The following is a 57671-nucleotide window of genomic DNA, read 5'->3' as shown; positions in this document are numbered from 1 at the left end:
AATTTCAGTTCACAGACATAATTGACAACAAACCTGTGCGTTACGTTGGTACGTTAAGGCAGCTAAAGCAGGATCGATTATTGGGTAGCTTTATCAAGTATGGGCAAGAGAACCATACTTTAAAAGTGCTGCGTATCAGTGCGGCAAAAAATACAGCCCCGGAAGTCAAAGCGACACTTGCGCAATTAACGTCACCTATATCCAATGCGGATAAACGTTTTTCAACGGCGCTCTTTGTAACCGATGTGACACATGAATTAAACGGCTTTCGTGTTCATGAGCCTATTTCAACCCACTTTATCGCTGAGAAATACGTAGAGAAAACACTTCTCCCCTCGCCGCGAATAAGTATAGCGCCCTACTCTGATCGAAGAGAAAACGAACGCTATGCAATGAATGCCAAAGTCAAAGTTCGCACTCACTGGCTTAAATCGAAACAGGGCCGTGTCGTCAATATTTCCTCAACAGGCCTATGTCTTTTCCTAGACGCTCCACCTGATACGCTGCCAAAAAGATTAGCTGTAAAGCTGGATAACAATGCATTTATTGGTTTCGTGTATCGCGTTGTGGCATACAATCCGCAAACAGGCAAAGTGAACCTACACATCAGTCGCAAACATCAAAAGAAAAAGCAGCTCTTTTTTGGTAACTTTTTTGCGAAACACTACGATTATCTGTCTCAACGCGAGACATCCAGTGCAGATAGGCATCTATTTGACTATTTTTGGGCATTCTCGTCTTCTTGCCTGCCTGGCGTGCAAATCTTAATTGGTGAAGGTGAAGATATCCCTCAACGTTTACGTTTTGCCAAAACGGATGGAAAGCACAAGAGTCTTTATCCATTTAAAATGGCAGATCGTCAACTCGCCACCCACGGATGGCTGGTGGATGACCCAGAAAACTCATCTCACTCTACGAAACTTAAAACCATATTGAGTGCGTCAGACTCCACTGACCGAAGTTGGTTTTTTGCAAAGCTATCAAATGGAAAGTACGTGAATCTTCGTCAAAGTGCACTGTCAAAAAAAGCACAACGTGAGAAGATCTATCAAGGGATTAAGGAAAAATCAGGCATGATGATTGCTCATTCTCTTATCTCTTCCACGTATTTACCCTTAGATAATTATTGGTATCAAAAGCGCTGTACAAAGCTTAGTAAGGTCGACAAATTGGCATTTAATCGTATTAAAAAGCAGGAAAGTGAATTTATTCGCGTGCTCAATATCGTGCCAGTTACCTTATTGCATCAAAATATTTTACTTATAGGATCTTTTTCCGCTGAACCGCGTAATCAAAAGAGAAACCGCTCCTCTTTCGCTGACGCAGGTTAATCATTGTGCCACCCAGAATTCGACACCGTAGCATTAAACACGAAAACATCGACCGCCAAATTCGGGTGCTGCATCATGCAATGGGTAAAAAGATTCTCGCATCGCCAGAATTACAACAACAAGTCATTCAAAAAATCGAAGAACGCTACCAAATGGGAAAACTTCGTCATGGTCACTACCTAACTTGGTTAACGTTAATGGAAGCCACTGACGACGCCTCACTATTTATGACGACGCTGCTTGACGACTCTCCATACATGCGCAAATTAAGACGCTTTACCCCCTTTGTCGGTGTTCTCACAGAGGAAGAACGCCAACGGGTGCTTATGGATTTTGCTTGCGGCACACTCGACGATGTCATTATTTAGTTAGATTGATGTATCAATCGATAAATGCAAGGCTCAGAAACGGTACATAAGTGATAATCAACACACTAGCCAACATCACTAAAAAAAACGGCAATGTAGACTGATAAAGCACCGTAATCGGCTCTTTAAAGCGGTAGCTCGCAATAAATAAATTCATGCCCACTGGCGGCGTAAAATAGCCAATCTGCATGTTGGCCAAAAATACAATACCTAAATGCACTGGGTGAATACCATAAGACAACGCGACTGGAACAATAAGGGGAACAATAATCATTAATGCAGAAAACACATCTAACAGCATCCCAAGTGCCAATAAAAATAGATTCAGCACCAACAAAAATGTGTACTTACTGTCTATAAATTGTTGAGTAACATCAAATAGCCTTGAGGGAATTTCTGCATCAATTATCACGTTAGACAGCGCCAAAGACACAGCCAAAATAAGTAAAATTTCCCCCACCATGATGGCAGAATCTTTAACAATACTAGGCAATGCTTTTAGAGGGATTTCTCTATACAAACATAGCTGCACAAACACTACGTAAGCAGCTGTCATCGCCGCAACTTCAGAAATTGCCAGTAAGCCGCTGTATATACTCCCTAACACGACAAAAGGTAAAGGCAAATCCCAACGCGCATCCCACAAAACACGTTTTATACTTCTTGGCGTAAACCTGTCTTGCGCTACTTTGTGCTTTCGATTAGCCCATATACTGTACGCGCTTAGTAAGCCAATCATCAACGAGGCAGGTAATATACCGGCCCAAAAAAGGTCGTTCATTTCAAAGCGTACCGATAACCCCATCTGCTGCACAATCACACCATACAATATCAGAGGCATCGAAGGTACAAGCAGCAGCCCTAGGCTACCTGATGTAGTCACCAACCCAAGGCTAAACGGTTTTCGATACCCTCCTTTGAGTAAAGCGGGGTAAAGTAAAGCACCAATGGCCACAATGGTTACGCCTGATGCTCCCGTTAATGCAGTAAAAAACGCACAGATAAAAAAACAAACGATAGGCAGTCCAGAAGGCATCCAACCAAATAGCGTCGCAGTGATTTGCACTAAACGATTGGGTGTTCCGCTCTGCGCTAATAGATATCCTGCCAAACTAAACAGCGGTAATGCGACAAGTAGCGGCGTATCTGTTAAGCGGTAAATCTCTGCTGCAATAATAGAAAAGGGGATATCTTGCGCATAAAACCCTAAAATAGATGCAGCCAAAAGCACGACAAAAATCGGTAATCGCATGAGAGCCAACAAAAATAACACCGCACTGATTACTGGTATCATCTTGTCACGTCCTTTCTTCGCTATTAGGCTGACTAAAACAGTGCTGCACGGCACTCATTGCAAATCGGATAGCCATCAATGCGAAACCGAGGGGAATTATCATTTCAGTTAGCCACATTGGCACCGAAGCAAATGCCAGTAACCCGTCTTCAAATTCATAACGAATTAGCTCAACAGAATGCCACGCAACAAATCCGCAGACAGCACCCGCAACAATATCGACAAGACCCCCAGATATGCGTTGTAAGTAGATAGGAAAATAATGACGTAAATCAATGGCTAAATGGTTGCGTTCTCGGGTGGCAATACCGCTTGCTAAAAATGCTAACCAAAGCACCAACACATTAGATAAGGGCGAAATCCATGGGACACCCACATCAAATACGTTCCGCAATAACACTTGAGCACTCGCCAAAATAAGCAATGCCAGCATCGTTATTATTAACAATGCATCTTCAATTCGCGCAAGCAACACCAGGAAGTGTGTTAAAGAACGATGTTTTTTATTGAGGCGCATTGAGTAGCTGCTTAATTTTTACGTATAAATCAATCGATACTTGTTCCTGCTCAGTCAACATACTACTTAACTGCTCTGCTCTCATGCGCCAATTTGCCGCTTCCTCTGGCGCTAATTTATGCAACTTGACACCCATTTTCTGCATAGCGAGATAGGCCGACAAATTGTCTCTACGATTTGCCATATCAATGTCAGCAAATTTTGCCCGCATTATGCGCTTAACGACCAATTGATCCTCTTGCTTTAGCTTCGAAAACGCTTTGCTGTCAATCACAAGCGTACCAAGGAAATACAAAATCGGAAAATCCATCATATGTGAGACTTGCGTGTGCCATTGCAGCGCAATAGCCCCGGTAGGTGAACTTGAAACGGTATCAATCATTCCGGTTTGTAGCGCTGCCAACACATCAGCAATCCCCAATGGAATAGGCATCACACCAAAATTTCGAACAACATCTAAGATATAGTCATCTCCCTCGGGCACCCATACTTTTCTCTGTTGAATCTCATTAAGGTTAGAAATAGGCTTCTTACTCATTAGATAGGCAAAACCACCTTCAGCAAACCCCAAAGACACAAACCCTCCCAGTTCAAGCTCGCTCAACATAATGGGATCTAGCGTTTTCCTGACGGTGTCTACCTCATCAAATGACTGAAAAAGTGCAGGTACGTTGTAGAGACGTAAGTTAGGTGCGGCATCATACAGAGCACCAGTTGGTAAAGCCGCGCCATGTAATTGTCTTAAGCGAATTTTACGCATCACTGCACTGTCTGATCCCATCACGCCACCGGGATAGAATTTGATTTTTACTCGGCCACTCGTGGCATCTTCCACTTCTCTAGCGCCTTCGCGCATTAATTTCATCCACGCCGTCCCATCAGGTGAGAGTGTGGCAATTTTTAACGTAGAAGCTAACGAGGAGTGACTAAAGAGTATGAGTAAAGCCAAGATAAACGTGCATTTCATAATGGTTTGTTCCAAATTAAAAATAGTCGGCACTTTGCTTCAGTAAAGTTTTGGCTTTCGCTTTTGCCAATGTATTCATCAGTGTGTAACCCTTAATGTGGGTGTCACTTTCCAATACTTCAGTGAGTAACTTATCGTGCAATGCTTGATCAAATATTAAGCGTGCGTAGCGCTCGGCCAGCAACACTTTTGCCATCAAGTTTTTTTCACCTGAAAGTGCTATCGCTTTTTCAAAATAGTCTCTACCTTGATCAGGCTTTCCACCTAATGATGCGGGCAGTAATGTGCTGATCCCCCCCAAATAGAGATACGGTGCCCCTTCTTTGAAGGATTCATTTTCAGAAGTAATTTGCTCAAGCATAAATTGCATCTTAGGCAGCTGAGACATCGCATACCAATCCCCTGTGCGCATCTGAACCCAATTCACCCATGCGCTCGCATACGCATAGACGGCTTTCATCAAGTCATCATCCATATTATTTAAGTGCTCTTTTAATTGAGGCAATGAGGTCTGGTCTACATCACATAAACTCTTACGCGTTAAACAGAGCGCCTGTTGAGCATAAGTAAAGGATTTGTCGGTCATAACTCGTTTACGCGTTTCATCTTCAACAAAAACAGACGCATACGCACCGTTAAGCTCACTTGCGGCAATAAGAAGCGGTATATTGTCTGGACTATTATTTAGCAACCCGTCCATCATCAATAAAAAAGCTGGAGCGCCTTCTTTCACCGTCGAAGTATCTTGATTATCAAGAATTGCTTGGCTCAACCCATCTGCTATTGACGATGTTTGACGCTCAATAATAATGGCGCAAGAACACAAGCAAATTAAAGCTGGCAGAAAAAGAAAATATCTCATTCGAATGAGTCGCAGACGATTTTTTGGGAATGAAATAAGTCTAACGGCAATTTAGAAGCTTGCCAGTTGGATAAGAATAAATACGTTTGAAATATAAGCGAACGTACCAAATAGTGTCAGCGAAACTGATATTACGCTCGTGTTGAATACGCGCCTTTTTGTATTTACATCCACTAGAACGCAGATACAAAAAAGCGCCCATAAGGACGCTTTAGAGATTAAAACCTGATACGTAGGCTTATCGACGTAGGCCTAGACGCTTGATTAGGTCTTGATAACGCTCAACGTTTTTACCTTTAAGGTAGTCAAGAAGCTTACGACGCTGGCTAACCATGCGTAGTAGACCACGACGTGAGTGGTGATCTTTCTTATGATCAGCAAAGTGACCTTGAAGCTTGTTGATGTTGTGCGTAAGAAGCGCTACTTGAACTTCAGGTGAACCTGTATCGCCTTCTTTAACACCGTATTCAGCAATAATTTTTGCAGTTTCTTGTGTAGTTAGTGACATATCTTTCTCCAATTTAAATGAATACTCGGCCGATCACTAATTCAGCCGAGCAAGAAGAGCGCGTATTATAGAGATATTCCCAATAATAGCAAGTGACAAGCATCGGTAACGAATCATGCTCTTCACGCATTATGCGGTATGGCTCTCATGACGGTAAACCACCAAACGCTTTGGCGCTACACGGCTATCTTCATCAATCACAGCCACTCCCAAGAATACCTGTTCTGACGCATCATAAACGCGTACTTGAGTATGGGTATCAAACTCATATGCGGCTTTATTGTTAACGGGATTACCGTTCTTAAAATATGGCTCCGACTGCTCGTCTAATGCGATCCGAGGCAATGACAAAACCGCTGAATCCATTGGTAGAAGAATAGGGTCTAAATAGGATTTAGGCGGAATACCCTCATCATTCGCTTTTTCCACTAAAGCGTTTACATGGTCAATAGTCACCATTTTATCGACTGGGTAATCCGCCACTTTTGTACGGTGCAAACGGGTTACGTACGCCCCGCAGCCAAGATCTTGCCCGATATCATCAACAAGAGAACGAATGTAAGTACCTTTGCTGCAATGAACAGTCAAATCAACTTCATCTCCCTCGAATCGATCTATCTGCAAGCTAAAAATTGTGATATCTCTCGCTTCGCGCTCAATTTCAATGCCTTGTCTGGCATAGTAATAAAGCGGCTTTCCTTGGTGCTTTAATGCCGAAAACATTGAGGGAATCTGCTTCGATGTACCTAAATATTGGTTCACCACAGAAGCTAAGGTGTCAGCATCAACATTGACAGGTTTGGTTTCAACCACTTCACCGTCTGCGTCTGAGGTCGTGGTACGAATACCGAGCTTAGCAGTAACTTCATACACTTTGTCGGCGTCTAATAAAAACTGCGAAAACTTCGTTGCTTCACCTAAACACACTGGCAGCATGCCAGATGCCAAAGGGTCAAGCGCCCCTGTATGCCCGGCTTTTTCAGCAAAATACGCGCGCTTAACTTTTTGCACGACATCGTTAGACGTAATACCCAAAGGTTTATCTATTAATACTATGCCGTCAACTGGACGACCTTTTCTACGCCTGGCCACCTATGCGTCTTCCTCACCGTCAATATCACGCCCAACCTGTTTGGCACGCTCTTTATCTTTATTCAAGGTTTCTGTGACTAAGCTTGAAATACGCATACCTTCGGTAATTGAGTTGTCTTGCACAAACTTGAGCGCTGGTACTGAGCGCATACGAATACGCTTAGATAGTAGCGTCCTCACGAACCCTTTGTTTTCGTTAAGGATATCCATGTAGCCTTTGATTTTTTCTTCATCGGTATCAAAAAACGTCACAAATATTTTTGCATGCGCTAAATCTCGTGAGACTTCTGTACCAGATACCGTCACCATGCCTAGACGAGGATCACGGTTTTTAAATTCATTTTGCAGAATACTAGCGATTTCTTTATGAATTTGCTGTCCAACACGTTCTGTGCGGGAAAACTCTCTAGCCATATTCTTTTCTCCTAAACCATTCAAAAAACGGAGGCATAAGCCTCCGTTTTATCACTGATAGACGCCGCGAGGATTAAATTTCGCGCTTCACTTCCACCACTTCGAAGACTTCAATTTGGTCACCGACCTTAACGTCATTGTAGTTCTTAACGCCGATACCACACTCCATTCCGTTACGCACTTCTTGTACGTCGTCTTTGAAGCGACGAAGAGACTCAAGCTCACCTTCGTATATTACTACGTTATCACGTAGTACGCGGATTGGGTTATTACGTTTAACAGAGCCTTCAACCACCATACAACCAGCAATTGCGCCTAGTTTTGGTGACTTAAACACATCACGTACTTCAGCCAGACCCATAATTTCTTGTTTGAACTCAGGTGCAAGCATACCACTCATGGCCTGCTTAACTTCATCAATCAAGTCATAGATGACGCTGTAATAACGCAAATCAATTTCTTCGTTTTCAATAACACGGCGAGCTGTTGCATCAGCACGCACGTTAAAGCCAACTACAATTGCGTTTGACGCCGCAGCAAGGCTAGCATCAGTTTCAGTGATTCCACCTACACCGCTACCGACAATGTTTACTTTCACTTCGTCAGTTGACAACTTAATCAATGACTCATTGATAGCTTCTACAGAACCCTGAACATCCGCCTTTAATACAATGTTCAGTTCGCTAACATCACCTGCTTCCATGTTTGCAAACATGTTTTCAAGTTTCGCTTTTTGCTGTTTAGCCAGCTTGATCTCACGTTGCTTGATAGAACGTTTTGTCGCGACTTCACGTGCTTTACGTTCATCAGACACGACTAATGCATCTTCACCCGCTACAGGTACACCAGACAATCCTAAAATTTCTACTGGCGTAGACGGTCCTGCAACATCAACTGTTTGGCCATTTTCATCACGCATCGCTCTAACACGACCGTACTCAAGGCCACACAGTAGAATGTCACCGGTTTTTAGCTCACCTTGTTGTACAAGTACAGAAGCAATAGGTCCACGACCTTTATCAAGGCGAGATTCAATTACGATACCTTTGGCAGCACCTTTAGGCACAGCTTGGAGATCAAGTACTTCAGCCTGAAGGCTAATTGCTTCAAGCAGCTCATCAACACCCATACCGGTTTTCGCAGAGACGTGAACGAATTGGTGCTCACCGCCCCACTCTTCCGAGATAACTTCCAATTGAGACAACTCAGTTTTAACACGGTCAGGATCAGCCGCTTCTTTATCCATTTTGTTTACAGCAATAATAAGTGGAACGCCTGCTGCACGAGCGTGCTGGACCGCTTCTTTTGTTTGAGGCATAACGCCATCATCTGCAGCTACAACCAATACAACAATATCTGTTGCTGTTGCACCACGTGCACGCATAGCAGTAAATGCAGCGTGTCCAGGTGTATCTAGGAAAGCAATACGACCATTGTCAGTTTCAACACTGTAAGCACCGATGTGCTGGGTAATGCCGCCCGCTTCACCCGCCGCTACTTTTGTACGGCGAATATAGTCAAGCAATGACGTTTTACCATGGTCAACGTGCCCCATAATTGTCACAACTGGTGCGCGCGGCGCAACGTCGCCTGCACCCGCTTCGGCCATCAACTCTTCTTCAAGTGCATTATCGTTAACCAACTCATATTTATGACCCATGTCTTCGATTACCAACACAGCTGTGTCTTGGTCAAGAACTTGGTTAATGGTTGCCATTTCACCCATTTTCATCAATGACTTAATCACTTCGTTAGCTTTTACAGCCATCTTGTTTGCTAAGTCACCTACCGTAATGGTTTCGCCAAGACGAACAACACGCTCGACAGGCTGTGCAGGCTTTTTAAAACTATGTTTAAGATCTGCGCCTGCGTTACGTTTTTTCTTACGTCGGCGGGTGCTACGCTCAATTTGCATATCTTCTTCGTCTTCCGCCTCTTGGGCGTAACGATTTGAATGCATGTGCACTTCTTCTGCTTCCTGCTTTTTACGGCGCTCTTCTTCCTCTTTCCAGCGACGTTCATTTTCTTCAGCTAAACGTTTTGCTTCTTCAGCTGCTTTTTTCGCTTCTTCTTCAAGCTTACGTTTTGCTTCTTCTTCTTGCTGTATACGCATACGCTCAGCCTCTTCTTTGGCTTTTTCCTGCTCCGCTTTTTCTTCCGGAGACAACTCTACTTCTTGTTTCTGCGATTCAGCTTTCTGTGCCGCTTCTGCTGCGGCCTTTTCACGCTCTGCTTTTGCCTTTGCTTCAGCTTCTGCTTTCGCCTTTTGCTCAGCTTCTTTACGTGCTTTTTCTTCTGCTTCTAAACGCGCTTTTTCTTCAGCAGCTTTACGCTCAGCTTCTTGCTGGGCTAAAAGCTCTTCTTCTTTGCGCTTCGCTTCTTCTTCCGCCAAACGGGCTTCTTCAACTTCAGATCGTTTTACATACGTACGCTTTTTACGTACTTCGACCTTCACTTCTTTCGATTTGCCAACACTCAATGTGCTGGTTGTTTTACGCTGAAGCGTCATTCTTTTAGGCGCTTCCGACCCTTGGCCGCCATGCTGCTTGCTTAAGTGATCAAGCAGTTGACGCTTTTCGTCTTCAGTAACATCATCACCTGTACGCTTTTCTAAACCAGCATCTTTGAATTGCTGAAGTAAACGGTCTACTGAAGTGCCGATATCGGCCGCGAGTTTTTCAATGGAGACTTCTGCCATCTGTTACTATTCCTCTCTTTTGACCTGCTTATTCTTCGTTGAACCAAACGATATTACGTGCAGCCATAATTAGCTCACCCGCTTTTTCATCGTCTAGATCTTCAATATCGCTGATGTCATCAACACCTTGCTCTGCAAGGGCTTCAAGATCAACAACGCCTCGGCTGGCTAGAATAAATGCGACGTGCTTATCCATACCTGGCAGGTTTAATAGTTCTTCTTTCGGTTCAGACGCATCAAGTGATTCTTCATTTGCTAGCGCACGGGTAGTGAGTGTCGCTCGCGCTCGTTCACGTAGCTCTTCAACCATGTCTTCGTCTAAACCGTCAATTGCCAATAGCTCGTTTACAGGAACATACGCCACTTCTTCAAGTGTGCTGAACCCTTCATCCACCAAAACAGACGCGAAATCTTCATCGATATCTAACCCGTCCATGAACAAACTAAGGACTTTTGCGTTTTCTTCTTCATGCTTTTTGTTAAGATCGTCAACGGTCATTACGTTGATTTCCCAACCTGTCAGCTGACTTGCTAAACGCACGTTCTGGCCACTGCGACCAATCGCTTGTGCAAGGTTGTCGGCTTCTACCGCAACGTCCATCGTGCCGTTGTCTTCATCAACAACAATAGATGCAACCTCTGCGGGTGCCATCGCATTGATAACAAATTGAGCTGGATTTTCATCCCAAAGCACGATGTCAACGCGTTCACCACCTAACTCACCTGATACCGCCTGAACTCGAGAACCTCGCATGCCCACGCATGCTCCAACTGGATCAAGGCGCTTATCATTAGTTTTAACTGCGATTTTTGCACGAGAACCAGGATCGCGAGCAGCAGACTTAATCTCAAGTGTTTCTTCCGCGATTTCAGGTACTTCGATACGGAATAATTCAACCAGCATATCGGGATGTGTGCGGCTGATAAACAACTGTGCACCACGTGCCTCAGGGCGAATAACGTAAAGCAATCCGCGTACACGGTCACCTGGGCGGAACGTCTCCCTTGGCAACATATCATCACGGTAAATGACACCTTCGGCATTGTTACCTAAATCAATGATCACGTTGTCGCGGTTCACTTTTTTAACCGTACCCGTGATTAACTCACCTACACGATCTTCATATTCCGCAATCATCTGCGAACGCTCAGCTTCACGTACCTTTTGTACGATAACTTGCTTCGCAGTTTGCGTAGTAATTCGGTCAAACGCGATTGATTCAATCTGCTCTTCTACGTAATCACCCTCCTGAATCTCAGGATTGTCGATGCGCGCAGCAGACAAGGTCATCTCAGCGTATGGATTTTCTTGTTCATGATCGTCGGCGGTAACCAACCAACGACGGAAGGTATCGAAATCTCCAGAGGTTCTGTCGATACTGACACGAACTTCAATTTCGCCTTCATTTTTTTTCTTGGTAGCGCTAGCGATAGCGAATTCCAAAGCTTCAAAAATTTTTTCTTTTGGAACCTGCTTTTCGTTCGATACGGCTTCAGCCACTAACAGAATTTCTTTATTCATTGTTGCCTCACTGATTGCTTTCTAGCGAAAGCCCTTGTCTTGCCACCATCAATCAAACGATGGGACCAAATTACCCTTTTCAATATTTGCAATAGCCAGCACGTAAGTCTGTCCATCAACTTCTAAAGAGATGTTTCCGTTCTCGCACGCCAGTAGTGTGCCTTTAAAGTTTCTGCGATCATCCATTGGCACGCGTAGCTTAACCGCTACAACATGACCAACTTGCGCCTGATAGTGCGCATCTTTAAATAAAGGGCGCTCCATACCAGGAGAGGAGACTTCCAAGTTGTATTCAGTACTAATAGGATCTTCAACATCCAATACAGCACTGACCTGATGACTTACATCGGCACAATCGTCGACGGTAATACCATCAGGGTGGTCAATAAACACTCTTAACGTCGAATGCTTGCCAGCTCTGACAAACTCCACGCCGACGAGCTCAAAATCCAAAGCTTCAACAGGTGCAGTTAACATCTCGGTTAAACTTTGTTCAAGTCTTGACAAATCAACTCTCCAAAAACAAAAAAAGGGCAAACGCCCAGACTAAGATTTTACAAAAATCGGAATAACAAAAAGCCCCGAACTCACGGGGCTTTTTGTTGCTGGACCTAGTCCACTAATTCAATTGCTGCAAAGTGCAATAATGTGGTGCGATAAAACAGCGTAGTGTGCTGTTTGAAAGACTTGAGTCTCTCGCAACAGACGAGACGTTACTGGTCACAATGAGGGAGCCCGTCTCAAAAATAATGCCCGTATTATATAGAGATAAAACTAAACTGTAAAGCTGCTTACTGGGCAAAGCGTATTCAGAAAATAGCATAATCTAATTGGTAATCATTTTGTTTCACCGTACTTCACTGTGGGTGTCTAGTTTTAAAAATGGCTTAAAGAAGCCTTTCTGTTGTAAAAACAATGACATCAGCAACGCCAGTATTGCCCAAGCTAATCCAATACTCCAACCGGCTAAAACGTCTGTTGGCCAATGCACCCCTAAGTAAACGCGACTGATACCTACACTCAAGGTAATGATAGTCGCGACAGCGTAAAAAAAGGTTTTAATGCGTTTTCGCTTCATTGTTCTAGATAACAACCCCGCCAAAGTAAAATATACCATTGCTGACATAAGGGAATGGCCGCTTGGAAAGCTATGTGTGTAAACATGACTTCCATGGGGGACTAAATCAGGCCTTGGCCGCTCAAATCCATACTTCAATGCAAAACTTGTAGCTGTACCCAAAATGATTGCAAGAAGTACGTACCATGCGAATCTGCTTCGCTTAATCAGTTGCAAATAGAAAAAAGCTGTTAGCGTAAAAAACGTAAGCAACCCTACTCCACCAAGGCTTGTTATATCTCGCATCAATTCTTCTACCCATTTTGCACCTATAGGATCGCTAAGATTGGTTGACTCTCGAAACAGGAGCAAAATCTCACGATCAAAATGTAACTGATTTTGGCTTAAAACAAATGAAGCTAAAATTGCAAAAACAGTAATACACAGCGCTACGACAAACAAAGTAACCAATGTCCTAACTTCTGAAAACTGTATTGTATTTTCGACGTTTTTTGTCATTTAAGTACATCCATATGAAACGTGAATTAACCGATACGAAACCGCTTACTTTTCAGCGGGTACTAGCAAATAGCACAACGAACAGAGCGTAACGTTTTTACAACCTGTTACGCTCTTGAAGGTGAGTTGAACGCAAAAAGTAACTTTCTATACTGCTAAGCACCATGTCCATGGGTACCGCGCACCGGATACTTATTTTCTCTGGCGTACGATAACCCGCGAATTAGTTGCTCTAAGTTTGGGCGTAAGAATGGGCCATTAGCAATGTCAAAGAGTTGGATTTGATTGCTGCTATTTACAACCATTAACGCAGGTTCATTAAACATATGGTCAGTTTCTGAGCTTGACATAGGTTCCGAAATATACAATCCAAGCTGTTCCATCTGTGGGACGGTTAAACCAGTAAATATGGGAAAAGAAACATTCAAATCGTCATCACGATTTTTCTGCAATTGCTGCGGAGAATCAGCCGATACAGCGACTAAATCAACGCCAATTCCCTGAAAACGCCCTACCATTGTTTCGGCTTCGTTAAGAAAGTTGGTACAGATGGGGCAATGTTGCCCACGGTAGAATATTACTGCTGTCCACCTATCTGAGCCGCTAGGTGAAGATGGGTCAGAGGTTGGCACCAATGAAACTTGCCGTCCATCTTCTGATTGAACTTTAATATCTGGAAACTGCTGACCTGCACGTAATTTATAAGCACTCATGTTTGTTCCTCCATTTCCCTTTAACGATAGAATCGATCTACGACAATTGCACAGTATCTGTTTAGATAATTTACGTTTTGTCTCTGCCTCTACGTTTTCATTTCAGACTGATAACGCGTCGCAAGTTCTGATTTCTGGGCATCCGAAAGGATTCGTCCCGCTAGTTGGAATGTTTCTCTTTCTTCTTCCTCCAAATGATGAAGCACCTTTTCGTTTAGGTTTTTCATATATGACATCCAAGCTGAAGAGGACATATCTGTTTGATCAAGTTTCTCTATTAACTCGTCTATTTCATGGTGCTCAGCAATGCCATGACGGGATTTTTCAATTGCCTTGTCTGATTCCATTAATGCTATGTAGAAGTGGCGTTCCTCTGCAATGGCATGTCGATTCAACTCGTCTTTAAGTTGGGCGTAATAATCTTTTCGAGTGCTCGACGCTCCTGACGTATCCATTAACGTCGCCAATAACGCTCTTTGTTTGTCATGATCCTCACGAAGCGCTTCAAAAATACGCATGTTGTCTCCTAACATTGCAAGATGAATATTGAATCCTGTATCACTAGTTACTGCGTGATTTTCTTTTCAGATCATTCATTTCTCTCGAATATTTGCCACGAAATATTTCTTATAAATTTTTCGCTAACTCTCTAAAACCAAACTAGAATCTTTAGACGGGGTCAATATGCCTCCGTAATCATTCGACTAGCTCAACGAGATTACAGGGCGTTAGTTGTTGAGTATTCATTGGACACCCACTTTCTAGCTGTCTGAATGATAATAGGGAACTATTTACCAAACTGGATAACAAACTGGACACCCACCATTCTTAAGACGGATTCAGTGTGTTGATCATCAAACTTCTTCCATACTACACAGGTAAACACCAAGTGGTAGCTTAGGTAGAGGCAATAGTAGACACCCACTCTGTGAGAATGAAAAGTACCACTAAATGGCTTATTTATTAACTTGGAGATAACGATGAAAAAGTCTTCCCAAATTACAATGATTGCAATCTCACTATTTTTTTCTGGCCACGCATTTGCAGCAGATAAAGACCGCTGGGAAAAGGAGGCTATGGATGCGTGGCTAGATGGAAAGGCGGAAACCGTGATTTTATTCAACACGAACCTCAACTCGTTCGACATCAACACGGATGTACAAAATGGTACTGTCATCCTGACAGGAAAGGTTGATAGTGACTACGATAAGCGACTTGCAACGGAATTAATCCGCGAGCTTGAAGGCGTAAAAGAGGTAGATAATAAGTTAACTGTACTCCACGATAATGATGCATGGGTAAAAGACTATGTGAAAAAACGCCGCGAAGAGGTCGCAAATTACGCGGAAAATAAAAAAGAGAAATGGGAAAAAAAGTTTGATAAAACCGTGGATGACTGGGAAGAAAAGGACTTCGTAGACGAGTTTGTAGATGCAAAAATATCCAGCGTAATTGGTACAAAAATGTTGTTCAATACAGAACTTGATAGTGACGATATCGACATTGAGGTAGACCGTGGCGATGTGTTTTTGATGGGGCACGTTTCGAAAAAATCAGATATTCAATTAGCTGAAAAAATCGCTAAGGGAACTGAAGATGTGAGAAAAGTGCATAACAAACTGACACTTAGACAAGGTGAATAACCCCCTTGAGTACTAAACTTTTCCTACGCGCTTCTCCATTGTGAGAGAAGCGCGTTACAACCTACACTTTAATAGAGAAAGTTTACTCAGTATCAAGGTTGAAAATCATGAAAATGGAAAAGTTTGTTGTTCTTCGTAAATCACAAAGCCTTCCTCCCACATTTGCCTCATTTGGGTCGGGAAGAAGCACACATCTCACTCACAGTGACGCAATAACTAATGTTGAGGAAGCCGAACTAACGACCCAAGAAGTTGGAGATCTGCGACGCGACCCTCGTACAAAAGCCATCGCACCTGACATGCCCCATCAATTGATCGCCCCTATGTCTCAAGACGATGTTGCCTCTAATACATTATCTGACAATACGTGGGGAATTGAAGCCGTAGCCGCAGATACGTCTCAGTATGATGGCTCAGGTATCAACGTTGCCGTACTCGACACGGGCATTGACCCATCTCACGCTGCATTTAATGGTATGGAAATCGTTCGAAAAAACTTTACAGATGAATCAGACGATGATTTGCATGGGCATGGTACCCATTGCGCGGGGACAATTTTTGGCCAAGATGTAAACGGTAAGCGTATTGGAGTCGCTCGAAATATCAATAAGGCGATTATAGGCAAAGTATTGGGTCAAAGCGGTGGAGGAACATTAAGTATCACTCGCGCTATCATGTGGGCTGTAGATGAAGGCGCAAATGTCGTATCTATGTCTCTGGGAATTGACTTCCCAGGTTATGTTGCCTTTCTTACTGAACAAAGAGGCTATCCTATTGAGGCCGCAACATCTATTGCTCTTCAAGCTTATACAGCTAATGTTAATTTATATAGTCAACTCACTGATTTTATTACTGCACGAGGCAGTTTCGGAGAAGGCGCAGTTCTTGTAGCTGCAGCAGGTAATGAAAGCAGGCGTGATGATTACGAGATTGCTGTGGCACCGCCGGCCGCTGGTATGGGTATAATATCAGTCGGCGCCCTAGCTGAATCGGGCAACAAATATTCAATTGCAAACTTTTCAAATACTCAGTGTGATATATCCGCACCAGGTGTAAAAGTTGTATCTGCAAGGTTGGGTGGTGGTTTAACCGCTATGAGTGGAACGAGTATGGCGTGCCCACACGTCGCTGGTGTAGCAGCACTTTATGCTCAGCGACAGAAAGACAATTTAAACTGGATAGAACACACGGCATTGATTGCAAAAATTATTGGTAGCGGCACTTATCAAGGATTAACGGATACTATTGAAGAAGAAGATGCTGGAACAGGACTAGTGAAGGCACCACAATAAAAGCAGTATTACTTACAACTGATTGGATTTAGAACTTTATTTTCAGGTGGTTGCGGGAGCCGGATTTGAACCGACGACCTTCGGGTTATGAGCCCGACGAGCTACCAGGCTGCTCCATCCCGCGCCTGAAAATATGTTTACTAACTACTACGTAATTAGGAAATATAGAGAATATTGAAAAACCTTGGTTTTTTTAACCACTTCTTTTAACTGAAAAAGTGGTTGCGGGAGCCGGATTTGAACCGACGACCTTCGGGTTATGAGCCCGACGAGCTACCAGGCTGCTCCATCCCGCGCCTGTGATAAGATTACATTGCAGAATCTAAGTAAAGATTTACTCTATACTTAAAATTGGTTGCGGGAGCCGGATTTGAACCGACGACCTTCGGGTTATGAGCCCGACGAGCTACCAGGCTGCTCCATCCCGCGCCTGTAATCTTTGCTTAAACGACCTGAGCCGTTAAGTGCTGCGTATTATACATAGCAAAGAATGGCACGCAAGTTGTATTACAAAAAAATTTCAATCTTGTCGCTCGTTAGCTGATTCTTTGCTCACATAGCCAGAAAAACGAACAAATAGAACATATAGCAAACTAGGTCACTAGCGTTTAACAGAACACGATCCGCTTAACTCTTAAGCAGTTCCATTTTTTCAGCGAGTTTAAAGTCAAGTTCACTGATTCCATCGGCATCATGCGTAGTCAAGTTAATTTCTACTTTGTTATATACATTAAACCATTCGGGATGATGATTTAATTTTTCAGCCCATATGGCGATTTGACTCATCCAGCCAAACGCACGAATAAAGCTTTTAAACTTGAAGGTTTTACATAGCTTGTCGTCAACAATTTTCCAGTGAGTTCCTTCGTCCAAATCTGCATTTAACTGCGCTAAAGCTGCTTTCAGCTCAACTTCATTCATTTTTTGAGGCATAGTAATCCTTGTGTTAGCAATGTAAAACTGAACAACAATACTGAAGCCCAAGAGCAAAAAGATAAAGTCATGTATTAATATCATCCATAGTCTAATTGGCACAAAAGCTTTACATATTAGAAGCTTGCTCATTCTTTGAGATTAGACACCCACATTTATTACTAGTACCGATTTCACCATTTTTCCCTTCGTAGGAACCGAAATTACGAATTTTCGCCATGAGCAATTGCAAATACACCGTGAATCAAAGCTCAATTGTTCAAGATTCTCGAATATTAACAAAAGCGATTATTGACGTTGCTGGAGTGAGAGATCTAACAGAAAGGAAAATGAAAATAAAATTCAACTGACTAAGAGGAATTTAAGGATATGAGGTTAATTTAAGAGGCCTTTGGCATACTAGCGCAAAAGTTATCCCCTCTGATCTTGCCTTTATAAGCTACTTCAAACTTCGAAGTTAAGGCAATCCAATGTGAAGGCGAAATCCCCCACTCTTCAAAAAGAGATGGCGATTTAATAAAACCAGGTTTATCTGGCCTTTTAATTTTGCCTGTTATTTCAACCAGCTTTATATAGGTATATATTTCAAAAGGGATACCTTCCGACTTTTTTGAACCATGCTCGGCTGTAAAAGGCATTAATGACTTTAGCTTACCTTTTTTCATTAATGCCAGAATCCGCCTACGAATACTCGTATGCTTTGATGATTCAAGTGACGTTGCCAACCCTGCACGTACGGGGTTCAGATCTACGTAAGTCATACAGGCTAACACGGCTTTTTCATCTAACAATGCTTGCGAGGTGAAACGCCCCTCCCAAAAGCGTCCTTTACACTCGTCTTCTTTATTTGCTTTTCGTGCAATATATTCATTTAAACACCGCATAAACCAGCTGACGTCGGCCAATCGACCTCTGTATACCTGTATTTCACTTCTGACTTGATCTCGTTCAACCTTTGACATGCACGCACGGCTATGTGGGTTTATAAATTGCTGCAATAAAATAGAACCTTTGAATAGGCGCATCCATTTCACCGCAACGTCAATATCAGATAATTTTTGGGATCTTGATTTGTCAACACGCAATACTACGTGCGTATGATTGCTCATAACTGCATAAGCACACAAGCCAATACAGAATATATCTGCAAGCAGTAACAATCGATTTTCCACCCAACCACGCCTATGTTCGTAATTTTTCCCTGTTTTTTTATCTTTCCCGCATAGATAAGCCTGTCGAACACAGCGAGAAATACAATGATAATAATGAGTATCAGACAAATTTATGAGTTTTGAACGAGGTCTTGCCATAGTGAATTCCCTTTTACTATGGATTGACTTTACACTATTTTCTATATCAACGTAGTACAGTATTCAACCCGTCAATTGTGGGTGTCTACATATAATTACTATAATTATTAAACCGACTTCTTAGCCAAATTGTAGCTCCAGCAGAAAGCTGGAGCCAAAAAGATTAGAACTCTATCGCCAACCTTGCATAGAGCTGTCTTCCCCTAGGATCATGCACTTTAGAATCATATCCGCTATTTGTGAATAACTGAGGTGGATCCTCATCAGTGATATTAATGCCTCCCAACGTTAAAACGTAAGTGGTCTCTGTTTCAAATATTGCACCAAGATCAATATTGTATTGGGCATCAATTGTGGTATGGCTGTCCACTTCTTGGAGTCCATTCGGGCATCCTTCGGTGGCAGGTGAACCATCTGCGCAATTCTGATCATCTAAATAACTATCAATATAGCGGACAAAAATATGCGCAGAGTGAATGTCTGCTTGCCAACTTAAGCCTAGGTTGTATCGTAGTTCTGGAGTGGAAACCCCAATATTGCTAAAGTTACGCCGCCCGGCACCATCAATAATGCCCGCTTGCGGGTCATTTAGCTCATATTTTGTAATGTAGGTGGCATTGAAGCTGGGTGTCACACTCCCCCAAGCAGTATCCATTTTATAGCTTGCCACCAAGTCAATACCGTGCGTTCTAAGTGAACTTGCATTAACAAAGTTCGTGTTTACTCTCAGTAACGGACCTGTAAGCGGATCACCAGCACGAACAACACGATCTGGGTTTTGAGGATTGGCATTTAGGATTGCTTGGTAATTTTCTTGGATAATCAAATCCTCAAATTTAAACCGCCAAAAGTCTAACTCAATTGACAAGTCATCAATGGGTTCAAGAGAAAAGCCAATATTTGTCGCTTCTGATTCCTCAGGTTTAAGTTCTTCACTCCCTGATAAACGGGTCGCTGCAAAAGACATAGAGCCATTAAGCGGATCAATCATTTGGTTTAATGCCGTAGCGGAGCCATCCCGTTGAAAAATTGATGGAGCCCTAAATGAAGTTGAATATGACCCTCGAATGGAAAACTCATCCATCACTCGCCAAGAGACAGCCACTTTGGGGTCTAGGGTATCCCCCACATTTCCGCCGTATTCTTCGTACCTAAGGGCTAACTGAACATCCAAATCAGCGGTGACTGGCAACGCAAGCTCTGCAAATGCAGCCCAGACATCTAACGTACCTTGTGTATCAGGACTACCTATTACAAAATTAAACGCATCCTGATTAGATAGAGAATCATAATCTTGATCAAACTCTTCATCCCGATATTGCGCGCCCAAGGCTAAACCCGCTTCACCGCCGCCTAATTCAAACAAGCCAAAAGAAGCAAATGCCTCAAGTACCTGCAAATCCGTTTTGGAATCAATCATTTGAGTTGCGGTAATCGAGTCAATCACTGACTGAGAATTTGGCATGGTTGTGTATGAAGTGGCAAACGGATTAAAATACTCGCAATTACCTTGACCTGGTGTACCCGTTACAGGGTTACAACCTATGCCCCCTAACCCATTCAATGCTAGATTAAGATCTGCGTTTAATGTATCTCTTACCCAATAAAGAAAATCGTTACGCGCCGTGGTATAACTCACTTCCCAGAAGCCACTATCTAGCTCACCTTGCAGCATCGTACTCAAACGAAAGGTGTCTGATTCTGTATTAGCAGGATCGCCCGGATACCCGTTACCCAACGCCCTCCCAAAGAAAGAAACCGGAGCTCCAAAAGGGTTAGACGGATGATCAGCAGGAACGGTGGGGAAGGTTAAAATAGGAAAACTCGGTGAGCCTCCTCTCTCTGCTCGATTCCTAGCATAGCTGATTTCCGTGGTCCAACTAAGCATATCGGAAGGTTCATATACCGCTTTAACATAGCTACTCACGCGGGTTTCGTCTGGAACAAATGAATAGGTATTGCCAAAGTCAAATCTACAATACCCTATATCTAGATTGGGCACGGTTCCACTTGGCGCACGAAGGAGAGGGTAACCTCCAAATTCAGCACAACCAGTTGGATCGATAAATGGGGTCCCATTCAAAAAGAAAGTTCCAGGACTTCCCAATGTACTCGTATCATCTTGTGGTCGACTCAAACGCCGATCGCCAATAAACATAGGGGCTCTATCAGTATAACTAATGGCGGCCATAACACTGCCAGTATCTCCGCTAGCGCCCCACAATCCTTGAATGATGTACTCTCGATTATTACCATATTTACCATCCTGATAATCAAGCGTCACTTTCGCGCCATCATAATCTTTCTTAGTTATGAAATTAACCACGCCTGCAACTGCGTCAGATCCATATAAGGCTGAAGCACCGTCTTTCACTACTTCCATTCGTCCAATAGCAATCATTGGTACAAGCGAACTGGTATCTACAAAGTTTAATCCATCGTTAGTCTGCTGTGCTGTGACTACTTGTCTTTTATTATTTAAAAGAACCAGAGTAGACGAAACCCCCAACCCCCTTAGGTTAATATTGGATGTTCCAGCCGTTGCATTTTGCGTAAATGCATCTGGATTATTCTGTGAACCCGTATTAATAGTCAGCGTTTGCGTAATATCACTAATATTTTTTGCACCAATGGCATCAATATCAACACTATCAACAACCGCGAGCGGCGACGGTGACTCAAAATTTTCGCTTCGTCTAACAAAGCTACCTGTAACCATAATTAACTCAACATCTGATTCTCGGTCAGAATCAGCGCTATTTGACGCTTGCGCAGATACAGTAGAGGTAGAAGCAAACAGCTGTGTGGCAACAACAACAGCGATCGTTGTAAGGCGAGTGTGTAAAGTCATATTGTCTCCCCAAAATCAAATTTCAGTTTTGACTCAGACACCCATACCTCAAAGAGACAAAACTGTTATTGATTGATATTTTTGTATTAATAAGGGAGTGTATATAACCAGAAAAAACGATAGGCGTTCATATCGCAGCTTATTAAGAAGCAATGCCAGATTCATCCATTCAACGTCTAACACTCCCAATTGCATAAAAATAGTCAGTCACTAATCTATGCCTTCAATTTCATACTACGGGGGAGAAAACCCAATGTAAATTTTATGTTATTTATTTGTTATTATTCATTTTTGGCATGGTCTGACCTCTTAGACACAAGTAATGATAAAAAGGTACCTACCATTGCTAAAGACGATTTATCCTTAATACGCACTTCAATCTCAAACGCAAATAATTTACCAGTAGGTTTAATTATTATCTCACTTAATGAGGCTTGATATTTTATTAAGTCACCACAACGAACAGGCTCTAGAAAACGAATTTTATCAATTCCGTAATTCACCAACATGTCAGTTTCTCCGTTAATCGTCACCATCTCATAGAACCTAGAAGGTATCAGTGAAGCGGTGAGGAAGCCGTGCGCAATAGTTACACCAAAAGGACTATGTGTTATGCATCGTTCAGGAGATGTATGAATCCACTGAAAGTCTCCGGTTGCTTCAGCGAATTGGTCTATCTGGGCCTGCGTAATTTCAATCCAGTCACTTTCAGGAAGCACGTCCCCCACCGATAAATTATTCACATTCATTTGTAGACACCCACTTTTCTTAAGTTGAACTTTAAAGTTTAGAGAGAAGATTACTATTAACCTAATGAATAGTATGTATAATCTTTCATTAAGATGACTAATAGTTCAGGCGTGATAAACTGTCGCTAAGTTTACAGGAATGTTGTACTTATGAATCTTAACCGCATCGATCTTAATCTGTTTGCTGTATTTGATGCCATTTACACCGCTGGCAGCCTAACAAAAGCAGCAGACGTGTTGTGTATTACGCAACCAGCTGTAAGCAATTCTCTATCTCGTTTAAGGGAAATGTTAAATGACCCGCTTTTCGTGCGAACTGGCCATAGCATGACGCCCACTCCCGTTGCGCAAAATATTATTGGCCCTGCAAGAGAAGCACTATCGCTATTAAGAAAAAGTGTTCAAGATAGCCACGTGTTCGTTCCTGAAACTGCTGAAAAGGCTTTTCATTTCGCGACGCGTGATCTGCTAGAGGCGAGTGTTATGCCAAGGTTACTAGCCAGACTTCAGCACATGGCACCAGGAATTTCCTTGTCAAACTATGAAATTCCTAGGGGCGAGGTCGTTGGCGCCATGGCAAGCGGCGCACTCGATTTTTTTGCTGATGCATCAACATTTACAGACCCACACTTGCACAAACAGAAGATAGCCGAAGATCGATTCGTCGTGTTAGCTAGGAAGAACCACCCTGATCTTCGACAAGGGCTTAATTTAGATACATTCCTTAGATTAGGTCATATCAACGTTTCACACAGGAAAAGTGGTGCTGGCCCCATTGATATCGCACTCGATAAAATTGGAAAGAAACGTCAAGTATATATGCGAGGGCAGCATTTTCTCACCGTCCCCAGCGCTATCGTAAAAACGGACCTGATTGCTTGCATCCCCTATCATCTCGCAAAACATTATGACCTTGCGATTTATGAAATGCCCTTTACCGTCAACCCTATTGAGTATTATCTATATTGGCATGTCAGCGCAGATCATGACCATGCACATATTTGGATGAGAGATCAAATATTGGAAGTCGCAAAAGCATTCTCTCCATAACGTCAGCTAAACGCTAACGAGGCTTTATAACTTTTATAAAGCCTCCGACAAGATTCTGTGTGTCGTCTTCAGTAATATGAAGGTATCATTTGTGAATAAGCCAAACATTCCCTACATTTGCCCCTCTTACACACAATAGTTATTACTTTGCATACCCATGTATCACCCCTGCTCTTTTTTCAATCAATTTATTTTTGTTTAATACTGGCGTCGAACATAAAACAACCAGATTAATTTAAAAGGAATTGAGCCATGTTGAAAAATAGCTTAAAGACTTCTCTTCTAATTGCTGCATCACTTACCACAATTTCTGGAACTGCTCATGCAGACGTAAACGCAGCCCTCCAAAACATCTGTAATATTGTTCAATCAGATGACAAAGGCGAGCTTCGCAAAAAGATGAAGAAGGTACAATCAGACTACCGTTTGAAACTTCAGGATTATTACGCGGGTGTGTCTTGTAGCGGAAACAGTCTTATTCGCACCGCAATGTTAAGTAATGCAGTGGAAACTGGCACGTTGTTAATAAAAAAGATGCCTAAAAAAGACCTGGCCAAGCCTGAAAATGATGGCAAAACGTTAACCGCATGGGTGTCTGAAAATGGGCTTGATGCCTCGCCTATCGCAGCAGTGCTCAAAGACCGTATCTAATAGAAAAGATGCGCTTGACGATAAATGTATCAGGCGGCCTGTAGGTCGCCGTTTTAGTTTTTCAGACACCTCCGAATTGTCCTGTTAAAAAGGGAATACCCACAAAAGTCAAACACCTGATTAGCCCCCGTTAAAAGTGGACACCCACATTAGATAAAATGTAGACACCCACGTCGCTTAAGCTTCAAAATGAAAGGCAATATGCGTATTCGAGCGATATGCCTACTCCCTACTTCTAAAAAAAACAATGAGTTATATGAATTTGGTGATGATTACATTGAAAACGCTGCACACGCTAGGTGACTAAAGTCTTAACTTGCTCACTTAATACAAGCACAAATCCACATGACGCTTAATCTCTCGATTAACATCATCAGATAATTCATGGTGGACCCAATGACTCCCATGTTCATAGGTTTTTATTGTCATTGTAGATACATACTTATCCAGCCCTTCAAGCACATCGTGAACAAAAGCACGATCTTTCATCCCCCATAACACTAAAGTGGGTGTCCCAACGCGTATATTGGGTAAATGAAAGTCTGTATCACTTCTCACGTTAGTGGATTCCAAAGGAGGTATTTGTGGCATCATTTTATAGTAATTAAGCATCGAGGATAACGTCTCTACGTTAGACCAACCCTTTTTATACTCTTCAATTTCCTCCTGACCGAACTCCCCTATGCTACGGCTTTTCTGGAGCATATTTTGCAAATACTCGCAGTTATTCTGTTGAATGCGTTCAACGGCATCTTCCGCAATTAATGTATGAATATAATGGCTTCGCCGTTGCTGCTCAGCATTTGTCATCATTTCACGAGTAAAGGTGGTTGGATGCGCGGCGTTTATAATAACAAGACCAGACAGCAAAGAGGCATGAAATGCAGCCAAAGGCCAGGCAATCGCCCCTCCCCAGTCATGTGCAACTAGAAAAGTGCGTCGTCCATCCGCAATATGCGAAATAAACTCCACCATAACACTGACTAAATTCGATATTGAATAGAAAGCAGCATCGTGTTTGCTATCAGCGACATTAAAACCTGGTAAATCAGGCGCAATACACAAATATTCCTTTGAAAAAAAAGCCAACTGCCTATGCCAAGCATAAGCATTTTCGGGAAAACCATGCAAAAAGATCAATACCGTATCAGATTCACTGTTTCCAGAAGCCAGATAATGCATCGTTGTGCCTGTAAGATTCGCGATACCAGCTTCTATATTGTCTTTTTGCATACCGTCACCCTATTTATGATTGGCCTGATTACCTCAGAATTAATCCACTAAAAATAACGACTCATCCATAGACATTAAGTTATCCGCGCCCGATTGCATTGCCGAGACCAGTGAGCGGGTGCGCGTAAGCAATCGGTCAAAATAAAATGCAGCTGTTTGTAATTTGGCTTGGTAAAAGTCTACTTCATTTGAACCCGAATCTATTTTCTCTTGAGCGACTACGGCCATCTTCAACCACAAATAACCTACCGTTACATAACCTGAATACATCAAATAATCTACCGCAGCAGCTCCTACTTCATCTGGATTTCTCGCTGCTTGCTTTCCAATATCTGCGGTTAGCTGCAACCATTCATCAAGATGAGACTCCACGGCATTCGCCCACGCATTGAATTGCTGTTTGTCTCGTAAACTTTGGCAATAGGTTCTAATTTCCTGTCCGAAAACTTTTAATAGTTCACCATTTGAACCCAACACTTTTCGCGCAAGTAAGTCTATAGCCTGTATGCCCGTCGTCCCTTCGTACATAGTACAAATTCGAGTGTCTCGTGCTAGCTGCTCCATTCCCCACTCAGCAATATAACCGTGCCCCCCGTAAACTTGCATACCATAACTGGTAGTTTCTTGAGCGGTCTCCGTTAAAAACGCTTTTACTATGGGTGTCAACAAAGCGAGTTTTGCCTCTGCAAGGTGCTTTTGCTGTTCATCACTTCCGTAAAGGCCTTGGTCAACCAGCTTCATACAATATATAGCGAGTGCTCGATTCCCTTCGCGAAATGCTTTTTGCGTGAGTAACATGCGCCTGACATCGGGATGTACAATAATTGGGTCTGCCGGACCATCAGGGTTCTTTTTCCCCGTCAGTGAGCGGAATTGAAGACGATCTTTGGCGTAGGCTAACGCTCCCTGAAATGCGGCTTCAGTCCCTGCTAACCCTTCTAACCCTGTTCCAATTCTGGCCATATTCATAAACGTAAACATGCAATTCAGGCCACGATTAGGCTCGCCAATTAAATAGCCTTTTGCACTATCAAAATTAATTACGCAGGTTGCACTGCCTTTGATTCCCATCTTGTGCTCTATCGAACCGCAATGAACCGCATTTCGATCGGTTTTACTGCCATCATCATCAACGTTAAATTTTGGCACAATAAACAACGAAATACCCTTGGTGCCTTGTGGCGCGTCAGGCAACCTAGCCAGCACAATGTGTATGATATTTTCAGACATATCGTGCTCACCAGCAGAAATAAAAATTTTAGTCCCTGTTAGTTTATACGAACCGTCTTGATTAGGTTCCGCTTTGGTTTTCAGCATGCCTAAATCTGAGCCACAATGTGGTTCAGTTAAACACATGGTGCCCGTCCATTCACCTGATATTAGTGCAGGTAAAAACCGAGCCTTTTGCTCTGATGTTCCATGCGCTTTAAGGGTTTCCATACACCCCTGACTGAGACCTGGGTACATTGCCCAAGAATGGTTTGCACCAGAAAACCACTCAGCGATTGATGCCGACAACGAGTAGGGTAAAGCCTGCCCACCAAATTCTTCGGGGTGTGCCATTGATGGCCAGCCACCTTCAACATACTTCTGATAAGCCTCTTTGAACCCATCAGGCGTTGTAACGTCACCATCTTCCCATTTACAGCCTTGTTGATCACCTATCGCGTTGATTGGGGCAAGCACGTTGTCTGTAAATTTAGCGGCTTCATTAAAAATTGCCTCAACCATGTCAGGTGACGCATCTTCGAAACCCAGTTCAGCGTAGTGTTGCTCAAACCCGAGTAACTCATTCATAACAAACTTTGTATCTCTTACAGGAGATTTAAAATTCTGCATAGTAACTAACCTATCTTTTGCGGCTATTTCTTAGCCTAAATCACTTCAAACAAACCGGCTGCGCCCATTCCACCGCCCACACACATTGTGCATACCACATATTTTGCGCCTCTGCGCTTACCTTCAATCAAGGCATGCCCTACCATACGAGCTCCACTCATGCCATATGGGTGTCCAATTGAGATAGCGCCACCATTTACATTAAGTTTGTCATTGTCTATACCCAATTTGTCTCGGCAATACAGTACCTGCACGGCAAACGCCTCGTTAAGTTCCCAAAGACCAATGTCGTCCATTGTTAACCCAAAACGCTTTAGTAGTTTAGGAATAGCAAACACAGGGCCAATTCCCATTTCATCTGGCTCACATCCAGCTACCGCAATGCCCCGATAAATACCTAATGGGCTAATATTGCGCTGCTCAGCTAGCTGGCTATCCATCAAGACACAAGCAGATGCACCATCAGATAACTGACTCGCATTTCCAGCAGTAATACACCCCCCTTCCACAACCGGGTTTAGCGCTGCGAGCCCCTGTGCATTGGTATCAGGTCGATTTCCTTCATCTTTGCTAAGCGTCACAGTTTCACGCGTGGTCTCTTTTGTCTCTTTGTTTAAGATCAATTTTTCCGTGCTAACGCTAAAAATTTCATCCATGAAATATCCTTCCTGCTGCGCAAAAGCAGTACGTTGCTGGCTTTGAAGTGCATATACATCTTGCGCCTCTCGCGAAATGCCATACCGCTTTGCGACAATTTCAGCAGTTTGCAACATGGGCATATAAATGTGTGGATGCTGTTTAACCAATGCTGGGTCAACGGCGCGATGCATATTCATGGATTGATTTTGAATGAGTGAGATTGAATCAAGCCCGCCAGCCACCATAATTGGAACATTATCTGACACAATTTGCTTAGCAGCTGTCGCAATCGCGAACATACCAGAGCTACATTGGCGATCTAATGTCATGCCACCAACGGTAACTGGAAGTCCTCCCGCAAGTGCAGCCAACCGGCCAATGTTCATACCTCCGCTGCCCTGCGTCAGCGCACAGCCCATCACAACATCATCGACCTCAGCGCTTTCAATATTGGCTCGTTTAACGGCCTCGGCTATGGCTAAGCCTCCTAAAGAGGGCGCCTCAAGATCATTAAAGGCACCTTTGTAGGCCCGTCCGATGGGTGTTCGTGCTGTTGATACAATAACGGCTTCTTTCATAGTCAGTTCCCCTACTTCGATGTGGGTGTCAATGACGCGAACGTCGCGCCAGATTCGGCGAGTTTTTTAAGGAGCGTAGACGGGACAAACCATGTTTTACCGTGTTCGCCTAGCGTCGTCTGATAATCAACCATCGCGTTATATATCTTGTCTAAACCTATCTCATCGGCATACTGCATCGGCCCCCCTCGATATACAGGAAAGCCATAGCCGTAAACATAAATCACATCAATGTCTGACGATTTAGCCGCAATGCCCTCTTCGAGAATTTTCGCCCCTTCATTAATAAGCGGAAACAAGCACCTTTCTATTATTTCTTGATCAGAGATAGTGCGTTGGCGAATGCCCAGTGCCTCTGCTTGCTCTTTGGCAATAGTTAGCACGTCAGGATCATTAATAGGTTGACGATTTCCCTCTTCGTATCGGTAGGCGCCTCTCCCAGATTTCAACCCGACACGCCCCATTTCAACTAACTTATCTGCCACCACACAGTAAGACGGATCGTGAGCGATATCCTCCTGTCGCTCTTGCCTAACATAATATCCAATATCCAATCCGGCCATATCCCCCATTGTGAATGGCCCCATCGGAAACCCAAAGTCGTAAAGCACCTTATCTATTTGTTCTGGCGTTGCGCCTTCAAGTAAAAGTCGATTTGCCTCTCTTGAATATGGCTCAATCATTCGGTTGCCCACAAAACCAAAGCAGACACCCACTAACACCGCCACTTTATTAATTCGCTTCGCTAACATCATCGCTGTTTTAATCACATCTGACGCGGTTTTATCTGCCTTTACGACCTCGAGGAGTTTCATTACATTTGCGGGACTGAAAAAGTGCATACCAATTACGTCTTGAGGACGGTTTGTAGATTTCGCGATCTCGTTAATATCTAACGTAGACGTATTGGTGGCCAAAATTGCGCCAGGCTTACAGACTTCATCTAACGTTTTAAACACCTGTTGTTTAATTGCCATCTGCTCGAATACCGCTTCTATTACTAGGTCTGCATCGGTGATATCAGCATACTCCGTCGTGCCATGAATAGCCGACATACGTAATTCCACATCTTCGGCTGACAAACGTCCTTTTCGAGCAGTAGCCTCATAATTTTCACGTATTTTTCCAAGCCCTTTTTGTAATGCCTCATCTTTTAGTTCGAGCAAGATCACAGGAATGCCTGCATTGGCGAAATTCATTGCAATTCCGCCGCCCATTGTGCCGGCACCAATGACAGCTACCTTCTTAATCTCGCGAATGGGTGTCTCTTTCGCGTAATCATTCACATGGCTTGCAGCACGTTCTGCGAAAAAGAAATGTTGCTGCGCTCTGGCTTGCGGTGTTTTCATGCATGACATAAATAAGGAAGCTTCTTTTTGCAACCCCTCGCTAAGCGGCAACAAGGTCGAGGCCTCTACTGCTTGAATACACATTTCAGGCGCAAAAAAACCTCTTGCTTGTTTCTTAATTCCTGCACGATATGTCTCAAAGACTTCCTTCTCGTCATGCGGTATCGAAACTGGCAACGATGAGCACGGCCTGGGCCCTCGATTCTCACTAAGCAATTCCGCTACAAAGTGCTGGGTGGCGCTGTCAAGTGAAGCGGGATCATCAACAATAAGATCAAACAATCCATTAAGCGATTCGACTGGTTTGGGTTTGCCCGACACTATCATATCTAAGGCTTTCGTAACGCCGACGAGCCTTGGCAAACGCTGTGTTCCACCAGCACCCGGTAAAATACCAAGATTAACTTCAGGCAAGCCGACTTTGTTGCCTTTAAACGTGATCCGGTAATGACACGCCAACGCAACTTCTAATCCGCCTCCGAATGCCGCCCCACTTAATACAGCAATAACAGGTTTTGATGCCGATTCTATTGTCTGAAGCACATCTGGTAGCATTGGTGCTTCAGTGCCTGTTTTAAATTCAGCGATATCTGCTCCGCCAGAAAATAGCGCTAATCTAGATGTAATCACGATGGCCCGAACACCATCATTTTCAAGCGCGTCTACAATATGGGATTGCAGCCCTTTTCTAACTTGAAAACCAAGCGCATTGACGGGCGGATTATCCATTGTAAGTATTGCAACACCGTGCTGAATATCAGCACTGATTACACTGACAGTTTGTTTCGAGTCCATTTGTCGCCTCAGTCTAGATAGTTTGAGTGGAAGCAATTGTTAGAATGTTATGTCCGAGATGTTAATCATCCAAATTTATTAATTTTATCCTTAAAAATTAAATCCAGTGATACTTCAAACGCGACAAGGCCTGCGATGCAGGTATCATTTTTTCTCATGTTGACACCCACTTTCTCTGTATTGATCTTTTTTCGTGCACGCGTTATTTGTGAGAATCAGCTCAAACATCCACTACTTAATAAGGAAAACATCATGGATACACTTCTCGATTTTTCAGGAAAATGCGCATTAATAACGGGGGCAGGAAGCGGATTTGGAGAACGCCTCGCTACGGCATTGGCTGAGCGACGGTGTAATCTCGTTTTGGGAGACATTAACGAATCTACGCTAACAGAAACCGTTAAAAGCCTCGAACAGTTTGACGTACAAGTGAAGGCATTGGTTGGTGATGTAAGTAACGAAGGCTACTGCTCCTCGCTTGCACATCTTGCTGAAGCCTCGTTCAAAAGATTAGATTTTGCAGTCAATAATGCTGGGGTTGCCCACAAAATGTCACCCATTCATACGTTAACAGAAGACACCATTAATCAACAAATGCAGGTAAACGTAAACAGTGTTTTATTTGGAATGAAGTCGCAAATTCCTATTATGCTAAAGCAACAAAGAGGGCATGTTTTAAATATCAGTTCGATGGCGGGTATTGGTGGTGCACCGAAAGGTGGAGCCTATTCAGCAGCCAAGCATGCCGTTGTCGGTCTCACTCGCACGGCAGCAATCGAATATGCCAGATACGGTATTCAGGTTAATGCCCTTTGCCCTTTTTTCAGCCCAACGAACATAATGAACGTTGAAGGCTTAGCGTCAACTGAAGAACGCGAAAAACTGGCAAGTGGGTGTCCAATGAAGCGTTTAGCTGAGCCACAAGAAATTGTGAATACCATGGTGTTATTACTGTCTCCGGGAAATTCCTTTATGACAGGACAGGCCATTGCGGTTGATGGCGGTGTTAGCGCTTGGTAATTTCCCAGCCCCATATATGAAGTGCTGGGTAGTATTAGCACTTCAGACACTGTCTTTTTTATCGACTTTGCTCTCATGTATCTTGCCAAGTATTCATATCAAAACAATAATCCTTTTATTTCAATAAGTTAAAAAATAATTTGTTTTTTAAATTTTTTTTGTCAACGGCTTTGTCTTTTGCCCGTTGTTACTACTGAATACATTAAAAATGATGACAGGAGACAAAAATGATCAAAGCCAAACATGTTTTGATAGCGACGGTAACAGCATGTTCTTTTCTGGCAGCGGCGCAACTTCATGCTCAAGAAGCACCACAAAATGGCAAGCGTGGTCACAAGCATGGAAAACCATCAGTTGAAAAGATGCTTGCGCGTTTAGACATCGACCAAAGTGGAACCCTTACGTTAGATGAAATGTTAACAGGTGCATCTGACAAAGCTGCCCGCAAATTTGAGCGCAAAGATGCAAACGCAGACGGCAGCTTAACCTTTGAAGAGGCCAGCAGTGGTCGCGAGCGCCCAGATTTGTCTGATATCGCCGAAGATATTGCAGCTTGTGTAGCAGACATAAAAGATGAAACAGGTGATGAAAATATTGTCGTTCCTGATTTTTCATCTCGTCTCACTGCTGAAGAGCGTTTCGACACCATTGATGCTAATGACGACAATCTGATTGATTTATCGGAAGCAACCTCGCATGCAGAAAGCCGTGCGACTGACAAATTTAACGCATTAGATACCGACCTAAATGGTGAAGTATCAGAAGACGAATTAACCGCTCATGCTGACAGCCGCCGCGCTACGCGCCAAGCTGTTCGCAACTGTGTTGATTCACTTTCTGACGACAGCGGAATCTAACCAGCGTTTTCTCTCCTCCTTTGTATGTGCTGGGGCCTTAGCGCCCCTTTTTCGTTAACTAACATAGACAAATTAGTGTTCATCACCTAGATCTTATTGGGGGATTCCGCCAAGCAAGGAGTACCAATTCGTTTTCTTCAAAGGTGTTTTACAAGTACATGAATAGATCGTGGCTCAAGCAAATAGCATTTGTCTTTCTTCTACCATCTCTAACCTTGTCTTGGGCGAATGCCAATACTGATATAGCTGAAAGAAAAACAATTGAGCTAGCAACCTCAAATGTAAGCCCATACAGCAATCAAGATGATCCTAGCGTGGGATATGTAAATGAGCTTATAACAGAAGCGTTCAAAGAAAGTGACTACAATGTCAGCATCCAGTTTTTTCCTCATGCACGTGCCGTATTTCTGGCAGAATCAGGTAGAGTAAACGGCATTTTTCCGTATCAAAAGCTACAAACTGGCACCACGCATTTTTTATATTCAGATCCGATTCCTGGAGGAAAAATGGGTCTGCTAAAATTACGTTACGACCAGCTAAAAACCGAAATCAACACCGAGATTAATCAATCACCGAAAAGTCCCGTACTGATCGGTGCGGTAAGAGGAGCAGTGTTACCCCTTATCGTTAAAAAACTAACAAGCCATTACGACATTGTTCATGCACAAAGTCACGAAAACCTGCTTGCAATGTTAGCAGCTGGGAGGATTGATTATGCCATTTCAGACAAATATTCCGTATCTGAAATTATCATCAATACAATGCCTTATTTGGTCGGCAAAGTTGAATTTATCGAAGATAACGACACGCCTAATGAATACTATTTAGCCATTTCTAAACAGTATGAAGACGCAGAGAACACATTGTCTCACTTTAATCGTGGATTGAAGCGAATTAAACAAAACGGTATCGCTGATGAAATATTGCAACGCTATGGAATATTTACGACATCACCATCAACCTCAGTAAGCAAACATATTAATATTTCTGTAGCCGACATCAATGCCATTCATCACGCGATTACGCTGACCCCTGAGTTGGAAAAGCAATTCCCTGAAACAGAATTCAGGTGGTATATCATGGAAGAATCGGTATATCGGCGGCGCTTGCTCGGTGATTTTGCTTTGTCGCAAAGCCACTTCGACATTATCATGACTGGCTCTTACGAAATCCCTATTTGGGCAAGAAACGGTTGGCTAGCTGAAATTACAGCGCTTGATGAAGATTACGATCTTGATGATTTTTTTCCGGCAGTTAAGCAAGCTATCACCGTCAACAACCGAATTTGGGCGTTTCCTTTTGTGGCGGAGTCAACTGCACTTTTTTACCGTAAAGATATTTTAGCGTCTAAAGGAATTGAACTGCCATCTCCACTTACCTATCAACAACTCAAAGAAATCGCGAAGCGCGTTCATTCGCCAGAAAGTAATATATACGGTATCGGGTTAAGAACACGGCCGGGATGGGGGCAAAATATGGCGCTCCTTTCAATTATAGTCAACGCCTATGGAGGGCAGTGGTTTGACGAACAATGGCGACCATCTATCAACACCAAGCCTTGGGTTGATGCCGTCCGTGTCTATCGAGATATGCTTCATGAAGCAGGCCCACCTGATTTACTTAACAAAGGATGGAGAGAAAACCAGCAATTATTCGCAGACGGGAATCTCGTTTTTTTCATAGATGCAACATCATTAGCCGGCTATTTTACAGAATCACTCAACACCTCGGTACGTAATTATTTTGATGTCACCGATGTCCCTATTGGTGTCACCTCAGATGGAGCAAGGTGGTTTTGGTCTTGGAATCTAAGCGTATCAGCATTTTCAGAAAACCAGACATTAGCCAAAGAAGTCGCTAAATGGCTAACTTCAAAAGCCTTTATTCAACAGTGTAAAACGCAACTTGGCGTGACAAATGTACCATCAGGCACACGAAAATCGACCTACGATGACGCGTATTTTTCGTCTCTCCCTTATGCAGAGGCTGAATATCGCGCATTAAGCTCTTTCTCAGCTCGGCAACAAGGTTTATCGAGTGTTGGCACACAGTTTGTTCCCATACCAGAGTTTACCGCTGTCGGGTATCAAGTCGGGCTTGAAATCCACAAGGCGATTATGTCAGAAAAGAGCGTCGAACGCGCCCTCGAGGATGCACAGCGAAAAGTAGAGTTAATCATGAAGAACGCCCAACTTCATCAGAAAAAATTTGTAAAAATAAAGCCATCTTAATCACCAAGGTAATTTTAATAACTCATCGGCTTTGTCTTTTTAAATCAAGTCCGTTATTTTATCGCTCACTTAATTAAGCGACATAAATCAGACTCACTTTGAAAACAATAAAAATACCCTATTTGACTGGCTTTATTTTACTGGGCTTGTGTGGAAATACCGCTTCTGCTCACAGCCTTTACATTGGTGCAGGCCAATCAGAACAAACCGCATCAGCCGGTCCCAATTCTTTTGATTTTACCCCTTGGGGCTATTCAGTGTACGGCGCATTTAACGCCACAGACAACCTGATTTTATCCGCCGACATTTATACTGCAAACGAAAAGAAACGACTATCACGTAACGTAGAGGGTGAAGTAGACATTCATGCTTGGAGCATAGGTGCCAGTTACTTTTTAGACAATTGGACATGGTCATTCAGTTATGCAGGATGGGAAGATGAACTAACATTACACGCTAACTTTGAACGACGTGAGCGAGTCGACCAGGCTACCGACGCACCTTCCTTATCAGCTTCCGTCGCTTATGATTGGCAACTAGATAATTGGCAAATTAGCAGTACGCTGGGTCTACACCGCGCTGAGTGGGAGAAGCGTGAACACCGTTTCGACGGCCGACGCTCTAATACGTCACTCGACGAAGGACATTCTACGTTTGCCAGCGTGTCATTGTCTGCTTCTCATGCTTGGCATGTTGAGTCTTCCCGCTTTGTTGTGCTTGGCGCCAGTGTAAGGTGGAACGAAGCGTTAAATGATGAGTCTGAGGCTGTCTCCAGAAACGGACGCAATGTTAACCAAATTCAAGATCGCTTTATTCGAAATATGATCAACGCTCAAGCCGCTGTCGGCAGTGAGAGTTATGGTCAAATGTCTACCTATTTTTCATATGACATTATCGAAGATTGGTCAGTAGACGTGTCGATAAGCCGTGATTTTGGTACAACCGTTTCATCAACCTCTTGGTCACTGAATGTGGGCCATCAGTTCTAATTTAATTGGGCAGGTGCATTGGCGACCTGCCCTTAACTTTCTTCGTAGTATCAATCGTGACGTCGTGGAGGCGGCGAAGGGCGAGACTTATGCCCGCCCTGTTTACGAAGATTTTGTTGTTTAGACTTTCGAAATTGTTCTTTCAGTTGCTGCCGTTTTTCAGGTGGCATTTGTCTAAAGTGCTGGAACTTCGACCTTACCTGCGTTTGTTTTTCAGGTGGCAATTGCTTGAATCGCGCAAAACGTTCTTGCAGTTTCGCTCGTTTCTCGGGAGACATCGCCTGCCAACGTTGAAAGCGTTGCATCATCGATTTTCGTTGTTCAGGCTGCATCTCTAACCATCGACTCGCTCCTTTTGCGAGACGCTGCTGTCTTTGGCTATCAAACGACTGCCATTGCCCTTCAAACCCTTTCAAGACTTGCTTTTGTTGCACAGACAAAGATTCCCACTCTGTGGCATCAGCGGCAAATATACATAAACTTAGCAAAGAAACACTAAGCAAACGAAAAATACTCATTGTTCCTCCTTATTGCCATTGCTATTCATACATTTTTCACTGGATTGTTCACACTGGTGATAAATAGGTTCGTTTTCCACCTTCGCAGTTTCATCAAACTCGACAGCCGAAACCCATTTACCATCAATATTTTCAGCCTCTGCCAAAAATTCCAAAAAGTCTAAAGACACTGACTCATCCGGTTCAACTGTCACTGTTCGCTCATCGTTATATTCTTCAGCAAACACAGACTGAGACATCAATGACGGTGAAACCATTCCCATGAGTACCATGCTAACTGGTAACCTCAATATCTTGTTCAGCAAGCCACGCGGCAAATTCGTAATCCTCTAACATATCCAGGTCTTCTGCGGGAATATTTTCAGTAAACATCGTAGAAGGTATTGCTGGAATCTGATCTTCAGACTCATAGCTTACTAGGATTGCTACCATAACAGCAACTGCTACAGGCGTAGATACCTGCCAGCTCGGTAGCCAGTTAGTGAATGTCCAACTAGACTCTTTCTCAGTGCGGGCTTGCCTTAAGGCATTCATACGCGCCTGAGAGATATCTTTAGCCACTGATGACGATAGTGAATCAACTTCAGCATCAAGATGGCGATTTACGCGCTCAACAACAACAGATTCGATATCGTCAGATTTAAATTTTGACATCATGTTGCTCCTCTAATAACGCACGGAGTTTGGTAACCGCTCTAAAAAAATGTGTTTTAACACTCCCCTCGGAACACCCCATCGCCAAAGCCGTTTCAGCCACCGACATTCCTTCCCAGCTACGCAGTAAAAAACACTGCTGCTGTTTTGCAGGAAGTGTTTTCAGTACGTCCATCACGGCCTGCTGCTGTTGAGAGGTTTCCATTGATTGGTCAGGAAGCTCATCATAATGGGGAGCTGCATGTGAATAATCCTCTGTCGTATCTTCACCATCGCTATTAGTAAAAAAGCCAATAAAACTTTTCACTTTCTGCTGTCGGTGCCAATCGGTGATGCGATTTTGTAAAATTCGGTAAAACAAAGGCTTCCATTCATTCGGTTTTTTATCCGCATACTTTGTCACAAGTTTAACCATCGCATCTTGCAGCAAATCTAACGCCTCTGCGTGTTCACGCACAGAAAAAAGAGCAATACGATAAGCTTTCTTTTCTACATCTTGTAAAAAAGCCTCTATTGATATTGGTACTTTATCCGTGATGGAATCCGACTCGCTTCTACTCACAAACACTCACTGCTAAATATATTTTCGTTTGTTTCATAGACCTGTCAATGCTTCTTACTCTGCATAATCGTCCCTACGTCAAGGGGCTTATTTCTGTGGCTGTTATGTATGCTAACGAGGGAGTCAGTGTTTGGTTGACACATTAGTTAACTATTTTTATCTAAAATAGAAGAAGCCTGCTTTGCAAGGCGTTCTGTGGTGGTGCGAACGTCGTCTAGTGCTTGACGTTTGATTTTAACATGCAGCGATGGATATTCTTCTTCAACCAATGCAAGTACAGACATAGTCCCCCAATGATATCCTGATGATAGCGTCAAAAAGGCAAAATCTGAATAATCCGATACCGACGGTACCTCACTTGGCAACTGCTTGTTCAATTCTTGTGTATATCGCTTAACATTTTCATGCTCAGTGACATGCACAAACAACGTATTGTAAGCGGGCATATTTTGATAAGCGTGACTATAAACCAATGCATCAAACGCAGAATATTCTAGTGCTAAAAAACGTTTAAACGACTGATAACCATAATTTGCGTGATGTAGTAACCCATTCATCGATGCTTCTAGCAATGAGGAGGAAGGCGAATCATTAAGAAAGCGTGCAGTACTCCACTGAACACTATGCTCATAATCTACGCTACCAATATGCTCACCTGCCACAGGGGCGCCACACATTTCCTCTTGCACGCCGTCTGACATCGAGTTGGTATAAACCACTTGCCTTGCATACCCGTGGGCATAACTAGAACTAAACAGGCGAAACCCCAGTTGGGCGACATCTGCCAAAATCGCTTGTTCTAAATCAGAATCAAACTGGTTTGCTCTTTCAGATAGAGTTTGCATGGCTTCAGAAAAAAGCGGATACAGCGCTTGGTAGGCTTGCTGCAAAGGTATTGATTGTGCGTTATTGACACATGCATGCGCGTATAACACCTGATTCCATGACTTTCGATCCACCGCCCAAACCGCCGCCATCGCATCATAAAGATTTGCATGCACGAACTGCTCCGCATCGAGGTAAATCGCCCCTACAGACGGATCATTCCCATCAATCGATAGCCTTGTGTTGGATTGCGAAGCGACGTTAGGAGAATTTGCCCCGCCTTCGGGAGCAATAGACAACGCCACGGCCATGTTGGCGAAAAGCACGCAAATCGTTAATAATAGTACGTTTAGTGCTTTCCATGCACTTACCACATTTTTATACATTGCTTTTCGCCTTCCCTGGGTGGGAATATTTTTTAAACCAGTTGAACAGTCTAATAACTGTTCAACCTCGGTTCAAGGCTTTAGTACCATCTTTCCTTTAACTTCGCGTCCCATAACCTTTTTTAACGCGTTTATAGCGTCTGACAAAGGCAGCGCTTCGTCTACCACCACTTTCACTTTGCCTTCTATGTACCACTGCATCAACTGTTTCATGTTCTTGGCAAAGTCCTCAGGTTGGTGTTGAGTAAACGCCCCCCAAAACACGCCGACTACCGAATACCCTTTCACTAGTGCAAGATTAACTGGGAATTTGGGGATCTCGCCACCAGCGAACCCGATTACTAGCAGTCGGCCATTCCACGCCATACTTCTTGAGCAAGCGTGAAAAGTATCTCCTCCAACGCACTCATAAACAACATCAACCCCTTTCCCATCTGTCGCTTCTTTTATTGCCTCTTTTAAATCGACTTTACTGTAATTGATTAACACATCAGCACCGTTAGCCTTTGCTAATGCCAGCTTTTCATCGGTAGAGCATACTGCAATCACATTCGCGCCAAGGGCTTTGCCGATTTGTACTGCCGCTAACCCTGTGCCCCCAGCCGCGCCAGTGACCAAAAGGGTTTCTCCAGGCTGAATATTCCCTCTTTGTAACAACGCATGGTGAGCGGTAGCATGCGCAGTGACTAGGGCAGCGGCTTCTTCCGATGCAATCGCATCAGGAACTGGCAATACATGGGTTGCTGGAACGCTGACCTGCTCGGCGTAACCGCCTAACATGGTTAATGCAATAACCCGCATTCCTTCTTTAAGGTGCGTTACGCCCTCCCCTACTGATGAAATCACACCGCACACTTCACTTCCAGGTACGAAGGGAGTATCAGGTTTCATTTGATAGAGTCCTTCAACCAGCAAGCCGTCGGGATAGTTGACTCCGCAGGCTTCAACATGAATGATCACATGTCCGGGTTTAGATTCAGGAACAGCTATCTCTTCATAAGAAAGCTGTTCTACAGGAGCAAATTCATGGCAAACAATTGCTTTCATTCCATATTATCCTTTTATGCCTGATTAATTAGGTTAACTGCCATAGCGGCAAGCGGTGCTACCAGTGCGCCGACTTCCTTAGCTTTCGTATTTGATGCATTTCCAGCCTCTGCACGTTTAGCAACACCTTGTGCAATCGCTGCTAAACGAAAAAAACTAAAAGCAAGATAAAAATGCCAGTTATCAATATGAGATATTCCCCGATTTTCGCAATACCAACCTAGATATTCTGATTCAGATGGTATACCGAGTGCAGCTCGGTTAACGCCACCCAATCCCGGCGCATGCCCAACATTTGCGGGCAAGCGCAATTGCATGCATTGATACGCTAAATCGGCAAGTGGGTGTCCAAGTGTAGACAATTCCCAGTCTACAACCGCTAAAATTTGCGGAGAATCTGGCGCGAAAATAACATTATCCAAACGATAATCTCCGTGCACAATTGACAATGCTCCATCATCGGCTGGTAAGTTTACCTCAAGCCATGAAATAAGCGTTTCCATGTCGTTAATTCGCGTTAACTCCGATTGCCGATATTGCTTGGTCCATCGACTGACCTGACGTTCAAAATAATTGCCCGGTCGACCATAATCCTCAAGGCCCACTTGCTTAAAGTCTACGTCATGTAAAGCCGCCATGACGTTAACCATCTCTTGATACATACTGCGACGCGTTTCTGGGCGCTTCACATCTGGCAATGCGCTATCCCAGAGAATGCGGCCCGGAATAAACTCCATGATATAAAACATGCTGCCAATCACGCTCGGGTCTTCGCACAAATGATACGTTTTTGGCACAGGCACATTCGTTTCAGCGAGGGCACTTAACACACGGAATTCACGATCTACCGCATGGGCAGACTTGAGCAGCTTACCGAAAGGTTGACGCCTGAGAACAAAGCGCTTGTCTTTAGCATTCAGCAAATAGGTAGGATTTGACTGTCCGCCACTAAACTTTTCAAGCGCCATAGAGTCTCGCTGAGTGTGCGTTAAATCTAAGTGGGCAAATAAATAATCGGCAAGCACATTCACGTTTATCTCAGATGAAGAAGATGGCGGATAACTCGTGTTAGTCATTGGCTTCTGCTACCAAATTACGCGCCAGTTGCATCATGTGCACTTGGTCAGGCCCGTCTGCCAACCTGACAGTGCGTGCATACGCGTAGGCCGCTGATAAACACGTGTCCTGACTGGTTCCCATTGCCCCATGAATTTGGATTGCCTCATCAACAACTTCACAGGCCATTTTCGGTGCAACGATTTTTATTGCGGCAATAATGTTTTTGGCCACCTTGTTACCGTATCTGTCCATTTGATCAGCGGCTTTTAACGTAAGTAAACGGGCTTGTTCAATTTTACAATACATCGAGGCTATCGACTCTCTTACAGACTGATGTTTTGACAGTGGTTGTCCGAAGGTTGTTCGTTTCTCTACGCGAGCGAGGGTTAAGTCTAGTGCTCTTTGGGCGCAGCCGATTAAACGCATGCAATGATGTATACGCCCTGGCCCCAAACGACCTTGTGCGATCGCAAACCCCTCGCCTTCTCCCACTAATATATTTTCTGCCGGTACACGCACATCATCAAATACCACCTCGGCGTGTCCGACAGGTTCATCAAAATATCCCATTGCAGACATCGGCCTTACCACCGTTACGCCTTGGGTTTCCATCGGTACAATGATTTGCGATTGCTGGCGATGTCTTTCAGCATCGGAATCGGTTTTTCCCATCACAATCAAAACGTTGCAGTCGCGGTTCATCGCCCCGCTGGTGTACCATTTTCGTCCGTTTATGACATATTGATTTCCCTCTCGGCGGATTTGAGTCTGAATATTTGTGGCGTCAGACGAAGCGACATCGGGCTCGGTCATGGCAAACGCAGAACGAATATCACCGTTTAATAATGGTAGCAACCAAGATGCCTTTTGTTCGTCTGATCCATATTTCGCCAGCACTTCCATGTTGCCCGTGTCTGGCGCGCTACAATTGAATATTTCGGCACACCAGTGAATCCTGCCCATCATTTCGCACAGCGGTGCATATTCAAGATTGGTTAAACCCGCACCATGGGGCAAGTATTCCTTTGGCAGAAATAAATTCCACAGCCCAGCATCTTTGGCTTTTTGTTTGAGGTCTTGCATCATATCAGGTGTTTGCCAGCGTTGTGTTTGTTGGGCCACCGTTTGAATGTAGTCTTTCTCAATGGGATAGACGTGGGTGTCCATAAATGCACTTAGTTTTTCCATCCATTGATTAGTGATATCGCTATACTCAAAATCCATAATGCCTCTCCCCGCCGATTTGTAACCATAATGTTAATAAACAAAGTGAAATAGTATGCATTCTTGCTTCATAAGTTTAATTAATATTATTGATGCTTAAATATTTAGATTAAAAATAGAAAATCATGTGTTAGCTAGAGCTTACATTCATGGATTAAAGCGAGTCATAGCCTGAGGAACAGTACAATTCTGACGTCAGGGTATTAAACTATTGTTTACTTTACAGATTACCCGCATATAGCGTAAAAAGAGCAGTAGAGTTTGCTTTTATAAGCTTGTGCTTTGCCATACATAGCTAGAGCCGACATTTGTCGGTGAAATATGAGAACAATTAGAAAACCAACGGATAGGATGAGCACACGCTACCAAAGGCGTAAAAATAACACTTGTATGTTGTTGAGAACACCCTATGAATACGCTTCCTTTTTCGCGGTTAAATACGCCTAGTTTGGCGCGCCCTATTAGTATTGCGGTTGCAATAGCACTAGGAGTAACGGCCTATCCTGCTCTGTCACAATCTTCAGGCGAGCCGCCCTCTTCTGTAGTTGATGGAAACACGCCCAATAAAAACGCTGGCTTAGAGACCATTACCGTAACAGCGCAAAAACGCGTGCAGAATTTGCAAGAAGTCCCTGTTGCCGTTACGGCTTTTACAGGTGACGAAATGGCGGAATCAGTAGTTAAAGACGTGTACGATTTACGTGTGAATGTACCTGCTTTAGGCGCATTTCAAAGCCAAAGTGCCACTAATTCGAGTTTTTCTATTCGAGGAATTGGTACATCATCACAAAACTTCGGGCTGGAGTCTTCGGTTGGTTTGTACGTGGATGGTGTTTATCGTCCCAGACAGAATTCACTGATTAATAACCTTGTCGATATCGCTGCGGTAGAAGTCCTTAGAGGTCCGCAGGGTACATTGTTCGGGAAAAATACCGCTTCAGGTGCTGTGCTCGTTCGCTCACAAGCACCCACTCATGACAACGATGGGTTTATTGAAGCCACTATTGGCAACTACGGACTTTTAAACATAGCGGCCGCCAAGTCATTCTCTGCGATTGAAGATGTGCTCGCGTTTCGGGTAACGGGATTTAATAGTGAACGCGATGGCATCGTTGATGATGTGTATTTAGGCGACAATGTCATGAACGATCGCAATCGTTGGGGCGCGCGCATTCAAGCGCTATATACGCCATCAGATGATATTTCCTTAAGAATTATTGCTGATAAAGGGAAAATCGACGAAATTTGTTGTGCAGCCTTAACCCAACTTAGCAACGCCAAAATCAACCCTGAAGGAATGCCCGGTACCGATTTGTTGCTTTCCGGTCCGTTATTTGGCGCCACCTTATTTGATGAGCGTTCACTAACAGCCAGAGTGACAGCAGTCTCCAGATTACCCATTTCAAAAATGGACGATGAAGGTATTTCAGCTGAACTGAACTGGCAACTGAACGAAGAGTTAACGCTCGTATCTGTCTCCGCTTACCGCGCATTTGATTCGATTGATATTATTGATACCGATTTCAGCGACGCAGACTTATTCTATACAACGAATGATGCAGAGCAATCTTCATTTTCCCAAGAGCTGAGAGTAGACTACACATCAGAAAATATGAACGCCATTGTGGGGTTATATTACTTTGAGCAAGATATCGATCTTCGCTACATCATAGATACCCAATCACAGTTTGGTACATTCTTCGATGTGGCGATACTGCCGCAATTGCTCGCATCACCGCTAGCGCCAGTGTTAAATGGTCTCAATCAACTCAGCGAGCTTTCTGGCGGTACCATCGCGCCACTGGCGCAAGGAGCCAGTGCCGACTTTCGCTTTCCTCACCTAGCCCAACAGGAACACCAAAGTTATGCCCTTTTTGGTCAAATAGATTATCGCGTGTCGCCTTCGCTCACCGTGACGGCAGGCTTGCGTTATACCGATGAAGAAAAAGATTTAAAAACTACGTTCGAGGAGCTCGATCCAAACGGTAATCAAATTGATTACGCTAACTTCAGCGAAGCAGGGACGGCGTTAGGCAATATTGGCGCTGCCTTGAATTCAGGCCAGTCGCCATCAGCAGCAGATTTGGCAGCCATCGCGCCGCTGCAACGCACAGGTTGGGGGTTTCCTTTCATTGGTTCAACTACGTCTCCAAGGCCGGATATTCTTCCTCCTACGTTGGAAGATGACCAAATTACGGGAACGTTGAAGCTTAGCTACCAACCAAGCAACGACAGCTTGTACTACGCATCTTACAGCACAGGATACAAATCTGGTGGCACCAACACAGACAGGCTCGCCTTCATATCATCGTTGCCCGCTGACGATCCAAGACAACTCAATCCTGTCTTTGACGCTGAAAAATCCCACGCCTTTGAACTCGGGTTAAAACGCGATATCAACGATTATGATTTCCGAATTAACGCAGCACTACATTACACAACCATTGAGGATTTTCAGGCAAACACCTACACGGGGAATGGTTTTAATTTGCAAAATGCTGGCGATATTGAAACCTATGGTACGGAAATAGAAATCACATGGCTACCTGCCGATAACTGGCAAATCAACTTTGCTTACGCATACACCAAAGCTGAGTTTGATAGCTTTGAGCGTGGAAATTGTTGGGTAGCCTATACCTGGCATACTGGTATTCAGGATCCTGGTCAGGAGAATCCGTCAGATCCGAATCCGTATTGTGACCGCTCAGGAGACAGAATAGGCAGTGAGCCTGAACATTACGCCATGATCAATGTAAAACGCGACATTGTACTCGGAGATGGAATATATTCGTATTTGCAAGTTGATTATAGTTACACAGGCGATATGTATTTAGATAGCAGCAACGACCCTTACAAATTTCAGGAAGACTACACACTCATGAACGTCAGATTCTTCATTAATTTTGAAGAGTACGACACCGATCTCATTATTTGGGGCAGAAATGTGCTAGATGAAGATTACATTAATGGATCAGATTTTGACGTTCCGATTCAAGAAGGCAAGCTGATGGCTTACGCCTCTGAACCCGTCACTTTTGGTCTCACTGTTAAAAAGCGATTTTAAATTCACAAATATATTGCTATACGTTAAAAGAGTGGCTATTCTAGCCACTCTTTTTTTCACACTGCACTCCACATAACCCATTCTTTTCTCACGCTAAAAAACGTGCTAACGGCAAATGAAAATTAATTTCATTTAATTCGGATAATTTATTTACCTTAGGTATGAAATAAGGTACTCTCCAAACTGATCTCCCAACCTCGTGCGTTGCACGTTAGACATGGAAGTCATTTTGAGGAGGACACCGGTTTTCATATTTTTTGGGCTTATGGATTCGGTGTTCCTCCTATATTCATTTTAATTTCTTTGTCTACGTCACTTTTTTTTGACCTGCCTAATTGATATATTTCTGGCCATTGCGTATCAAATAAAAGACTTATTTATGACAACCCTTTACGGCATTAAAAACTGCGACACCATCAAAAAAGCAAAAAAGTGGCTTGAAGAAAAAGGTGTCCAATACACCTTTCACGATTACCGTGTTGACGGACTTTCCCGTGATTTTCTTGAAACGGCCGAAGCACAACTCGGTTGGGAACAGCTGTTAAATAAGCGCGGAACCACTTTTCGCCAGCTTAGCGACGAGCAAAAAAATAGCTTAAATAAAGACAATGCGATCGACTTAATGCTATCGCATCCTGCGATGATCAAGCGTCCTCTTTTGATTACAAATAACGCGTACTTCTTGGGCTTTAAAGCCGATCAGTACGAAGAGATTTTTGCATGATCGACGACGTCATCGAACTCGCCAAAGCCTTAATTAACCGTCGGTCAGTGACACCCGAAGACGCAGGCTGTCAAACCCTCATGGCTGATATTCTCGCTCCGCTGGGTTTCAACATTGAAACACTGGTATTTGAAGACACTACCAACATGTGGGCGCGGAAGGGCAATCAAGGCCCCGTGTTTTGTTTTGCAGGTCATACAGACGTAGTGCCCACCGGCCCAGAGGAGCAGTGGCAGTTTCCGCCTTTTGAAGCAACAGAACATGATGGGATGCTGTACGGCAGAGGCGCAGCAGACATGAAAGGCAGTTTGGCCGCCATGTTAGTTGCCACCCATCACTTCGTCACAAAACACCCTGACCATAAAGGTTCGATTGCGTTTTTAATTACCAGCGACGAAGAAGGTCCGTTTATCAATGGCACAACACGCGTCATTGATACATTGGAAGCTCGCGATGAGAAAATTACGTGGTGTGTGGTGGGCGAACCATCAAGTACCGCCACCGTTGGTGATATCGTTAAAAATGGACGCCGCGGTTCGCTCACGGGCGATGTCACTTTTAAAGGGATACAAGGCCATGTTGCGTACCCTCATTTGGCTGAAAACCCCGTGCACCTAACTGCTCCCGCCATTTCAGAGCTTGCCACAGAAGTATGGGATGAGGGCAATGCCTATTTCCCTCCCACCAGCTTTCAAATTTCAAACGTACATGCGGGTACTGGCGCAGGCAATGTTATTCCAGGTGAAATGGCTATGTGCTTCAATTTTCGCTACTCAACAGAAGTTACTAACCAAGCACTCATCGACAGAGTAACGCACATTTTTGACAAACATAAACTGAAATACGACATAAAGTGGACCTTCAATGGCCTTCCCTTTCTGACTGATGAAGGGCAATTGGTAGAAGCAACAAAGCGTGCAATCTCATCCGTCACTGGCAATGAGCCGGTGCTGTCTACCGCAGGCGGAACATCAGATGGCCGGTTCATCGCCCCAACGGGTGCTGAAGTTATTGAACTTGGGCCAGTAAATGCCACCATTCACAAAATTGACGAATGCGTCAATATGGGAGACTTGAACAAGCTCGCCCTAATGTACGAGCGCATTCTTGAGAACCTACTTACCTAATGGCTGTGTCAACGCATTCCTTGTTTTGGATGGGCGTATCGACGAGCCATCTTACTGCGCTAGATGAACGTCACCACGTGCATACAGATGTGGTGGAGGCATTTCGCGCTATGCAAAACAGTGCGCGCACACAAGGCATTGACCTTCAATTGGCCAGCAGTTTTCGAAGCTTCGACCGTCAGCTAATGATATGGAACAAAAAGTGGCGCGGTGAGCTTCCTTTATACGATATCAACGGCAATGAGCTCAATCCTGACGACCTCAGCGATCACGACAAGCTTCACGCAATTCTGACGTGGAGCGCCCTACCAGGCGGTAGCCGACATCATTGGGGCACAGATGTGGATGTCTACGATGCCGCAGGGTGTAAGGCAGCAAATGTGCAGCTTCAACTTGTACCCGAAGAATATGAAGCTGGCGGTCCATGCTACCCACTTAATCAATGGCTAAACATCCATATGCGGGAGTATGGCTTTTATCGCCCCTACCACAAATACAATGGAGGTGTCGCCCCCGAGCCATGGCATCTCAGCCATGCACCTACAGCGAAAGTGATTGAAAAAGCACTAGACCTTGATGTACTTGCGCAGCAATTGTCTTCGTGCGATATACTCGGTAAATCAGTAATATTACAAGAACTACCTACGCTATTTGAGCGCTACACATTAAACGGGAAGAGATGATGAGTACATGGGCGATTGTCGGCATAATAGTATTAGTATTGGGCATTATAGTAAGCAATATCATGCTCATTAAACGCAGTGCCAACACCAAATTCGGCTCAAAAATAACAGAAGCAAATAAGAAACCGACAGAAACGGAAAAGTTAGATAAGCCAGAATAATCGACAAGTAAGGCTAACAAACGCCGCTTTCAGTATTCTGTGATGTTTCACTGCTGAAAGCGGTCAATGTAATCTAACGCGCCCGAGAGGCGCTGTTTGACTGGACGTACTAATTATTCAGAGAACCGTACTGCGGTGCCGCAGATACTCACCATAAGCATTGATCCATTCTGCCCTATGACTTCGTAGTCTATATCTACGCCAATCACGGCATTCGCGCCGAGCTGTCGCGCCTCTTCCGTCAGCTCTGTAAACGCGATTTTGCGTGCTTTAGTTAGCTCATCTTCATAAGAGCCAGAGCGACCACCAACAATGTCACGAATAGACGCAAAAATGTCTTTAAACACGTTAGCACCCATTACGGCCTCGCCGACTACCACGCCGAAGTATTGCTCGATCTTTTTTCCTTCAATTGTATTTGTTGTTGTCACTAACATAGGTATTCCTTATTGTTTAAGCAGTGCTTGTTTTAGTGCAGCCAGTCGCGCGTTTCTCTCATCGAGTTCATAAGCCTTAGCGGGCGCAAACCCCCAAACGGGATTAGGCCACGCAATATCATTCTTTCTTCTGACAATATGATGCACATGTAACTGTGGCACAAGATTCCCTAGCGCAGCTATGTTTAACTTGTCTGCGTCAAATAGCTGCTGCAACACCTTTGATACATGTGCAGATTCTGCCCAAAGCTGTTGTTGATCTGAGTCAGATAACTCAATGATTTCAGATACATTTTCTCGCTTGGGCACCAATATTATCCAAGGATAATTGGCGTCATTAGACAGTAAAACCTTACACAGAGGTAGTTCACACACCTCTGTGGTGTCTTGTACTAACTGCGGATGAAGTGTAAACATAGTGGTTTACTCATCAAGGGTTGTCGGAATGACGGTTAATAAGGCGCGTTGACCGATAGCTACTTTCGCATTCGGGAACACAATCGCCTCGCCATCTGCTTGCGCCTCATATCGCGCGCCAGTTTCGCTCGCCAGCAGCGTTCCTTTTTTATAATCGGTAAAATTAGGGGTATCGTCACCAAAATGAAGCGCAAAATCTTCCTGAGTGCGGTTGATGGTTTGATGAATTCGATAAATATCGAAGTCCTCTTCCACGAATTCAGGCAGCGTAATGGCGTGCTGGCTAATCAATTGAGTTAACATCTCTTTCGCGTCGGCAAATCGGCGCATATCGTTTTCACCAAATGGCCTAACCTTACCAAGTTCAACGGTAAATGAGTGCGCACCAAAATCATGAGATGAAAAATAGCTAAACGTCGTGGTAGGTGCATCAGACAGTAAAATCGTTTTTACGCCACAGGCGCCCATAAAAGCAATTTGCTCTTTACTGTGTGGCAAGCCATGAAGGTAAGGGTAAACCGCAAACTTCTCATTTTTAGACGCACGAATTGCCGTATGTAAATCATAATGAATGCGTTCACGCTCTGGCGAATTAGACGACACCGGAAGCGCCGTGTAAAACGCCGCTACAGCGTCTTCTAACTGTTTCGCTCTGCGTCTTTCTTGATTCACCAGCCCTTCGCCTTCAGAATGCGCACCACTAAAAAGGCGGTTCATATTCTCTTCAACAAACCGTTTACCTATGTCCATCGCTGGCAAATTACCAAATAAAAACAAGGTACGGTGTGCCAGTGTAAGTTCGCCCGTTAGCACGTTTTTTACTAATTCGTCGCAAATTTCGATGGGTGCAGTTTCGTTGCCATGCACGCCACAAGACAAAACAATGTCTTTGTTTCCAGCCTGAGCGGGTGAAAACCCAATTATGCCTTCGGCTAAAATGTCGACAACGGTGCCGTTACTAAGAGAAAAAGACATTGGGGAAGCGAAGCGTTCAGGGGATTGACGCGAAATAGCAAGGAATTGCCCTTGTTGCATGAGTTCTGATTGTGTCTGAGACACGTCTTTACTCCTTAAGGCAAGGTTAGGTGCCTCAATTAATGGGTTAATTAAACAGTACGACGCTGATAGGCAAGAGAAGAGCCAACACAAATATCTGACTGACTAAATGCAACAAACTCTTTTTCAGGCAAGGCTTTAGCAAACAAATAGCCTTGTCCCTGAATCACATCGGTGTTTCGAAGCATTTGCATTTGTTTCACCGTTTCGATGCCTTCTGCTACTACCCGACAAGACAACGACTCGCCAATGAGCATCGCCGCTTTAATAATGGCAAGATTGACAGGGTTTTGCTCTAGCCCCATCACGAATGTCTTATCGATTTTGATGGTATCTATTGCCAGATCACGCATGTAAGCAAGATTCGAGTATCCTTTGCCGAAATCATCTATGGCAACTTTCATTCCTAGAGCACGTACTTCAAACAACTGACGTTTTACCATCAACGAGTTTGAAAGCGCAACATCCTCAGTAAGTTCCAATTCGAACTTATCAAGTGGCATCGCATATTCATCGCTTAGGCGTTTAAGGGTAGGCACAAAATTTAGATCATATAGCTGCGTAGGTGAAATGTTCACCGAGAGCTCCATGTCCATGCCTTGTTGCCTAAAACGGCAGGCACTGATAAAGGCCTGTTCGAGCGTCCAATACCCGAGTTCGTTCATCATGTTATATGACTGAGCGGCCTCGATGAGTGGACCTGGAAACAACACGCCGTCAAGGGGATGATTCCATCTAAGCAAACATTCTGCACCGTAGGTTTCTAGGGTACTTAAATCGACTTTAGGTTGGAAATAGATTTCTAGTTCATCTCGCGCAAAAGCACGTTTTAAATCGGCCTTCAGCGCAAGAGCTTTGCCAGAGTGGGTTGATTCGTTAAATGTAAGAATTTGCAGGTTTTCGTATTTATTCGATTTTGCCTGTTTTAGCGCCGCTTCAGCGCGGGTAAATAGCTTAATCGTATCATGGTTGCGAACTTCGTTGGCTACCGCGCCAACATTGAAATCGGCAATAAATGAGTGATTATCGACGGTGATGGGAGACTTAAAATGATCAACCAGCTGATTATAATACTGCCGAAGTTGCCGGTCGGCATGCCGCCCACTTAACACGAGACCGAAGATATCGCCGCTAATTCTGCCTAGTAGAATATCGGGGCCAAAAATCCGCCGTATTCGATTCGCGATTTCAAGCAGGATAATATCTCCCACGCGGTATCCCAGGCTGCTGCCCACGTCTGAAAACCTGACGACATCAATCAGCATCAGCGATAAACTGTCAGACTGGCGCACCATTTCGTCTATGCGATCTAAAAACGCATATCGATTTGGAATGGTGACGAGAGATTGGTGGATATCACCCATTTACAACGATAATCCTCACTACGTTGGCAAATACATATGCCGAAGGTGCTACTACACATCCTTAGCAGAAAGAATTCTATCCTTAAAACATGTGTAAATAAAAGCCCAAATCGAAATTTGGGCTCACATTTTTATAAAATCAGACCAGTTGACGGCTTTTTAGTCGCCTTGTTGACATGCTAATCAACACGACACGCATCTAAAGACCAAATCTTTTTGACATAATCTTTAATTGAACGGTCGGAGGTAAATTTACCCATTCGAGCAGTATTTAACACCGCCATTTTCGCCCAGTTCTGGCTGTCTTTGTACGCTTGATTAACCCGTTCATGGGCATCTGAATAGGATGCAAAATCTGCTAGCACCAAATAAGGGTCGCCTCCATCAAGTAAACTTTGTTTGATGGTCGCTAACTCGCCCGGTTTACCTGGCGTAAAGTAATCGGTTTCAAGCCAGTCCAGAACCGCCTTCAATTCCTGATTCTGATAATAGTAGTCGTAAGGGTTATAGCCTTTCGCTTTTACTGCCTGAACCTCTTCGACTGTTAAGCCAAATATGAAAATATTGTCATCACCCACTTCCTCAGCAATCTCGATATTGGCTCCATCAAGCGTACCAATGGTTAGCGCACCATTTAACGACAATTTCATATTGCCTGTACCCGATGCTTCTTTCCCTGCAGTAGAGATTTGCTCTGACACATCAGCAGCGGGAATCATTTTTTCGGCGAGCGATACACGGTAATTCGGTAAGAACACAACTTGCAGTTTCTTGTTCACACGTGGATCGTGATTAATTCGCTCTCCCACCTTATTGATGGCATAAATAATGTCTTTCGCTAATTTGTAGCCCGGTGCGGCTTTCGCCCCAAACAAGAACACGCGAGGCTCCATGTCATAGTCAGGGTTTTCAAGTAAGCGTCGGTACAGCGCCATTATATGCAGTAAATTCAGGTGCTGACGCTTGTATTCGTGCAATCGCTTAATCTGAATATCGAAGATGGCGTCAGGATTGATATCAATCCCTGTTAATGTTTTCACTTCTTTTGCTAACGCCACTTTATTATCGCGCTTGATTTTCATAAACGCTTTTTGAAATTTTGTATCGTCCGCAAAGGCTTCCAGCTCTCTGAGTTTGTCGAGATCTCTTGGCCAGTCTTGTCCAATTTTGCTATCAATAAGGCTAGATAATGCAGGGTTACAGGCTTTTAGCCAACGGCGCGGGGTAATCCCATTGGTCACATTGGTAAACTTGCCAGGATACATTTGGTCAAACTCTGGAAATAGATTTTGCTTCACCAATTTAGAATGGATTTCAGCTACCCCGTTAACCGCAAATGAGCCAATCACAGACAAGTGCCCCATTCTGACCATTTTATCGTTACCTTCTTCGATGATAGACAATTTACGCTTCATGTCGTTATCACCCGGCCAAACAGCCTCTACTTCGCTCATAAAACGGTGATTAATCTCATAGATAATTTCTAAATGACGAGGAAGGATCTTTTCAAACATACGCGCAGGCCACTTTTCTAGCGCTTCTGGCAACAAGGTATGATTTGTATAAGCAAAAGACTCGCGACAAATAGTCCATGCGGTATCCCAATCCAGCTCTGCGCGATCCACCAATATTCGCATCAACTCAGGAATCGCTACCGCTGGGTGGGTGTCATTCAGCTGAATTACCACTTGCTGGCTAAAGCGGCTCCAATCATCGCCATGAGCACGTTTGTAACGTCGAATGATGTCTTTCAACGAACAGGCGCTGAAAAAGTATTGCTGAATTAGTCGCAGTTCTTTACCCGCTTCGGTCTCATCATTGGGATAGAGCACTTTTGAAATGGTTTCAGCTTGAACATTTTCTGTTTGCGCATCGACGTAACCCCCTGCGTTAAATACGTCCCAGTTAAAATAGCCTGATGCCTGGCTTTGCCATAAACGCAACACATTGACAGTATTACCGCCGTAGCCTACAACCGGAATGTCCCAAGGGATCCCTTTTACAATCAACCCCGGATGCCATTCTTTACGGATCCCGCCATTTTCACCGTATTTGGTTTCAACGTAACCATAAAGCGGAACTTCCTGAATAGATTCAGGACGGCAAATTTCCCATGGGTTTCCGTAATCACGCCAACTGTCTGGTCGTTCTATTTGTGCGCCGTTTTTGATTTCTTGTCTGAACAAGCCATGTTCATAGTGAATACCGTAACCTACGGCTGGCAGCTCCAGCGTCGCCAACGAATCAATAAAGCACGCGGCAAGACGCCCCAACCCGCCATTCCCCAACGCCATGTCGGGCTCTTCTTCCATAACATCGGTCAGATTCACACCCAATTCATTTAATGCCTGTTGTGTAACGTCAAACAACCCCAAATTATGCAGGTTGTTCGACATTAAACGCCCCATTAGAAATTCAGCAGAAAAATAATGTACGGCACGCGTATCATTCATATAGTGGGATTTTTGCGTTTTGCGCAGTCTGCCCAGTACTTGCTCGTTCACAGCCGCACACGCAGCCTTCCACCAAGCATGGCTATTTGCTTTGTTTTCGTCCGTTCCGAGGGTGCAGTGAAGATGACGAACTATCGCGTCTTTAATGTCGTTCTTATCAAGTGTGATACTGTTTGCAATATCAACGGGTTGGGATGTTTTCGCCTTCATGGGTTTTCCTGCCTAACATTCGATTCGATGTTTACAAATTGTAAATTAATTACAGTTTAACGTGTTTTTATTATTTTTAGCAGGAAAAAAACAAAGTTTCTGTTAATTTGTCGTTAACAGAAATAAAAAAGCCAGACTCAAGTCCGGCTTTATGTAATATTTTTACACTTTTGAAACAAATTAAAAACAACTAAGAAACATTTGCAGATTTAAAGGCGTGATCGACAATGTCTTGCGCTTCGCCCACTAAGTTTTGTAAATGACTTTCACCTTTGAAGCTTTCTGCATAAATTTTATACACATCTTCTGTGCCCGATGGGCGTGCAGCGAACCAACCATTCTCTGAGCTGACTTTAACGCCCCCTATCGATGCCCCGTTGCCTGGAGCATGTGTTTGTATAGTCTGAATCTGCTCTCCGGCAAGTGTAGACGAGGTAATCGCCTCAGCAGACAGTCGGCTCAGTGTGGCTTTTTGTTCAAAGCTGGCAGCTACATCAATACGCGTGTAACTCGGCGTGCCAAACGCCTCGGTAAGGGCTTGATAATTCTGATAGGGATCTTTACCGGTTACCGCGAGCATCTCCGCAGCCAATAAACACATGATGATACCGTCTTTGTCTGTAGCCCATGCTTTGCCATTGCGGCGCAAGAAAATACCGCCAGCACTTTCTTCACCAGAAAACCCAATCTCACCACGATGCATACCTTGCACGAACCATTTAAACCCGACCGGCATTTCTGCCAGCTCTCGATTTAACGACGAAGCAACGCGGTTGATTAAACTGGATGAGACCAGCGTTTTTCCGACTTTAAGGCTTGAGCTCCACTGTGGCCTGTGGGTATACAAATATTGAATCGCTGCAGCTAAATAATGATTTGGATTCATTAACCCGCCCGAGGGGCATACAATACCGTGTCGGTCAAAATCAGGATCATTGCCAAAGGCAACGTCATAATCTTGCTTTAAATCAATCAATCCAGCCATCGCATACGGCGACGAGCAGTCCATACGAATTTTTCCGTCTTTATCGCAACGCATAAACGCAAAACGGTGATCAACGTGTCGATTAACCACGTCAATATTCAATCCGTACATATCCGCAATCTGGTCCCAATAACCTAAACCAGAGCCACCCAAGGGATCGGTGCCCAACGTTAGCCCCGCACTTGCAATGGCGTGCATATCAACCACATCATTTAGCTGTGATATATAGTCTTGAGCAAAATCGACGTGCTGCACAACACTGCTTCGCATCGCCATTGAGAAATCCATGCGTTTCACCGCTTTCATGCCATTACCAATGATGTCATTGGCACGCGCTTGAATAACCGATGTCACATCACTATCGGCAGGCCCTCCATGCGGCGGGTTGTACTTAAAACCGCCATCTTCTGGCGGGTTATGAGACGGGGTTATCACAATGCCATCAGCAAAACCGCTCGTTCTTGACTGATTGAACTGTAAAATAGCATGGGAAATCACAGGTGTCGGTGTGTACCCTTGGTCTTTTTGAACAAGTATGTTCACACCATTCGCGGCCAGCACTTCTATTGCTGTAATAAACGCGGCTTCAGATAACGCATGGGTGTCCATGCCTATCATAATGGGCCCAGAAATATCGTGGGTATTTCGGTACTCAACTAACGCCTGACAGATGGCGGCAATGTGGGTATCCGTGAAGCTCGACAAAAAAGACGAACCACGGTGCCCAGAGGTGCCAAAAGAGACAGCTTGCGACGGCTCGCCGATTTCTGGCTTGTTCGAATAGTACGCCGCAACAAGTCGCGCCACATTAACCCATTGAGAAGGCTCGGCAGGCTTGCCCGCCATCGGATGAATTGCCATTGTGATTATGCTCCCTGTTCTGTCCGATACGCTGGAGTCAGTTTATTGTGTGAATATGTCTACCAGTTGACGTTGATCATCTTCGTCGTAACCCAGTGCTTCAGCAGCCTGTGACAACATCGACGACTTTTTCGCAGTATTATTATTCGTTACAACCCAAAACTGCGAACCCGGAATTTGCTTTGGATTCGTGCTGCTACCACTTTCCAGCAGTTTTTCTTTGCTGTTGGCAAAGTACAAGCGATTGCGACCTTTCACATTCAGCACTTTATCAAACTGGCTGGCATTGCACGCGTACAACCCTGCAAGAATAGCCAAAAACACATCGACTCGACTAGACAGCTCAGAAAGCTTTCGGGTTTTAAGGTAAGCGACAACGTCGCCGCCTTTCGTTGAGGCAATCACCTCTCCTTCAGCCAAGGTATGTGCTTGACTCGATGCTTGCTCATTAGCGTGTTCAAATGTTTCCGTGACGTTGTCTGTCACGTTAGAAGGAAAACTGTCGTTCGCTCGTTCCATCTGCGAAGGTGCAGCGTCGGCTGTGTGTTGTTCGTTCCCTAAAAGCAAACGGCGTAGAATGTCAGATGCGCTCTCACCAATATGCTTCGTTTGTGACGCAATGTAAGCGTATAACTCGTCATCAATTGTTATCGTTTTCATAGTTTTCGCTAGCTTAACTGTTTGACTTCGTCGCACATTATAATGAGAAATTGACAAAATTAATCAGAAAAAAAGCCATCTTATTTAAAAACTGTTCTCTTCGCTCAATCCTTGAGCAGTTTTACAGATGTTGATTCACAGCCGCTTCACCATTCACTGATTTGCTGCTGCCATTAACAGCAGGTGGGATCTCGTATACATTGAAATAAAATCTTATATTGTGAAATGTCAGTCTCATTACGATGAAATAAAAATGATTTGTCGCCAGAGATCTTGTGATTTTGGAGGTGAGGAATGAAAAACGTATTTTTGGGTGTTGTATCTTGTAAGGCGGCAATAGGCAAGGAGCGGGCAGTCGCAATATTAGAAATCAACAACCGCAAGCTGTGTTGAGGCGATCTAATGGAGATGATAGGAATAGAGTTGTGAATTCTGCAAAGCTGACATTAACGCTTTACTCAGCAGCGACGAGCATGGAGCGATTTTGTGTTAATGTTTGAGCGAAGCGAGCAACACAAAATTGCGAAATGCTCGGTGTCTGAATGTAGTAACTTGTTAGGTGACGTTTTCACTAATGGGTGCTGTTCCAAGTTTGAGTACCATTTCTTTTTTATCAGTTAATACTACTAGAGTTTTATGAACATCATTCCAAGCAATATCTATAACACCGTCAATCAGCTCATCATCGTAATCCGTATCCATTGTATCCTCAGAGTATGAAAGAACCGATTTACAAACAAGTCTCAACAGGGGCTTAAAGTCATCCACGTTATTAACAAATTCAATCGTAAAAGTTCGGTTATCGATGTCATAGAGCATTTTCGATATGTAAGGCGAACAATTTGGAATCCAATAGTCTAGGTTGTTCAAATGATGCCCTTAGTCACATAACAATTTAATAATGCGCAAATTGCGCGTTTTTCTACCGAGCATGTGCTCGTTTTCATCCATATTGCCACGATTACCAATTTAATTAAAGCCAAGCAAGATAGAGGATTCAGGCTGGTTGGCCTGGTAATGCATCGGACAAAAACGCGCGATCGGGTCGTTTTCTTGAATATAGGGGAAAGGCAACTATAACTGTATATATATACATACTCAATATTAGAATAATGAAAACCAAATCCCCATTTTTAAATCACATAACCGAATACATGTTGCTAAGACAGTATTCTCTTAGGACTGTTTCTACCTATTTGAAATGGATTTCATCATTTATTCACTTTCATGGAAAGCGTCACCCATCATCAATGGGTGATAATGAAGTTGAGCAATATCTTGAACATTTGGCCTTGAATGCTGATGTGTCCCCGCGAACACAAG

Annotated in this window: 53 protein-coding genes and 3 tRNA genes (1 of these 56 running past the window's edge); 16 read left to right on the top strand and 40 right to left on the bottom strand. The window is 43.9% G+C overall.

The window, feature by feature from the left end:
* Both OE749_RS03760 and OE749_RS03755 read left to right on the top strand, forming a co-directional pair.
* Window positions 1-1331, top strand: the 3' portion of a protein-coding gene (locus OE749_RS03760; protein ID WP_263711030.1) for a PilZ domain-containing protein. Its footprint begins 994 nt before the window's first position; the window shows 1331 of its 2325 coding nt (coding positions 995-2325); its start codon lies off the left edge, out of view; the stop codon is at window positions 1329-1331.
* 5 nt (window positions 1332-1336) lie between these two features.
* Complete coding sequence (locus OE749_RS03755) at window positions 1337-1699, top strand: hypothetical protein (RefSeq protein WP_263711029.1); 363 nt, start codon at window positions 1337-1339, stop codon at window positions 1697-1699.
* 13 nt (window positions 1700-1712) lie between these two features.
* Here OE749_RS03755 and OE749_RS03750 read toward each other — a convergent pair whose 3' ends face one another.
* From OE749_RS03750 to OE749_RS03690, 13 genes are all read right to left on the bottom strand, one after another.
* Entirely contained in the window at window positions 1713-2993 is a 1281-nt protein-coding gene (locus OE749_RS03750; protein ID WP_263711028.1) for a TRAP transporter large permease, read from the bottom strand.
* Between the two features lie 4 nt (window positions 2994-2997).
* Window positions 2998-3510 (bottom strand): TRAP transporter small permease, encoded by a 513-nt coding sequence (locus tag OE749_RS03745; RefSeq protein ID WP_263711027.1) that lies wholly within the window; start codon window positions 3508-3510, stop codon window positions 2998-3000.
* The gene (locus tag OE749_RS03740; RefSeq protein ID WP_263711026.1) at window positions 3497-4477 is read right to left on the bottom strand and encodes a TRAP transporter substrate-binding protein; all 981 of its coding nucleotides are present in this window, start codon (window positions 4475-4477) and stop codon (window positions 3497-3499) included. The genes OE749_RS03745 and OE749_RS03740 overlap by 14 nt, the downstream gene beginning before the upstream one ends.
* A 16-nt stretch (window positions 4478-4493) precedes the next feature.
* Entirely contained in the window at window positions 4494-5249 is a 756-nt protein-coding gene (locus OE749_RS03735) for a TRAP transporter TatT component family protein (RefSeq protein WP_263711025.1), read from the bottom strand.
* Between the two features lie 328 nt (window positions 5250-5577).
* Window positions 5578-5847 (bottom strand): 30S ribosomal protein S15, encoded by a 270-nt coding sequence (rpsO, locus tag OE749_RS03730; protein ID WP_263711024.1) that lies wholly within the window; start codon window positions 5845-5847, stop codon window positions 5578-5580.
* A 129-nt stretch (window positions 5848-5976) separates the two neighbouring features.
* Window positions 5977-6939: a tRNA pseudouridine(55) synthase TruB gene (gene truB, locus OE749_RS03725; protein WP_263711023.1), complete on the bottom strand. Its 963-nt coding sequence runs from the start codon at window positions 6937-6939 to the stop codon at window positions 5977-5979.
* Window positions 6940-7353 (bottom strand): 30S ribosome-binding factor RbfA, encoded by a 414-nt coding sequence (gene rbfA, locus OE749_RS03720; RefSeq protein ID WP_263711022.1) that lies wholly within the window; start codon window positions 7351-7353, stop codon window positions 6940-6942. It lies immediately after the preceding gene.
* Between the two features lie 73 nt (window positions 7354-7426).
* Window positions 7427-10051, bottom strand: a complete 2625-nt coding sequence (gene infB, locus OE749_RS03715; protein ID WP_263711021.1) for a translation initiation factor IF-2 — start codon at window positions 10049-10051, stop codon at window positions 7427-7429.
* Window positions 10052-10079: 28 nt separating this feature from the next.
* A complete protein-coding gene (gene nusA / locus OE749_RS03710) occupies window positions 10080-11573 on the bottom strand; it encodes a transcription termination factor NusA (protein WP_263711020.1) in 1494 nt (497 codons plus the stop codon).
* Window positions 11574-11621: 48 nt separating this feature from the next.
* Window positions 11622-12080, bottom strand: a complete 459-nt coding sequence (gene rimP / locus OE749_RS03705) for a ribosome maturation factor RimP (RefSeq protein ID WP_263711019.1) — start codon at window positions 12078-12080, stop codon at window positions 11622-11624.
* A gap of 340 nt (window positions 12081-12420) precedes the next feature.
* Window positions 12421-13149, bottom strand: a complete 729-nt coding sequence (locus OE749_RS03700; RefSeq protein ID WP_263711017.1) for a phosphatase PAP2 family protein — start codon at window positions 13147-13149, stop codon at window positions 12421-12423.
* Between the two features lie 155 nt (window positions 13150-13304).
* Complete coding sequence (locus OE749_RS03695; protein ID WP_263711016.1) at window positions 13305-13862, bottom strand: redoxin domain-containing protein; 558 nt, start codon at window positions 13860-13862, stop codon at window positions 13305-13307.
* Window positions 13863-13951: 89 nt separating this feature from the next.
* A complete protein-coding gene (locus tag OE749_RS03690) occupies window positions 13952-14380 on the bottom strand; it encodes a hemerythrin domain-containing protein (protein WP_263711015.1) in 429 nt (142 codons plus the stop codon).
* A 462-nt stretch (window positions 14381-14842) separates the two neighbouring features.
* On the opposite strand from OE749_RS03690, the gene OE749_RS03685 reads away from it, so the two are divergent.
* Window positions 14843-15505 (top strand): BON domain-containing protein, encoded by a 663-nt coding sequence (locus OE749_RS03685; RefSeq protein ID WP_263711014.1) that lies wholly within the window; start codon window positions 14843-14845, stop codon window positions 15503-15505.
* A gap of 107 nt (window positions 15506-15612) precedes the next feature.
* Window positions 15613-16797 (top strand): S8 family peptidase, encoded by a 1185-nt coding sequence (locus OE749_RS03680; RefSeq protein WP_263711013.1) that lies wholly within the window; start codon window positions 15613-15615, stop codon window positions 16795-16797.
* A 47-nt stretch (window positions 16798-16844) separates the two neighbouring features.
* On the opposite strand, the gene OE749_RS03675 is transcribed toward OE749_RS03680, so the two are convergent.
* The 7 genes from OE749_RS03675 to OE749_RS03645 all read right to left on the bottom strand — a co-directional run bounded on the left by OE749_RS03675 (window position 16845) and on the right by OE749_RS03645 (window position 22640).
* Window positions 16845-16921 (bottom strand) — tRNA-Met (locus tag OE749_RS03675).
* A 95-nt stretch (window positions 16922-17016) separates the two neighbouring features.
* Window positions 17017-17093, bottom strand: a tRNA-Met gene (locus OE749_RS03670).
* A 56-nt stretch (window positions 17094-17149) separates the two neighbouring features.
* A tRNA-Met gene (locus OE749_RS03665) sits at window positions 17150-17226 on the bottom strand.
* Window positions 17227-17424: 198 nt separating this feature from the next.
* The gene (locus tag OE749_RS03660) at window positions 17425-17730 is read right to left on the bottom strand and encodes a 4a-hydroxytetrahydrobiopterin dehydratase (RefSeq protein WP_263711012.1); all 306 of its coding nucleotides are present in this window, start codon (window positions 17728-17730) and stop codon (window positions 17425-17427) included.
* Between the two features lie 380 nt (window positions 17731-18110).
* Complete coding sequence (locus OE749_RS03655) at window positions 18111-19040, bottom strand: transposase (protein WP_263711011.1); 930 nt, start codon at window positions 19038-19040, stop codon at window positions 18111-18113.
* A 163-nt stretch (window positions 19041-19203) separates the two neighbouring features.
* Window positions 19204-21891, bottom strand: coding sequence for a TonB-dependent receptor plug domain-containing protein (locus OE749_RS03650; protein WP_263711010.1), 2688 nt, complete (start codon window positions 21889-21891; stop codon window positions 19204-19206).
* A 281-nt stretch (window positions 21892-22172) separates the two neighbouring features.
* Window positions 22173-22640 (bottom strand): MaoC family dehydratase, encoded by a 468-nt coding sequence (locus OE749_RS03645; RefSeq protein WP_263711009.1) that lies wholly within the window; start codon window positions 22638-22640, stop codon window positions 22173-22175.
* Window positions 22641-22790: 150 nt separating this feature from the next.
* On the opposite strand from OE749_RS03645, the gene OE749_RS03640 reads away from it, so the two are divergent.
* Together OE749_RS03640 and OE749_RS03635 are read left to right on the top strand one after the other, a co-directional pair.
* Entirely contained in the window at window positions 22791-23690 is a 900-nt protein-coding gene (locus OE749_RS03640) for a LysR family transcriptional regulator (RefSeq protein ID WP_263711008.1), read from the top strand.
* A 252-nt stretch (window positions 23691-23942) separates the two neighbouring features.
* Window positions 23943-24341 (top strand): DUF3718 domain-containing protein, encoded by a 399-nt coding sequence (locus OE749_RS03635; protein ID WP_263711007.1) that lies wholly within the window; start codon window positions 23943-23945, stop codon window positions 24339-24341.
* A gap of 324 nt (window positions 24342-24665) precedes the next feature.
* Here OE749_RS03635 and OE749_RS03630 read toward each other — a convergent pair whose 3' ends face one another.
* From OE749_RS03630 to OE749_RS03615, 4 genes are read right to left on the bottom strand one after another with little or no spacing between them, the layout of a single operon-like run.
* Window positions 24666-25574 carry an alpha/beta fold hydrolase gene (locus tag OE749_RS03630; RefSeq protein WP_263711006.1) on the bottom strand — a complete coding sequence of 303 codons (909 nt, stop codon included), beginning with the start codon at window positions 25572-25574 and terminating at the stop codon, window positions 24666-24668.
* 39 nt (window positions 25575-25613) lie between these two features.
* On the bottom strand, window positions 25614-27413 hold the full coding sequence (locus tag OE749_RS03625) for an acyl-CoA dehydrogenase C-terminal domain-containing protein (protein ID WP_263711005.1): 1800 nt from the start codon (window positions 27411-27413) through the stop codon (window positions 25614-25616).
* 35 nt (window positions 27414-27448) lie between these two features.
* The gene (locus OE749_RS03620) at window positions 27449-28630 is read right to left on the bottom strand and encodes an acetyl-CoA C-acyltransferase (RefSeq protein ID WP_263711004.1); all 1182 of its coding nucleotides are present in this window, start codon (window positions 28628-28630) and stop codon (window positions 27449-27451) included.
* An 11-nt stretch (window positions 28631-28641) separates the two neighbouring features.
* Window positions 28642-30774 carry a 3-hydroxyacyl-CoA dehydrogenase NAD-binding domain-containing protein gene (locus OE749_RS03615; RefSeq protein WP_263711003.1) on the bottom strand — a complete coding sequence of 711 codons (2133 nt, stop codon included), beginning with the start codon at window positions 30772-30774 and terminating at the stop codon, window positions 28642-28644.
* Between the two features lie 252 nt (window positions 30775-31026).
* Between OE749_RS03615 and OE749_RS03610 the strand changes: the two genes are divergently transcribed.
* From OE749_RS03610 to OE749_RS03595, 4 genes are all read left to right on the top strand, one after another.
* Entirely contained in the window at window positions 31027-31794 is a 768-nt protein-coding gene (locus tag OE749_RS03610; protein ID WP_263711002.1) for an SDR family NAD(P)-dependent oxidoreductase, read from the top strand.
* A gap of 227 nt (window positions 31795-32021) precedes the next feature.
* On the top strand, window positions 32022-32651 hold the full coding sequence (locus OE749_RS03605) for an EF-hand domain-containing protein (RefSeq protein WP_263711001.1): 630 nt from the start codon (window positions 32022-32024) through the stop codon (window positions 32649-32651).
* A gap of 158 nt (window positions 32652-32809) precedes the next feature.
* On the top strand, window positions 32810-34882 hold the full coding sequence (locus OE749_RS03600) for an extracellular solute-binding protein (RefSeq protein ID WP_263711000.1): 2073 nt from the start codon (window positions 32810-32812) through the stop codon (window positions 34880-34882).
* Window positions 34883-34980: 98 nt separating this feature from the next.
* Entirely contained in the window at window positions 34981-35871 is an 891-nt protein-coding gene (locus OE749_RS03595; RefSeq protein WP_263710999.1) for a hypothetical protein, read from the top strand.
* Window positions 35872-35921: 50 nt separating this feature from the next.
* Here OE749_RS03595 and OE749_RS03590 read toward each other — a convergent pair whose 3' ends face one another.
* From OE749_RS03590 to OE749_RS03555, 8 genes are all read right to left on the bottom strand, one after another.
* Window positions 35922-36389 (bottom strand): DUF3106 domain-containing protein, encoded by a 468-nt coding sequence (locus OE749_RS03590; protein ID WP_263710998.1) that lies wholly within the window; start codon window positions 36387-36389, stop codon window positions 35922-35924.
* Window positions 36386-36661 (bottom strand): hypothetical protein, encoded by a 276-nt coding sequence (locus tag OE749_RS03585; protein ID WP_263710997.1) that lies wholly within the window; start codon window positions 36659-36661, stop codon window positions 36386-36388. The genes OE749_RS03590 and OE749_RS03585 overlap by 4 nt, the downstream gene beginning before the upstream one ends.
* 1 nt (window position 36662) lies before the next feature.
* Window positions 36663-37046 carry a DUF3619 family protein gene (locus tag OE749_RS03580; protein ID WP_263710996.1) on the bottom strand — a complete coding sequence of 128 codons (384 nt, stop codon included), beginning with the start codon at window positions 37044-37046 and terminating at the stop codon, window positions 36663-36665.
* The gene (locus OE749_RS03575) at window positions 37030-37605 is read right to left on the bottom strand and encodes an RNA polymerase sigma factor (protein WP_263710995.1); all 576 of its coding nucleotides are present in this window, start codon (window positions 37603-37605) and stop codon (window positions 37030-37032) included. The genes OE749_RS03580 and OE749_RS03575 overlap by 17 nt, the downstream gene beginning before the upstream one ends.
* Before the next feature lie 146 nt (window positions 37606-37751).
* Window positions 37752-38816, bottom strand: coding sequence for a hypothetical protein (locus tag OE749_RS03570; RefSeq protein ID WP_263710994.1), 1065 nt, complete (start codon window positions 38814-38816; stop codon window positions 37752-37754).
* A gap of 72 nt (window positions 38817-38888) precedes the next feature.
* On the bottom strand, window positions 38889-39863 hold the full coding sequence (locus OE749_RS03565) for an NADPH:quinone oxidoreductase family protein (RefSeq protein ID WP_263710993.1): 975 nt from the start codon (window positions 39861-39863) through the stop codon (window positions 38889-38891).
* A 14-nt stretch (window positions 39864-39877) separates the two neighbouring features.
* Entirely contained in the window at window positions 39878-40939 is a 1062-nt protein-coding gene (locus tag OE749_RS03560; RefSeq protein ID WP_263710992.1) for a phosphotransferase family protein, read from the bottom strand.
* The gene (locus tag OE749_RS03555; protein ID WP_263710991.1) at window positions 40932-42146 is read right to left on the bottom strand and encodes an acyl-CoA dehydrogenase family protein; all 1215 of its coding nucleotides are present in this window, start codon (window positions 42144-42146) and stop codon (window positions 40932-40934) included. The genes OE749_RS03560 and OE749_RS03555 overlap by 8 nt, the downstream gene beginning before the upstream one ends.
* A 409-nt stretch (window positions 42147-42555) precedes the next feature.
* On the opposite strand from OE749_RS03555, the gene OE749_RS03550 reads away from it, so the two are divergent.
* The 5 genes from OE749_RS03550 (at window position 42556) to OE749_RS03530 (ending at window position 47905) form a co-directional block, all read left to right on the top strand.
* Window positions 42556-45210, top strand: coding sequence for a TonB-dependent receptor (locus OE749_RS03550; protein WP_263710990.1), 2655 nt, complete (start codon window positions 42556-42558; stop codon window positions 45208-45210).
* A gap of 379 nt (window positions 45211-45589) precedes the next feature.
* Window positions 45590-45934 carry an ArsC family reductase gene (locus OE749_RS03545; RefSeq protein ID WP_263710989.1) on the top strand — a complete coding sequence of 115 codons (345 nt, stop codon included), beginning with the start codon at window positions 45590-45592 and terminating at the stop codon, window positions 45932-45934.
* Entirely contained in the window at window positions 45931-47061 is a 1131-nt protein-coding gene (gene dapE / locus OE749_RS03540; protein ID WP_263710988.1) for a succinyl-diaminopimelate desuccinylase, read from the top strand. The genes OE749_RS03545 and dapE overlap by 4 nt, the downstream gene beginning before the upstream one ends.
* Window positions 47061-47744 carry a M15 family metallopeptidase gene (locus tag OE749_RS03535; protein WP_263710987.1) on the top strand — a complete coding sequence of 228 codons (684 nt, stop codon included), beginning with the start codon at window positions 47061-47063 and terminating at the stop codon, window positions 47742-47744. Before dapE ends, OE749_RS03535 begins: the two co-directional genes overlap by 1 nt.
* The gene (locus OE749_RS03530) at window positions 47744-47905 is read left to right on the top strand and encodes a DUF2897 family protein (protein ID WP_263710986.1); all 162 of its coding nucleotides are present in this window, start codon (window positions 47744-47746) and stop codon (window positions 47903-47905) included. The genes OE749_RS03535 and OE749_RS03530 overlap by 1 nt, the downstream gene beginning before the upstream one ends.
* Before the next feature lie 113 nt (window positions 47906-48018).
* Here OE749_RS03530 and OE749_RS03525 read toward each other — a convergent pair whose 3' ends face one another.
* The 8 genes from OE749_RS03525 to OE749_RS03490 all read right to left on the bottom strand — a co-directional run bounded on the left by OE749_RS03525 (window position 48019) and on the right by OE749_RS03490 (window position 57050).
* Entirely contained in the window at window positions 48019-48342 is a 324-nt protein-coding gene (locus OE749_RS03525; protein WP_263710985.1) for a heavy metal-binding domain-containing protein, read from the bottom strand.
* 9 nt (window positions 48343-48351) lie between these two features.
* Window positions 48352-48759, bottom strand: a complete 408-nt coding sequence (locus OE749_RS03520; RefSeq protein WP_263710984.1) for an HIT domain-containing protein — start codon at window positions 48757-48759, stop codon at window positions 48352-48354.
* 6 nt (window positions 48760-48765) lie between these two features.
* Entirely contained in the window at window positions 48766-49794 is a 1029-nt protein-coding gene (astE, locus tag OE749_RS03515) for a succinylglutamate desuccinylase (RefSeq protein WP_263711493.1), read from the bottom strand.
* A 71-nt stretch (window positions 49795-49865) separates the two neighbouring features.
* Window positions 49866-51179 (bottom strand): putative bifunctional diguanylate cyclase/phosphodiesterase, encoded by a 1314-nt coding sequence (locus OE749_RS03510; protein WP_263710983.1) that lies wholly within the window; start codon window positions 51177-51179, stop codon window positions 49866-49868.
* 179 nt (window positions 51180-51358) lie between these two features.
* Window positions 51359-53842: a glycogen/starch/alpha-glucan phosphorylase gene (locus tag OE749_RS03505; protein WP_263710982.1), complete on the bottom strand. Its 2484-nt coding sequence runs from the start codon at window positions 53840-53842 to the stop codon at window positions 51359-51361.
* A gap of 190 nt (window positions 53843-54032) precedes the next feature.
* Window positions 54033-55688, bottom strand: a complete 1656-nt coding sequence (gene pgm, locus OE749_RS03500) for a phosphoglucomutase (alpha-D-glucose-1,6-bisphosphate-dependent) (RefSeq protein WP_263710981.1) — start codon at window positions 55686-55688, stop codon at window positions 54033-54035.
* A gap of 42 nt (window positions 55689-55730) precedes the next feature.
* Window positions 55731-56348 carry a replication initiation negative regulator SeqA gene (gene seqA, locus OE749_RS03495; RefSeq protein ID WP_263710980.1) on the bottom strand — a complete coding sequence of 206 codons (618 nt, stop codon included), beginning with the start codon at window positions 56346-56348 and terminating at the stop codon, window positions 55731-55733.
* A 555-nt stretch (window positions 56349-56903) separates the two neighbouring features.
* Entirely contained in the window at window positions 56904-57050 is a 147-nt protein-coding gene (locus OE749_RS03490; RefSeq protein WP_263710979.1) for a hypothetical protein, read from the bottom strand.
* Window positions 57051-57460: 410 nt separating this feature from the next.
* On the opposite strand from OE749_RS03490, the gene OE749_RS03485 reads away from it, so the two are divergent.
* Window positions 57461-57671 (top strand): site-specific integrase (locus OE749_RS03485; protein ID WP_263710978.1); only part of this gene is annotated, 211 nt, incomplete at its 3' end.

Source organism: Fluctibacter corallii, assembly GCF_025751585.1.
In the GTDB taxonomy this organism is placed as follows: domain Bacteria; phylum Pseudomonadota; class Gammaproteobacteria; order Enterobacterales; family Alteromonadaceae; genus Fluctibacter_A; species Fluctibacter_A corallii.
This window is presented reverse-complemented; position numbering and strand designations above follow the sequence as displayed.

Bases quoted from the DNA above. Each gene is read 5' to 3' on its own strand.
- OE749_RS03750 (WP_263711028.1), bottom strand. From the start codon at position 2,993: ATGATACCAGTAATCAGTGCGGTGTTATTTTTGTTGGCTCTCATGCGA.
- OE749_RS03745 (WP_263711027.1), bottom strand. From the start codon at position 3,510: ATGCGCCTCAATAAAAAACATCGTTCTTTAACACACTTCCTGGTGTTG.
- OE749_RS03740 (WP_263711026.1), bottom strand. From the start codon at position 4,477: ATGAAATGCACGTTTATCTTGGCTTTACTCATACTCTTTAGTCACTCC.
- rpsO (WP_263711024.1), bottom strand. From the start codon at position 5,847: ATGTCACTAACTACACAAGAAACTGCAAAAATTATTGCTGAATACGGT.
- rbfA (WP_263711022.1), bottom strand. From the start codon at position 7,353: ATGGCTAGAGAGTTTTCCCGCACAGAACGTGTTGGACAGCAAATTCAT.
- infB (WP_263711021.1), bottom strand. From the start codon at position 10,051: ATGGCAGAAGTCTCCATTGAAAAACTCGCGGCCGATATCGGCACTTCA.
- nusA (WP_263711020.1), bottom strand. From the start codon at position 11,573: ATGAATAAAGAAATTCTGTTAGTGGCTGAAGCCGTATCGAACGAAAAG.
- OE749_RS03700 (WP_263711017.1), bottom strand. From the start codon at position 13,149: ATGACAAAAAACGTCGAAAATACAATACAGTTTTCAGAAGTTAGGACA.
- OE749_RS03695 (WP_263711016.1), bottom strand. From the start codon at position 13,862: ATGAGTGCTTATAAATTACGTGCAGGTCAGCAGTTTCCAGATATTAAA.
- OE749_RS03690 (WP_263711015.1), bottom strand. From the start codon at position 14,380: ATGCGTATTTTTGAAGCGCTTCGTGAGGATCATGACAAACAAAGAGCG.
- OE749_RS03685 (WP_263711014.1), top strand. From the start codon at position 14,843: ATGAAAAAGTCTTCCCAAATTACAATGATTGCAATCTCACTATTTTTT.
- OE749_RS03680 (WP_263711013.1), top strand. From the start codon at position 15,613: ATGAAAATGGAAAAGTTTGTTGTTCTTCGTAAATCACAAAGCCTTCCT.
- OE749_RS03660 (WP_263711012.1), bottom strand. From the start codon at position 17,730: ATGCCTCAAAAAATGAATGAAGTTGAGCTGAAAGCAGCTTTAGCGCAG.
- OE749_RS03655 (WP_263711011.1), bottom strand. From the start codon at position 19,040: ATGGCAAGACCTCGTTCAAAACTCATAAATTTGTCTGATACTCATTAT.
- OE749_RS03650 (WP_263711010.1), bottom strand. From the start codon at position 21,891: ATGACTTTACACACTCGCCTTACAACGATCGCTGTTGTTGTTGCCACA.
- OE749_RS03645 (WP_263711009.1), bottom strand. From the start codon at position 22,640: ATGAATGTGAATAATTTATCGGTGGGGGACGTGCTTCCTGAAAGTGAC.
- OE749_RS03640 (WP_263711008.1), top strand. From the start codon at position 22,791: ATGAATCTTAACCGCATCGATCTTAATCTGTTTGCTGTATTTGATGCC.
- OE749_RS03635 (WP_263711007.1), top strand. From the start codon at position 23,943: ATGTTGAAAAATAGCTTAAAGACTTCTCTTCTAATTGCTGCATCACTT.
- OE749_RS03630 (WP_263711006.1), bottom strand. From the start codon at position 25,574: ATGCAAAAAGACAATATAGAAGCTGGTATCGCGAATCTTACAGGCACA.
- OE749_RS03625 (WP_263711005.1), bottom strand. From the start codon at position 27,413: ATGCAGAATTTTAAATCTCCTGTAAGAGATACAAAGTTTGTTATGAAT.
- OE749_RS03620 (WP_263711004.1), bottom strand. From the start codon at position 28,630: ATGAAAGAAGCCGTTATTGTATCAACAGCACGAACACCCATCGGACGG.
- OE749_RS03615 (WP_263711003.1), bottom strand. From the start codon at position 30,774: ATGGACTCGAAACAAACTGTCAGTGTAATCAGTGCTGATATTCAGCAC.
- OE749_RS03610 (WP_263711002.1), top strand. From the start codon at position 31,027: ATGGATACACTTCTCGATTTTTCAGGAAAATGCGCATTAATAACGGGG.
- OE749_RS03605 (WP_263711001.1), top strand. From the start codon at position 32,022: ATGATCAAAGCCAAACATGTTTTGATAGCGACGGTAACAGCATGTTCT.
- OE749_RS03600 (WP_263711000.1), top strand. From the start codon at position 32,810: ATGAATAGATCGTGGCTCAAGCAAATAGCATTTGTCTTTCTTCTACCA.
- OE749_RS03590 (WP_263710998.1), bottom strand. From the start codon at position 36,389: ATGAGTATTTTTCGTTTGCTTAGTGTTTCTTTGCTAAGTTTATGTATA.
- OE749_RS03585 (WP_263710997.1), bottom strand. From the start codon at position 36,661: ATGGTACTCATGGGAATGGTTTCACCGTCATTGATGTCTCAGTCTGTG.
- OE749_RS03580 (WP_263710996.1), bottom strand. From the start codon at position 37,046: ATGATGTCAAAATTTAAATCTGACGATATCGAATCTGTTGTTGTTGAG.
- OE749_RS03570 (WP_263710994.1), bottom strand. From the start codon at position 38,816: ATGTATAAAAATGTGGTAAGTGCATGGAAAGCACTAAACGTACTATTA.
- OE749_RS03565 (WP_263710993.1), bottom strand. From the start codon at position 39,863: ATGAAAGCAATTGTTTGCCATGAATTTGCTCCTGTAGAACAGCTTTCT.
- OE749_RS03560 (WP_263710992.1), bottom strand. From the start codon at position 40,939: ATGACTAACACGAGTTATCCGCCATCTTCTTCATCTGAGATAAACGTG.
- OE749_RS03555 (WP_263710991.1), bottom strand. From the start codon at position 42,146: ATGGATTTTGAGTATAGCGATATCACTAATCAATGGATGGAAAAACTA.
- OE749_RS03550 (WP_263710990.1), top strand. From the start codon at position 42,556: ATGAATACGCTTCCTTTTTCGCGGTTAAATACGCCTAGTTTGGCGCGC.
- OE749_RS03545 (WP_263710989.1), top strand. From the start codon at position 45,590: ATGACAACCCTTTACGGCATTAAAAACTGCGACACCATCAAAAAAGCA.
- dapE (WP_263710988.1), top strand. From the start codon at position 45,931: ATGATCGACGACGTCATCGAACTCGCCAAAGCCTTAATTAACCGTCGG.
- OE749_RS03535 (WP_263710987.1), top strand. From the start codon at position 47,061: ATGGCTGTGTCAACGCATTCCTTGTTTTGGATGGGCGTATCGACGAGC.
- OE749_RS03530 (WP_263710986.1), top strand. From the start codon at position 47,744: ATGAGTACATGGGCGATTGTCGGCATAATAGTATTAGTATTGGGCATT.
- OE749_RS03525 (WP_263710985.1), bottom strand. From the start codon at position 48,342: ATGTTAGTGACAACAACAAATACAATTGAAGGAAAAAAGATCGAGCAA.
- OE749_RS03520 (WP_263710984.1), bottom strand. From the start codon at position 48,759: ATGTTTACACTTCATCCGCAGTTAGTACAAGACACCACAGAGGTGTGT.
- astE (WP_263711493.1), bottom strand. From the start codon at position 49,794: ATGCAACAAGGGCAATTCCTTGCTATTTCGCGTCAATCCCCTGAACGC.
- OE749_RS03510 (WP_263710983.1), bottom strand. From the start codon at position 51,179: ATGGGTGATATCCACCAATCTCTCGTCACCATTCCAAATCGATATGCG.
- OE749_RS03505 (WP_263710982.1), bottom strand. From the start codon at position 53,842: ATGAAGGCGAAAACATCCCAACCCGTTGATATTGCAAACAGTATCACA.
- pgm (WP_263710981.1), bottom strand. From the start codon at position 55,688: ATGGCAATTCATCCGATGGCGGGCAAGCCTGCCGAGCCTTCTCAATGG.
- seqA (WP_263710980.1), bottom strand. From the start codon at position 56,348: ATGAAAACGATAACAATTGATGACGAGTTATACGCTTACATTGCGTCA.
- OE749_RS03490 (WP_263710979.1), bottom strand. From the start codon at position 57,050: ATGGATACGGATTACGATGATGAGCTGATTGACGGTGTTATAGATATT.